Source organism: Hyphomicrobium sp. 01T421 (assembly GCF_056398805.1).
This window is the reverse complement of record NZ_JBFTQC010000001.1, coordinates 1718438-1776108: the sequence shown is the minus strand read 5'-3', so window position 1 is coordinate 1776108 and position 57671 is coordinate 1718438. Positions and strand designations below refer to the sequence as shown.

Here is a 57671-nt window from a genome sequence, read left to right as displayed (position 1 = left end):
AATTCGAGTACGAACTGCTCACGATGTTCGCGCGCAACGAGACGAGCGCGCCATTCGCGATGCCGGCGCTTTGCTTCATCTTTTACATCACGTCGATGTTCTGGGCGTCGTTCACCGAAGCGACGACGTGGATCGCCATCGTTTCCATCTCCCGCGTCTACATGCTCGACCAGTGCCGGCGGCTGCTTTCCATTCCGCGCACCGAAGTCAACGTCGGTCAGTGGCGCCGCCATTTCAACCGCATCGAACTCGTCAACGGGTTCGCGCTGGCGGCTTTCGCACTCATCGGCATCACGATCCACAATACCGACGGCGCGTCGCCAGCGACATTCTCCTCGCATGTCTTCATTTTCGCGACGTTGATGGTGGTCCTCGCGATCCGGATGACGTTCGCGTCGACACTCCCCCGGCTTTTCCTCGCAGGCACCGTTCCGATGACGGTCGCGGTCGCTGGCCGGCTGTTCACGCTCGGCGATCCGTTCTATTTCGCGCTCGCCTCGATGGCGATCGGCATTCATGTGTTCTTCGTCTATCTCGCGCGCGGATTGCACTCGACGGCGCTCGCCATGGTGGAGTTCCGCGCCGAGAAAGACAACCTCATCTCGGAACTCGAGGAAGCGAGCGCCATTTCGGACGAAGCGCGCCGCCGCGCCGAGGCTGCCAACAAAGCCAAATCGCGCTTTCTCGCGACCATGAGCCATGAGCTTCGCACGCCGCTCAATGCGATCATGGGGTTTTCCGAAGTCATGGAAAAAGAGCTGCTCGGACCGATCGGCAACGACATTTACCGCGACTACGCGCGCAGCATTTATCAGAGCGGTGATCATCTCCTCTGCATCATCAACGAGATTCTCGATCTTTCGCGCATCGAAGCGGGCCGCTACGATCTGCACGAGGAAACGATGCGCCTCACGGACATCGCCGAGGATTGCCAGCGCCTCGTCAAGATCAAGGCCGATGCGAAAGCCCTTGCGATCGTCGAAGATTTTGCTCCGGACTTGCCGCATATCTGGGCCGATCCGCGGGCGCTCCGTCAGATCTGTCTCAATCTGCTGTCGAACGCACTGAAGTTCACGCCGAAGGGTGGCCGCATCACGCTGATCGTGGGCCACACGCAGGATGGCGGACAGTTTCTGACCGTCTCTGATACCGGCCCCGGCATTCCCAAGGAAGAGATTCCGCGCGTTCTGCAGGCCTTCGGCCAGGGCTCGCTCGCCCACGAAACTGCCGAGGGCGGAACGGGTCTCGGACTTCCGATCGTTCAAAACCTCATCCATTTGCATGGCGGCACGTTCGATCTGCAGTCGGAATTGCGCAAGGGAACGGAAGTTACCGTGACGCTTCCGCCCCAGCGCGTGCTCCATGCCATTGCGCCTTTGCAGCCGCTTGGCCAGGAACGTCACCGCGATCCCGCGCCGCGGCCGGCGCGCCAGCCGCGCATGCGCATGGCCCCGGCCGGCGTTCCCGATCAAGTCGCCTACCGGGTTGCGGGCGATGCACGATAGTTGTTTTGCGTTTGAGGTTTGGCGTTCATGCTCGGCTTTCTGCTCGTGGTCATTCTAGGTCTCGGCTCGCTTCTCGCCGCGACCGTTTTCGGCGGCGTGAACCTCGATGCCGTTCCAGATTTGCCGATTGCCGCGACGGTGATTGCGATACTCGTCGCGATCTATATGGCGACGCTACTCAATCATCGCGGCGAACGGCGACTTGCTTTGTGGCCGACGCTCGCCGCCTGCATCTCGGGCGCCGTGCTCGTCGCGGGGGCTTTCAATAAGAGCACGCCGTTGGTCCTCGCAGACCTCTTCGCTGGAGCAACCGCTGCAGCAGATGCCCCTCCGACAAGGCGGGATGCGCCCGCATCCGTACGCCTCCGCCGCAACGACGACGGCACTTTTTTTGCCAATTCCGAAGTCAACGGACAAACGATGACGATGCGGATCGACAATGGATCGGCGACGGTCGTGCTCCGGCAATCCGACGCCGAGAAGGCGGGCATCGATATCAGCAATCTTGCTTTCGATACACCTCTCAAAACGGCGAACGGAACGAGCTACCTCGCCCCCGTTCGTTTGAAGTCGGTACGCATCGGACCCTTGGCAATCGACGACGTCGAAGGGCTCGTCGCGCGTCCTGGAACCCTTAACGAAAACCTGCTCGGTACAAGTTTTTTAAGACGTTTGGCGTCTGTTGAACTCTCGGCAAATTTTGCAACGCTTCGGCAGTAGAACGCCGATCACGATCTTGAACTGCTCTCTTGGACAGGAGCGTCTTGAATGTCATCGGCAACAGTCAGCCTCTTCGGTTCCTTCGCGCTCGCGGCCATCGGAGCAGCGGGCCTCGCCTATACGCTGATGCATCCCGGCGTTCTCGTCTCGGCGTTCGATCATGCGAAGGCGACGTCGGGCCTCTCCGCTCAGGCAGTGGCCGGTCAAAGCGATGACCCCGTCCTAGACGCCCAGGAAGCAACACTTGTTCAACCCGGCACTGTGACTTTGCCCGCCGGCGACTATGGGCACTTCCGGGCCGAGGCGGAAATCAACGGGCGCGATATCGATGTGATGGTCGACACGGGTGCTTCCCTTGTCGCGCTGACTTACGACGACGCGCGCCGGGCCGGTATTGTCGTGAAGCCCTCGGACTTCACGCACACGGCCCAGACGGCCAACGGTACAGCCCGCGTCGCGCCTGTCACAATTCCGCGCATCAGCATCGGCGACATAACGGTACGGAACGTGGCCGGGGTCGTGTCGGAGCGTGGCGCGTCTGAACGGACGCTGCTCGGCATGTCATTTCTGGGGCGGCTATCCCGTGTCGAAATGCGCGGTGGAACGCTCGTGCTGCAAGAGTAGCTTTCCCCATTGCCGCAATTTTACGTTCCACTATTCCACTATTCCGCCCTCAACATTGCTGATAGAGCGCAACCCGGAACCCCGCCCTGGTCTCAGCGCGTTAGGTTCCCGAATGAATCACGTTCGAGGAGAGGCATATGCTGCCGAAGCCACGCGCCGACCTAAAGCCGAATACCGCCGACTTTGAGCGCCTGCCCCTCGTCAAGCCCACAGGTTTTCGTGAATACGATGCGCGGTGGCTCTACCCGCAAGAAATCAACCTCATGGGCCTCAATGCCGTCGGGCTCGGCATGGCGACCCTCTTCGCCCGGCGCGGTGTTCCGAAGCGCCTCGTGGTCGGCCACGATTACCGGTCGTATTCCGCCGCCGTCAAACAGGCGCTGATGACCGGCCTCTTGGCCGGCGGCTGCGAAGTTCACGATATTGGATTGGCCCTTTCGCCGATGGCGTACTTCGCGCAGTTCGCACTCGACGTCGAAGGCGTCGCCATGGTGACCGCGAGCCATAACGACAACGGCTGGACCGGCATCAAGATGGGATTGTCGCGTCCACTGACGTTCGGGCCCGACGACATGTCGGAATTGAAGTCCATCGTTCTCAACGGCGAGTTCGAGGCGAAGACGGGCGGCCGGTATATCTTCGTGCCGGATCTCGCCGAGCGTTACATCAAATCGCTGACGGATCGTCCGAAGCTCAAGCGCCGCCTCAAAGTCGTCTGCGCGAGCGGCAACGGCACGGCAGGCGCCTTCGCGCCGCAGGTGCTCGAGGCGATCGGCTGCGAAGTCGTGCCTCTCAACACCGACCTCGACTACAACTTCCCGAACCACAATCCCAATCCCGAAGACATGAAGATGCTTCACGCCGTTTCGGCGAAGGTTCTCGAAACCGGCGCGGATGTCGGGCTTGCCTTCGACGGCGACGGCGATCGTTGCGGCGTCGTTGCCAACGATGGGCATGAGATTTTCGCGGACAAGGTCGGCGTGATGCTGGCTCGCGATCTTTCCGCGATCTACAAGAACGCGAAGTTCGTCGTCGACGTGAAATCGACGGGGCTTTTCTCGACCGACCCGGTGCTGATCGCCAACGGCGCGACGACGGCATACTGGAAGACGGGTCACAGCTACATCAAGCGTTATAATTTCGAGCACAAAACGCTCGTCGGCTTCGAGAAGTCGGGCCACTTCTTCTTCAACGAACCGCTCGGCCGCGGCTACGATGACGGGTTGGTGTCGGCCATCGCGGTTTGCGACATGCTCGATCGCAACCCGGGCAAGACAGTTGCCGATCTGCGGGATGCGCTACCGAAAACCTATGGTTCACCGACCATGTCGCCGCATTGCGACGACGAGAAGAAGTACGGCGTCGTCGATCGCATCACCGAACATTATACGCGCCAGAAGGAGAGCGGCGGACACGTCGCCGGACAGGCGATCCGCGATCTCATCACCGTCAACGGCGTGCGCGTGATGCTGGAAGACGGCACTTGGGGTCTCGTTCGCGCCTCCTCGAACAAGCCGGAACTCGTCGTCGTCGTCGAAAGCCCGACGTCGGAAGCGAACATGAAGGCGATCTTCAAGGACATCGACCAGCAGCTGGCGCGCTTCCCCGAGGTCGGCGAATACAATCAGAAGATCGCAGTCTGACCTTTGCGCCCGGCGACTCGCGTTCCGCGAGCCGGCCACCGGGCGCGGGGCTTCTTGGTTGACGCCGGCGCGGCCTTGTGTTGGGCGCTGGTGCTCAGCRCAGCAAGGTCCAAAGGAAGCGGGCGACGACGGTCGAGATGAAGACGGCGAACGCCAGTTCGAGCGTCCGTTTCGAAATGCCGTGCGCGACCTTCACGCCCCAGGGTGCCGTCAACACCGCGAGCGGGGCGATAACGCACGCACCGAGGTTGACGTAGCCGAGCGATAGCGGCGGCAAGTCCGCTTCGCCCCAGCCGGAAATGATGTATCCGGCGATACCGGGAACGGCGATGACCGTGCCGATACCGGTCGCGGTTCCGACGGCTCTCAACAGTGGCATGCCGTAAAGATTGAGCAGCGGAACAGTAAATGTCGCGCCGCCAATCCCCATCAGTGTCGAGATGAGACCGATGATGCCTGCCGCGCCCTCGAGCCAGGGCGGCCGCGGAAGCTTGTCGGCAATCTGCCAATCATCCCTGCCGAGAAACATTTTCGCGGCGAGTGCCGTGCCGAAGACGACCCAGATCCAGCGGAGCGCTTCGCTGCTGGCATAATACGCGATGACGATGCCCGCGATCACGCCGAGGACGATCCAAGGGCCCATGCGTTTCACAACGTCGATATCGACGGTTCCTCGCGCCCGAAATGCCGAGAAGGATCGAAACACTGTCGGCGCAATGACGCCGAGCGTCGTCCCGAGCGTGACGTGCATTCTGACGTCCTCTGGAACCCCCACAACCCCGAAGGCTTCGTAGAGCACGGGCACGAGGACACCGCCGCCGCCGATGCCGAGCAGGCCTGAGAGAAACCCGGCGAGGAGCCCCGCGACTGCGAGGAGCGCCAGCAACGCGATCAGATATTCCATCGAGATGGCGGCGGGCATGCTGGTTGCCTCACGCCGCGTCGGACTGGTCTTCGCGGCCGAGGCCGTGCTCGGCGAGAGCAATCGCATCCCGCAGCACGTCGACCGTGGCGGAAGGATCCGTCACTCGCTCGCTCAGCAGGCGACGGAACGCGCGTCCGCGCGGCTGGCCATGATAAATGCCAAGGATGTGCTTGGTGATGTTCGACAAGCGTCCGCCGTTTTGAATATGGCGTTCCGCGTAGGGAATGAGTTCGGAGAGCGCTTCTTCCCGTGAAGGCGCGGCGGAATTCTCGCCGAATATCCGGCTATCGACGTCTGCGAGAATGAAAGGATTTTGATAAGCGGCGCGGCCCAGCATGACGCCGTCGACGTGGTCGAGATGCGCGCAAGCTTCATCGAGCGTTTCGATGCCGCCATTGATGATGATCGTGAGTTCGGGATGGCGCGCCTTCAAACGGTAGACGCGCTGATAATCGAGCGGCGGAATTTCCCGGTTCTCTTTCGGCGACAATCCTTTCAGCCACGCCTTGCGCGCGTGGACGATGAACGTGCTGACACCGGTCGCCGCTACGACGTCGATAAAGCGTTGCAGGTCGGCTTCGGCATCCTGGTCGTCGATGCCGATACGGCACTTGACCGTCACGGGAACAGGCTGGCTCGCCCGCATCGCCGATACGCATGCGGCGACGAGTTCGGGCTCGGCCATAAGGCACGCGCCGAAGCGGCCTTCCTGGACGCGGTCCGAAGGGCATCCGATATTGAGGTTGATTTCGTCATAGCCAAGCTCGGCGCCGATGCTCGCTGCTTCGGCGAGCTTTGCCGTGTCCGATCCTCCGAGCTGCAAAGCGATCGGATGCTCAATGGGAGAGAAGCCAAGCAGGCGCTGACGATCGCCGCGAATGACGGCATCCGCCGTTACCATCTCGGTATAAAGCAGCGCACGCTTCGTCAGTCCACGGTGGAATACGCGGCAATGCCTGTCCGTCCAATCCATCATGGGGGCGACTGAGAATCTATGTGGTTGGTATTGCAAACCGGGTCCTGATTTCAGCGGGCATCGAAAGCTTGCAGATTGTCAGGCTCAAATGTCCGCGTTAGTAAACGTCCGCGCTAATGGGGCACGGAATAGTGTGAGTTCGCAGTGTGCGCAATGCGCTATGAATGCTTTGGCGGGCGCGGCGGCGCCCCCACTGGGGCGGACTACCGAACGTTGACGCATTAACTTCTATATCGTCTGACAGAATCAAGCCCGAATTCGAAGTAGGAATAACATCCGATGCCCGTTGCCAAACCAAAGGCCCTTATCATCGGCGCGTCCCGCGGTCTTGGCCTCGCGATGGTCGAGGAATATCTGTCGCGCGGCTGGGATGTCGTCGGTACCGTTCGGGGCAACGGCCGGACCGCATTGCACGAGCTGAAAGACAAGCACGGCACGGCGCTTCAGATCGAAGCGGTGGACATCGCCGAGCAGGATCAGATCGCGGCTCTTCGCGAAAAGCTCGCGGGCCAGACCTTCGATCTTCTGTTCGTCAATTCGGGCGTCGCCAACGGCCCGGGCGAAGCGGTGAGAAACGTTTCGACCGACGAATTCATCCGCGTGATGGTCACCAATGCGCTCGGCCCCATGCGGGTCATCGAGGCGCTCGACGACCTCGTGACGCCGACCGGCACGATCGGCGTCATGTCGTCCGGCCTCGGCAGCGTAGCCGATAACGAGGATGGCGGCTGGGAAGTCTATCGCGGCAGCAAGGCCGCACTCAACACGTTCATGCGCAGCTACGCCGCCGAACACCGGAAAGGCGGCCGATCTCTGGTGATCATCTCTCCGGGCTGGGTGCGCACCAACATGGGCGGACCTCACGCGACGCTCGACGTCAGCGAGAGCATTCCGCGCGTGGTCGACGTGATCACGGCGCAGTCAGGCAAGCGCGGCATCAGCTATCTCAACTATCTGGGCAAGACCGTCCGCTGGTGAGCCTGCTGCTAGGGCCTCGCCTTGACCGTTGAGCCAACAATGGCTGCCACGGGCCGTTATGCCTCGTGGCGTCGAAATTAGCACGCCTACTGCGCGAGTTTGCCGGCCTCGTGCTGACCCGGCCTCTTGAAACGCGAAGGGCCTCCAATCGACCCGCGTTCGCTGAGGGCGATTAAAGTACATTCTCAGCCGACTGTTCGCAATTACCATCAAGGTGCGTCGCCCATACGCTTGCCAGCGTACGCAATTGGCAAAGTAACGGGATGTACCAATGAACAAAAAAAACCAGAAAAGTCTCTTAAGCGGTCTCGGCAGGTCGACATTTTTTCTCTGCAGCATTGTCGCTTTTGCGCAGATCTCGGCGGTTTCGGCCGTCGCGGCCCCGGGAAAATCACAGAAACGTCCGCCGTTCGCTCTAGCGGAAGAGGGAAGCTTTTTCGTCAACGGGAAAGTCGTCACCACGCAATTCCCCAGCGCTGCAAGCGGCCCTGCGACACCTGGAAAGACGATCGTCAACCAGATGTATGTCCGCTACATGATCCCAAAGAAGGTGCGAACATACAAGACGAAGAACGGCAAGACGACGACAAAGACAAACGTGCCTGCCGTGATCTTCGTCCACGGTTCGGGACATACCGGCGCGACGTTCGAGACGACTCCGGATGGTCGCGAGGGCTGGGCAACGTATTTTCTCCGAGCGGGCTTTCCCGTCTACATCGTCGATCATGCTGGGCGCGCCCGATCCGGTTTCGATCCTAACCTGATCAATCGGGCAAAGGTCGAGTCCAATCCTGCGATCCTTCCAAACCTAGTGAAAACGACGATTGAGGGTGCTTGGACCGGTTTTCGCGTCGGACCTGAATATCCGGTTGCCTACCCGGGCACGCAATTTCCAATCGAGCAGTTCGAGCAATACGCTGCACAATTGGTTCCGAATACCGAGGTCACTCTGGACGGCCAAGGAAGCAACAGCACGGATGCGATTGTCGCGCTGTTGGACAAGATCGGACCGGCCATCATCATTGCCCACTCGCAGGGAAGCAGCTACGGCGTCAATTCAACAGTGCAAAGACCGAACCTCGTGAAGGGTCTGGTTCTCCTCGAAGGGTCATGTGCCGCGACACCGTCGGAGATTTCCTCAGCTTTTGTTCGCTCTCCCTACATGGCAATTATCGGGGACAACCGTCCGTCAGACCGAAACGTGCAGTGTCAAACCACTATTGCCTCAATCAACTCCGCAGGAGGAAACGCCAAGTTCTGGTTACTGCCCGATAGCGGTCTCCGGGGAAATACCCACATGATGATGATGGACAAGAATAGCGACGTGATTGCCAATAAACTGCTCGGCTGGCTGACTTCCAACATCAAGTGATCGACATGGTGAGCACCATTTCGTGAGGAAAATCGGCGGGGAGCCGCTAGGGTTGATGCCTAGCGGCTCCCGCCGTATGTTGTTGTAATCGAGCCCATGGCTGCGCTGTCTCTCCGCCTTTTGCGGAGTGCGCTGCTGCTGCGGCAATCGCAAGAATGCCGCCAATCAACGTCTATGGCGATGCCTTCACGGTTGAGCCGACGACGGCCGCTACGGCTTTTGAATCCGTGGGGCCAGGCTCGCGATCGGCGGGTTCGTCGGTGGTGCCCGGCGCATTCTCGATCTCGTCAAGCCATTTGGCCGTTCGCTCGAAATCCGGGTCGGCCTTGAAGCGTTCGCTTGGCGCGAAGCCTTCGGCACGGCTGATGGTCTGAGCGATCAACTTGCGGAATTCGGGAACGTCGAAATACGAGGCGTGCACGAGTTCCTTCCAGGTGAAGTACGTGCTGATCGCCGTGTCCGCAGTATGCGAGGGAACCGCAAACCTGATCTGCCCGATGGCGCGGCGAAACTTGGCAATCGACCGGCTCGCCGCTGCATTGCTGTAAGCCGTTATGAGGTCCGCGATGGTCGACGGAAGGCGCGGCAGGGATTTTTCGAGCCACATCGGGCGATCCAACGCTCCGATGGCAATTTCTCCTTCGGTGTCGTTACCGTAAGCGGCGCGCTTCACCTCGGCATTTGTGATGCGGTTCAAGAACATGCTCGCGACAGCGCTGATGAACGTTGCGAAAGCTTGAATGACGACCATCAGAAGAAGCGCGACCACGCCCAAAATCGCGGGAACGATGATCGCTGGTACAAACAGCGACCAGAACCAACGCTTCCGCCGATCCTGGAGGTCGGCTGCTCCGAGCGCCCATGATAGCTCGTCGGTCACGACATGAAGCAGGAGGCCGCTGTTGGTTGCAACGTCACGTCCGCCTCCACACAACGTGCCGCCGTCGCACGGGCGTCCCCTGGATTCAAAGAAGCGCTTCTTGAAGCGCATGCCCCGCTCGATGGCGTCGAGGTTCGGATATTGGGCTTCAAGTTGCTGGCGCTTTTCGCGATACTGCCGCCACGCCGCCTGGCGGTCCACCGGCGTCTGTACGGCGGCTCCGCTTTCCGTCGTTACGGCTTCACCATCGCCTTTGTGCGCGACCATGAGCTGCTCCCGGAGCGCGCTCAATGCCGCTTCGGCCTCTGGAGACGCATTTGCGTCGTAGATTTCGGTCTTGAGCCATTCGGCTATACCGACCATCGCGGGAGGTGACAGCAGAATGATAAAATAAATCAGCGGCAGCGTGATGACGGATAGCAGCGTGATCGACGAGACGGCGAAAGATTTGTCGAAAAAGTTCAACCGGGCGTCGGGCAGTAGCGCGAGGCCTTGGATCGCTTCATCTTCAGGATGAGACAACGGCAGCCAGCGCGACCCAAAGCTGGTTTTCGCGCGCCGGGTTATCCTCGAATGATAGTTCAGCAAGCTCCGGCTATCGAGCCAGCGCAGCGCTAAGTAGAATGTAAGCGCGGGCAGACTAGCGAGAACGCCGGTTGCAACCCATACGCGCGGAAAAGTTCTCCCGAAGATCGTCTGGTCGCCGCCGAGCTGGGTCGCCAGAACGTAGACGATGAACATCAAGAGCAACATCATCGAGGCGACGAAGATGACCTTGCGCATCAAACTCAGCCGAGTGAGAAGCCAAAGCTCTCGACGCAGCTTGAGAAACGGCGTGCCGACAGTAATCCAACGCTTGAGGTTCGCGAGCGGCCTCTTGCGGGCGGCATTGTCGAGCAAAGCATCGGAAAGAATCGAGCCGCCGTGGCTATGGCCGACGATGCAATAGGGCTCGCTCTTAGCTTCGAGCTCGCGCATGGTCTTGGTCAGCCGTTCGCCGGCGTCGCGCCGCTTCATTTCGCTGTTGTCACCGGCCCAGGCAAAGGGCAAGAAGTTCAGCTCGCCGTCACGCGCGTCGATGAGAGCGCGCATATCGTTTTCGAAGACGCTGCCTTTTTCCCACCATTGCAACTCGGGCGGAGGTCCGCCGTCGGGACCGGCAGCTGTCGGGGCCGCGAACGTGCCGTGTACCGCAATGATCGTTGCCAACGCCCCCTCCTCCGTCCCCACTCCGCAGTCGCCTGCAACCGCGATTGATCGCGTTCCGCGCTTGTTCGCTTTACGGGATTTTTGTCTCGCGAAAAATAGTGCTCACATGCCGGATTGGCGGCGGATGATGCCCCATAGGATCGAACGCGGCATCACAGCAAGCTGCCATCACACAACGAATCCAGGCACCTGTGGCTTCAATGCACTTGCCTCTCATTTGCGTGATCGACGAGCAGGAACGATTCCAATCCAACTCCGCCGCCGACTGTTTAGTCTCTATTCGAGAACAGCTGCGCCCAATGCGCCGTGATGGTTTGCCGCGATTTGGAGGCCATCTCCCTCTGATCCGACTTTCATCCCCCGATGAGAAGAGACTGCGGCTGCTGAAACCTGTTTTCTTCACGGAGTATTTGCGTGCTGACCAACTTGCGCGATACTAAAACCGAGGAAAAAAAGTTCAATGAGCCAACCGGCGTCTACCAATCCCCAGCGTTCCGTTATCCATCTTCTGCGTCGCGTCGATCAGTGCGCTGCCCAACTCTATTTGACCGAAAGCGCCGACAACGATCTCACGCTCCGTCAGCTTGCGATCCTCACCGCGATTTCACGTCAAGAGAACCTGAGCCAGACCGATCTCGTCGCGATCACAGGTATTGACCGCTCAACGGTCGCAGGTATCGTTAGCCGCCTCATTCGGAAGGGCCTTCTGGAACGCAAGCGTTCGCCGCTCGATGGCCGCGCCTACTGCGTCCGTCTTTCCAAGCGCGGCGCAAAGGCCGTTTCCGGCGCCGACCGCCTCTACTCGCGGGTCGAGAAGAAACTTCTCGCGTCGGTTCCTGCTTCAGAAGCGACAAAGTTCGCTTCGACACTCAGAACGATCCTCTCGGCGCACTCAGAAGACGCAGCATCCGCGTAGTGCTCTGAGTTTGTTCGCCATCCAAAGGTCGCCGGCAATTCATCCATAGAATGTCGGCGGCCGCGCGAATTTGCAATTGACGTGTCGCGATTGCCACCTATCATCCAAAAGTGATAGGGGATGAGGACTATGTTGCGCACGCAGTTGGATTGGCCGAATCCGTCGTCAGACGGCTTGGTCGAGTATTCCATCCACACATCCGATGTACACCCGCGGGACCGTTTCCAATATTGGTACGAGTCGAGCCGCCGGGTGTTGGGACCTTACGAGAACCGCCCCGATCAGCGGGCTGGTTTCGAAGGAGATTTGCGCTATCTTCCGGTGCCGGGGATGTCGCTCATCGTCTTCCGCTGCAACGGCATGCGCGCGTGGCGCACGGAACGTCAGGCCAACATCTTTGGCGATCTCGTTCATATCATCATGCCCCTCTCCGGCACGGTGAAGCTTCGGCAGGACGGTCGCGACGCGGAACTCGGGGCCGGAGACATCTGCCTCAGCGATGCTGGACGGGCATCTACGTTCATTCAATCGCCGCACGCCCGTTGCCTCGTTGTTGAATTCCAGCGGCGCGAGTGCGAGGCGCGTCTCGGTCCGCTCAGCCGGTGGACGGCGCGGCGTGTCGACGGCAAGCAAGGCGGTGGTGCGCTGGCTTCTGCATTTGCGAGAGTTCTTCCCGACCAGATCTCCTTCATGAGCACACAATCGCAGGCGGAGATCGCGCGGCAATTCCTCGATCTCGTCGCTTTGGCGGTGAAGGAAATGGAAGGCGTCGCTTTTTCCCACTCGTCGGCGCGGCTTGCGTCTTTGCTACGTCTCAAGGCGGTGGTCGATTCCAACCTGACGAACAGCAACGTAACCTGCGAAGAGCTCGCGGCCGCAGCGGGCATTTCGGTTCGATATGCCAATCAATTACTCGATGCGGAGCAAACTTCGCTGCAGAAGCTGTTGTTCAGCCAGCGCATAGAGAAATGCCAGGCGGCACTTGCAGATCCGGCGCAGGCGCATCGGCAGATCAGCGATATCGCGTACTCATGGGGCTTCGGTGACGTTTCGCACTTCGGCCGCCTCTTCAAGGCGATGACCGGTATGACGCCACGCGATTACAGGAAGCTCAATATCCTCGCCCGTTGACGAAATCTGAACGAAATTCTGGTACGATATGTGGCTTGCGGAACCTTCCGCAGGCCAATTTACTTTTGTTTCGTCCCGAGACCATCTGTGGTCAAAATTTCAATCTATAGAAGTGAAGATTGCGCGCGGGCGCATTGTAAAGGGTATCAGCCGGTAGGATCCCGTCTTGAGCGTGCAACAGGAATTGTTAGCCCGTGCCATGGCGCTTCGATCCAAGGCCGCAAGCAAGGCACATAGCCTTGCCATTCGCTATTCGATCACCCTCAGCCGCGTCGTGTTCTTCGGCTTGTTGCTGCTTCCGCTGCTCGAGCCCAACAGCTTCTACATCATCCGTGCCGGCCGCGTGAGCCTGCCCGCCGAGCAGGAGTTGCATGCGCGCTCAGAGATCGCCCCCATAGCTCCTTCGGTTTCACGGGGCGTCACCGCTGAAGCAGAGGCTCCCTCGGCGCCGGTCACCGGCGAACCGCCATCGGCGAAGACAATTGACAGTAAAGGCCCGGACTTACCCGCGACGGATTCGCCCGCTCCGTTGCAGCCGCTGAAGCCTGGAGATCCGCAGGCTGCCCCCGCTAAACCGTTGCCGCCTTCGAAGCAGGCCGCATTGCCTTGGACGGATGCGGAGATCGCGTCCGCGAAAGCCCAATGTGCGCAGCTTCTTGCAAACGTCACGGTTGTTTCGGAAGAACTTCCGCCGGCCCGCGAAGGAATTTGCGGCGCGCCGGCGCCTCGCGAACTCAGGAGTGTCGGCGAGAGCAAAGTGAAGATCGAGCCGCCTGCAACGCTCAATTGTCCGATGATTGCGGGCCTCAGCACCTGGATCACCGATAAGCTGCAACCCGCGGCTCAAAAGAACTTCGGTTCGCCCGTCGCGCGCGTGATCGCAGAATCCTACTCATGCCGAAATCGCTATGGCCTCGCGCGGGCGCCGCTCAGCGAGCATGCCTTGATGGATGCGGTCGACGTATCGGCATTCGTGCTGGCTGACGGAAGGATCATCCGCATTTCGAAAGGATGGGGCCCGACCGCCGGCGACCTGAAGCGGGCCGCCGCCAAATCCAGCGAGGCACCCGCCGACGAGAAGATCAAAGGCGACAAGATTCTTGTTTCGGCGTCCAAGCTCGGCGCACACGACATCGCAAAACAGGGCGAAGCAAAAAAGGGCGAAGACAAGCCGAAGTCGGAGGAAGCCGAGAAGGAGGCCGCGGCCAAACTCGCGTCGTCAACGTTCCTTCGTCAAGCGCACAATGACGCCTGCGATATTTTCGGCACCGTACTCGGGCCTGACACCAATGACGCGCACCGCGATCATTTTCATCTGGATATGAAAGTCCGGAAGTCCCAGCGCGGGCTCTGTCAGTAACTCCGCGTGCAAGACCGGATGTGCTCGTCGAAGCCGTTGCCGGGGCGCGTTCAGATTTTCAAAGCGATGACGCCCATGGAGCTGCGATGGCGATCGCCGATGTCGTACTCGACGAATGTGAAGCCTTGCGACTGGAGTAGCTGAACGAGCCTGGCGCGCGTGAAATGATGATAGTGCTCGATCTCCGCCCAATAGGGGTTTGTTCCCGTAGCATCGAGCGCTCGCCACACGATCGAATCCATGTTGAGCGATGAGAGGAAAAGCGCGCCTCCGCGCTTCATCATCCTGTTGATGACGCCGAGCGTTATTGCCGGAAATGGCGTGCGGTCCAAGACGTCGACCATGCTGACGACGCTGAAGCGGTCCTCGGCGGCGAGCGATTCCAGATCGCTGTGAGCCTCGTATCCGAACTTCTTGAGCTTCGCGACGCTCTCTTCGCTTGCGTCAATTCCGGCCGGGGAAAATCCCCATTCTGCGGCCGTGAAAAGGAGCGATGCGTTGCCGAAGCCGACGTCGAGCCAATCGCCGGACGGCGCATGGCGCGCGACGCGGGCCACGATTTTCGCCGACACCTTGCGTTGATTTTCGGCGTCCTTTCCGACCTTCTGTTCGGTCTTGGCCGCCGGAAAGACGATCTCGTGACCTTCCGGCGTCAGATAGCCTTCGGTGAAGACATGCGCGCAGGAACCGCAGCGGCACCATTTCAGCATCGGCGGAAGCATCGAGTTGTAAGCTGGATGATTCGTTATTCGCGCTTCATTTGCGCGCGAGATCTCGCGGCCTTCGCAAAGCGGGCAGGCTTCGTAGATTGCCCGAGGGCCTTGGGGCTTCGGCTTCATAGCCTCCACCAGCCGCGGAGTGGTCGTGGGTTCGACTACCGCAAAGGCCCGAGGGGCTTCACCCGATCGCATGATTTCCACCATCTTCTCAAAAGATGCTTCGAGGTTGCGTGCGTAGCGCGCTGAATCGAATATCGGCGCGGTATCTCTCATCGAAGCGAGCTTGCTCCGGATCCGCTCGAGCTTGCCTTTATCGCGTGCGAGTTCAAGCGCGAGTTCGGCATAGGCATCGAGGTCCGTGGTGATCAGTTCCGGAACGCCCATTGCGGCCAGGAGACTACCGGCGACGCGGCCGGAAAACGTTTCACCAAGGCATGTCAGAACCGGCAAGCCGGCCCAAAGGGCGTCGCTCGCCGTCGTGTGCGCGTTACAAGGAAGTGCATCCAAGAAGAGATCGGCGAGGCGCTGCCGCGCGAGATGCTTCTCGACCGGCATGCGATCCGCAAAAACCAAGCGGCTCGCATCGACGCCGCGGTTAGCTGCCTCTCGTTTCAAATTGTTGGCGCAGGTCTCGTTCGGAACGAGCAACCACAGCACGGAGCCTGGCACCTGCTTGAGCAAGTGCATCCAGACGTCGAACATCGTAGGGGTGAGTTTATAGCTGTTGTTGAACGAACAAAATACGAAGGCGTTTTCCGGTAAGCCGCAATCGGCGCGCGTTATGGGTTCATCGGAAATTTTCCGCTGCCCGTCGTTCGGCTGATAGGTATTCGGCAGCTGGACGATTTTCTCGGAATAGTCGGCCTGGTGCTCCATCGGCGCCACGATGGCATCGGCCACAATGTAATCGATGAAGTCGGCTCCCATCGTTGCAGGATAGCCGAGATAATTCACCTGGATCGGCGCCGGACGATAACTGAGGATTTCTGGACGGCCGTCCTTCGTATACCCTTTTAGATCGACGAGGATGTCGATTGCATCCGCGTTGATCGTCGCGGCCGCCTCACGGTGGGTCATCTCGCCAATTTTTCGGACGTGCTCAAATGCGTTCAGCATCCGCTGACGCATGGCGCTGCCGTCATCCGGGCTGAAGCAGTATCCGAAGATCTCGAAGCGGGTACGATCAAGCCTCTCCAGGACTTCGGAGAATAGAATTGCCGTCGCATGCTCGAAGAAATCGCAGGAGAGGAAACCGAGCCGGATGCGCTGCCCCGCTCCAAGACTGCTCTGATAGGTTTTGAAGCGCATCCGCTCCGGCACAGCCAAGGGCTTGATGTAGTTCCGAGCGGCTCTCAGTTGATCCGCACGCGTCGACGCCAGTGAAATGAGCTGGAATGGCGCGAGATGTATCGGCTTCGCCCGGAAGTTTTCAAGGCAATAGCGCTCCTCCTCGTCCATGCCGTCCCAGTCGCATTGGAAATGGAGCAGATTTAGAAATTCGAACCGGTTGACGAACGCGTCGGGCGCGCATTCGCGGCATTTTTTGAAGGCGGCCGTCGCTTCATCGTACTGCTGACGCATCTTGTATGAGATCGCCAGATTATAATGTGCGTGCGGAGAGATTGGGTCGAGCTTTATCGCGTGTTCAAGCGCCTGGATGGCACCTACTTCCATCTTCAGGGTGCGAAGCAAGCAGCCGACGCTGGTGTAAGCTTCGGCGCGGTCCGGCTCGATTGCGAGACCGGCCTGGTAACTCTCGAGAGCTTCTGCAACGAGGCCCAGTCCTTCGAGTGCGAGGGCCAGGTTGAAATGATAATCGGCGTTGTCTGGTTTGATGCCGGTGGCGCGGCGGCAAAGTTCTATTGCTTCGTCATATCGCCGGTCCTGACGCAGGAACGAAGCTAGCTCGTCGAGTCGCCGCGCAAGCTCATCGCTGTTCTTCGATTCTGCCTCGATCTTAGCTTCAATCGACGCCACGGGGCGTGACATCGCCGATAGTCGCCGGTCGAGACTGCGTGCTTCCTCGAAGTCCGGATCGAGTTGGAGGGCACGCCGGCAGTGCGCCGCCGCCGCTTCCACCTGCCCGGACTTCAGCATCAGATTGCCGAGCCTGACGAGCACGGCGGGCTGATCGGGCCTCAGTTCGAGCGCTTTGATATAGGTCGTTATCGCCTCAGGTTCGTTCTCAATCACCGTGAGGAGGTTGCCCAACACCGTGTGGACCTCGGCGTTCCGAGGCTGCAGCGCGAGACACTCCCGGCAGGCGGCGATGGCCTCATGGGATCGACGCATATCGCCGAGGATGATCGCGAGGTTGAGCCATGCCTCGTGATAATCGGGCTGATGGGCGACGCTTTGCCGGATGTATTCAACTGCGTCATCCGTTTCCTGCCGCTTATACGCGATGAGGCCCATGTGGTGCAGGCTTGGAGCATGAGTGGGCAGACGGGAGAGGACGCGCCGATGCGCAACTTCCGATTCCGCCAAGCGGCCGTTTTTGAGGTGTTCGACCGCCTGATGATAATCGCGGGCGGCCTCCGGATCGCCAACACGCTGAGGTGCGCTCCGTGACGTCGCGTGCGTAAGCCGCCGATCTCTTCGATTCATGCCGCAGTCCCGATTCGCATCAGCCTATAAAAAACGCCGGAGTCTGTTTTGACTCCGGCGTCCTGTGCGAGGCTTGCGGGTACCCGAAAGTCGGCTTGCGCCTATTCGGCCGGATGAAGCGGCGTCTCGTGAGATGGCGCCCGTGACCTGCGGCCGAGATCGGACAGCCAGCGGCAAACCACATAGAAAACGGGCGTGAAGATCAGACCGAAGAAGGTCACGCCGAGCATACCCGCGAAGACCGCGGTTCCGAGAGCCTGTCGAAGCTCGGCGCCGGCGCCGACCGCCCAAACCAGCGGCACCACGCCGAGGATGAACGCCAGCGACGTCATGATGATCGGCCGCATTCGCAACCGGGCCGCTTCGGTCGCGGCCTCGAATCGGGTGCGGCCTTGGGCTTCGAGTTGCTCCGCGAACTCCACGATCAGAATAGCGTTTTTCGCCGCTAGACCTATGAGAACGATGAAGCCGACCTGGGTCAGGATGTTGTTGTCCATTCCCCGGAGGATAACGCCCGAGATCGATGCGATGAGACTCATCGGGACGATCAGGATGACAGCCAACGGCAGCGTCAGACTTTCGAACTGCGCGGCAAGGACGAGGAACACGAACAGGACGCCCAGAGCGAACGCGAAGATGGCCGTGTTGCCGGCGCGGATCTGCTGGTAGGCGAGATCGGTCCATTCGTAGCTGAAGCCAGGCGGAAGCGTTTCCGCCGCGAGCTTCTGCATGATGTCGATCGCCTGTCCCTGCGAGTATCCGGGAGCCGCGGAACCATCGAGTTCGGCTGCCGGATAAAGGTTGTAGCGGGGAACGCGCGCCGGGCCCGAAATATCGCTCACTGTCGTGAACGAGCCTAGCGGAACGGCATCGCCGTTCGAATTGCGGACGCGAATGCTCAGCGCATCTTTCGCTTCCAGGCGGTAATCGGCGTCGGACTGCGCCGTCACGCGGAAGGTGCGGCCCAGCAGGTTGAAGTCGTTGACGTAGATCGAGCCGAGGTACGTCTGGAGTGCGGCGAACACTTCCGGGATACGGATGCCGAGCATCTGCGCCTTGACGCGATCGATGTCGAGATAGAGCTGGGGCGTCGACGTCTCGAAGAGCGAGAACACCTGCCGCACGCCCTGCGTCTGAGCCGCCTTGCCCATCATCGCGTTGACAGCCGCTTGCAATGCAGCCGAGCCGGCACCCGATCGATCCTCGACCATCATGCGGAAACCGCCGGAGCTACCAAGGCCGCGGACGGGGGGCGGCGCAACGACAAGCACTAGGCCTTCCTGGATCGCGGAAAACTTCTTCAAGAGCGCGCCCTGAATGGCTTTCGCCGACATGTTCGGATCTTTGGAGCGCTCTTCGAAGGGTTTCAGCGTGACGAAAACGGCGCCCGCGTTCGAGGCGTTGACGCGCGTTGCCCCCGAGAAGCCCACGATATTGACGGCGTGGGCGACGCCCGGGACGGTGAGCGCCATGTCAACGATGCGCTTATTGACCTCGTTGGTACGAGCCAAAGAAGCGGCAGGCGGAAGCTGGGTGATTGTGATCAGATAGCCGCCGTCCTGGTCGGGGATGAAGCCGACCGGAGTTTTGCGGAATTCGTTCAATCCGAATGCAATGAGCCCCGCGTAAAGGACCAGCATCAGGATAGAAAACCGGACGGCGCGGCCAGCCAGCCAGCCATAGCCGCTGGATAGCCGGTCGAAACTCCAGTTGAACAAATTGAAGAACGCGCGGATGGGCCACGTCAGTGGGCTGTGCTTATGCTCGGTCGAATGCGGCTTCAGGAGCATGGCGCAGAGTGCGGGCGACAGGGTCAACGAGACGATGAGCGAAATCACCGTCGCGCCCGCGATCGTCAGCGCGAACTGGCGATAGAACTGCCCCGAGATGCCGGTGATGAATGCCGACGGAACGAACACCGCACATAGAACGAGCACGATTGCGATGAGAGCCGAACCCACCTCCTCCATGGTTCGGTAGGAGGCCTCCCTGGGGCTCATTCCGTTCGCCATGTTGCGTTCGACGTTCTCGACCACGACGATCGCGTCGTCGACGACGATACCGATCGCCAGCACGAGACCGAAGAGCGACAAGTTGTTCAGCGAGAAGCCGAACATCTGCATCAGGAAGAAGGTGCCGACGAGCGAAACAGGGATGGCGACGATCGGGATGATCGCCGCGCGCCACGTCTGCAGGAAGAGCAGGACGACGATCACCACCAGAACGACGGCCTCAAGGATCGTGTGAACGACGGCGTCGACCGACTCCTGAATGAAGTCGGTCGGGTTGTAGACGATGGTGTATTCGAGCCCGGGCGGGAAGCTCTTCGCCATCTCCGCCATGGCTTGTTTGATGTTCTTCGCCGTATCGATGGCGTTGGAACCGGGCAGCTGGAAGACGCCGAGACCGACCGCCGCCTGCTTATCGAGATACGAGTTGATGCCGTAATCGAGCGCCGCCAGTTCGACTCTCGCCACGTCCTTCACCCGGACGACGGAGTTGGCGTTCTGCTTGACGACGATATTGCCGAATTCATTCGGATCGATTAGGCGGCCTTGCGTTTGCACCGTGATCTGGAATGCACCCGGCTTTTCCAGCGGCGGCTGATTGAGCACGCCGGCGGCCACCTGGACGTTCTGACCCTGCAGCGCCGTCACGACGTCGCTTGCCGTCAGCGCCAGCGATTGCAGGCGGTCGGGATCAAGCCAGACGCGCATCGAATAATCGCGGCCGCCGAAAACGGTAATCGAGCCGACGCCTTGCACGCGGGTCAGCGCATCGACGATGTTGACGCTCGCGTAGTTCGAAATGAAAAGGGTGTCGCGCGAGTTGTCGGGCGACAGCAGATGCACGACCATCATGAGGTCGGGCGACGCCTTCGCGACGGTGACGCCGATGTTGCGCACGTCTGCGGGCAGCCGCGGCAGCGCGATCGACACGCGGTTCTGCACCTGAACCTGCGCAATATCGAGATTGGTGCCGATGTCGAAGGTGACGGAAATCGAGAAGCGGCCGTCATTCGTCGAGTTCGACGATATGAAGAGCATGTGCTCGACGCCGTTGATCTGCTGTTCGAGCGGCGTCGCGACCGTCGCGGCGACGACTTCCGCGCTGGCACCCGGATATTGCCCCGTGATGTTCACCACCGGCGGCGCGATTTCCGGATATTGCGCGATCGGCAGGCGGGTAAGGGATACCAGGCCGATGATGGTGAGCACGATGGAAATAACGGCCGCGAAGATCGGGCGGTCGATAAAGAAGTGCGAGATGCGCATTGGACGGGCCGTTCTTTATTGGGTCCGGACCGTCTGGTCCTTCGGAGTGGAAGCGTCAGCGGATGCCTGCTGCGGCGTGACTTTCGCGCCGGGCCGGATGCGCATCAGGCCGTTCACGATGACCGTGTCGTCGGGCGAGAGGCCAGCCGTCACGACGCGCAGTCCATCGACCAACGGCCCGAGCGTGACGTATTTCGGTGTCGCGACATTGTCGCTGCCGACGGCATAGACGAACTTGCGAACCTGCTCGGTGCCGATGGCGGCATCGGGAACAAGTAGCGCCTCTGCCGGTTCGGAAGCCACAATCCGGATACGTCCGAACATGCCCGGCGTGAGGCGTCCGTCGGCATTCTTGAAGACCGCGCGGCCGCGGATCGTGCCGGACGACTTATCGATGGCGTTGTCGACGAAGTCGATCTGACCTTCGTGGACGAAGTCCTTTTCATCGATAAGCTTCAGCTGAGCGGACATGCTCAAGCCACGACCGGCGCTGTCGGCCGCCTTCGCCGACGCAGCCTTCAGGTAACGAAGGTATGACGCCTCATCCATAGTGAATTCGAAGCGGATCGGATCGACCGAGGCGATCGTTGCGAGCAATGTCGTGCTTCCGGCCGTTCCGCCGGTCACGAGGTTTCCGACCGAGACGCGGCGATCGCCTATTCTTCCGGCGATCGGCGCGGCAAGCTCGGTGAAATCCAAATCGAGAGCGAACTGGCGGGACGCGGCCTTTTGCGCGGTCAGATTGGCTTCGGCGACGCGCTTCGCCTGAAGGCGTTGATCGAGCGACTGCTGCGTGATCGTGGTGCCGCGAACGAGACTTTCACCGCGCTCCAAGTCAGACTGAGCAAAGGCAACGTTCGCCTCCGCCTGGGCGATGGAGGCATTCGCCTGGTCCAACGCCGCCTGGAAGGGCCGGCGGTCGATCGTGAAGAGCGGATCGCCGACCTTGACCATCTGGCCATCGGTGAAGTGGATCGTGTCGAGGTAACCCGAAACGCGCGCGCGCACTTCGACGAAGTCGAGAGCAACAAAACGCCCGACGTATTCATCGTAGTCGGCGACGATTTTCTTCGTGGGCTTGGCCACGGTGACTTGCGGCGGCGGCGGAGGCGCAGCTTGAGCCGCGGATTTCTCTTCGCTGCATGCGGAAAGTCCCGCCGATAAAGTCAGCAGAACTGCAGCGATTGCGGCGGACCGTTGGAACACGGGTTCTGTCTCCGTCTTATAGATTTGAAATCAGCGCACGAAGGAACCGATTGCGTTCCATATCGAGCGCCAGCGTCAGTCGCGCCGAGCGAAATCGCGCTCGGCCCGCGTGAATTGTCCTTCTGATCCCACCCCGAACGGGCGCACGCCAGTAGTTCAGCGCGCGTTAAGTACCGGGTGACAGAGATGACAGAGTCATGTTACCCGGTACCGACCGGTAACATACTGCTACCGATCGGTAACATTCTCGTCAAGGGCGCATGAGCATTGCGCAGGAGAAAGATTTGCGCAGCGCTGGCGAATCAGAGGCGGTCGCCGAGGGGCAACTCGCTGTCAAATCACCCCGAGAGCGAATTTTGATCGCAGCTCGCGATCTCTTCTACCGGCACGGCGTGCATGCCGTCGGCGTGGAGGCAATCGCCGAGACGGCGCTCACAAACAAGATGACATTGTACCGTCATTTCAAATCGAAGGACGAGCTTATCGTCACATACGTCCAGCAGCTCGCAAATGAAGGCGATAACATACTCAATCGCATTCTGGCCGAGAACGCAGACAACCCGCAAAAGCAAGTCGATGCCTGGGTCGATTTTGTCGAAGACGTGCTGACGAACAAGTTGGAGCGCGGCTGCGCGCTGGCGAATGCCGCCGTCGAACTCGATACCGGCCACCCGGCCCGCGCCGTGATCGAAGCCTACAAACAGCGGAAGCACGACCGCCTCGTCGGACTATTCCGCGCCGCTCGATATCGCGACCCCGATTTGCTCGCCGATGAAGTCTTTCTTCTGTTCGAGGGTGCGCGGATCAGCATTCAATGTGGCGGCAAGGGTCCGGCGTCGCGCGTCGTCGGGATGCTGCGCGGACTGCTCTCGTCGCGGCCGAGGTTGGTCGATGCCTAAGCTGCGATCCGCATTGTTTCCGCGCCACGCGAATGCGTCCTGGTCGCTGAGCACAACTGCCTAGGTACTAGGCGTTCAGCACAAGCAGCTGGCAGCGCAATCATCAACACCCGAAGATTTCCCGCATTTTTCCGGCAAGAAAGCCTTGGCACGGCCCATGCAGAGCATGGTGCATAACGCCTCTAGGGTTCCGGCTTCACAAGCGTCAGGTCCGAGAGAGGCTCTCCCGCCTCGCGTGACGCGCGGCGGAGCCACGGCGGGATAAAAGCCCGGGAGACCTACACCGCGAGTTGCTCCGGCGCTCGAACGGACAGGCCTCCCTCCGCGCGCTCTCACGGCGCTCATCCGAGGTCTTCCGCTCCTGTCTCGAAGTTCCTTGCGGCCTCACTGAGTGGTCAGCACAAGGACAGGGGTTGGCGATGCGCTTTTCCGTCAAGCAAATTTTGAAGGCTGCGATCGGCCTCGCGGCCGTGACAGGGTTTGCCCTGTCGCCTGCACATGCCGCCGAGAAAAAAGACTTCAAGGTCGCCTGGTCGATTTATGTCGGCTGGATGCCATGGGGCTACGCGGCCGATTCCGGCATCGTGAAAAAATGGGCCGACAAGTACGGCATCAACATCGACGTCAAACAGTTCAATGACTACGTCGAGTCCATCAATCAATACACGGCAGGCTCGTTCGACGCGGTCACCGTGACGAACATGGATGCCCTCTCCATTCCGGCCGCCGGCGGCGTCGACACCACGGCCGTGATCGTCGGCGACTTCTCGAACGGCAACGACGCCGTCATCCTGAAGAACAAGGACAAGCTCGCCGACATCAAGGGCCAGAACGTCAATCTCGTCGAGTTCTCGGTCTCGCACTACCTGCTCGCGCGCGGTCTCGAAACTGTCGGGCTCGCCGAGAAGGACCTGAAAGTCGTCAACACATCCGACGCCGATATGGCGGCTGCCTACAAGACACACGACGTCACGGCCGTCGTGACGTGGAAGCCAATCGTCTCGACGATCCTTGAATCTCCCGACGCGAAGAAGGTCTTTGATAGCTCGCAAATTCCGGGCGAGATCATCGACCTCATGGTCGTCAATACGGCCGTGCTGAAAGACAACCCGAAGTTCGCGAAGGCGCTTGCCGGGATCTGGTACGAGACGCTTGCGACGCTGAAAGACGGCACGGTTTCGAAGGAAGCCATGGCCAAAGCTTCGGGTACCGACCTCAAAGGCTTCGACGAACAGCTCGCAACGACGAAGCTGTTTTCAGATCCGAAAGACGCCGTGGCCTTCACCACCGGAAAAGATCTGAAGACGACGACCGAACGCGTCTCCAAATTCCTGTTCGAGAAATCCCTGCTCGGCAAGGACGCGAAATCCGACGGCGCGATCGGCGTCGAGTTTCCGGACAAAACGGTCTTCGGCGACAAAGCGAACGTCAAGTTCCGGTACGACGCGACGTTCATGAAAGAAGCCGAAGACGGCAAGCTCTGATCGGCCGCATCTCGCAAAGCAAACTGAAGGAGGGCGGCCGCATGCGCGCTATCAACTTTCGACCGGACAAGACCTGGCGCCTTGCCCTCGCCTTCCTGCCATTTGCATTGCTCCTACTCACCTACATTATCGCTTCCGACATTCGACTGACCGAAAATCCGAACGACAAGCTTCTCCCGTCGTTCGCCAAGATGGGCGAAGCGATCGACGCCTACGCCATGAAGCCCGATACCCGCACAGGCGACCATCTGCTTTGGGCAGATACGGCGGCGAGCCTGACGCGTCTCATCGCCGGGCTCGCGATCTCGACGGCGATCGCGCTGGTTCTCGGCATCGTCATCGGGGTTCTGCCGGTGATGAGCGCTACACTCGGGCCAGTCGTGGCGGTGTTATCGATGGTGCCGCCCCTTGCGCTCCTTCCCATTCTTTTCATCGTCATGGGACTTGGCGAAGCCTCGAAGATCACCCTGATCGTCGTCGGCACGTCGCTGAAACTCATTCGCGATATCGCGCTTCGGGTCGAAGACATTCCGCGCGAGCAGCTCATCAAGGCGCAGACGCTCGGCGCATCGACGCCGCAGATCGCGTTGCGCGTCGTGCTGCCGCAAATCCTGCCGCGACTGATCGATTCCGTTCGGTTGGAAATCGGTCCGGCGTGGCTCTTCCTGATCGCGGCCGAGGCGATCGCTGCTGATGCCGGTCTCGGCTACCGCATCTTCCTCGTTCGCCGGTATCTCTCGATGGATGTGATCCTGCCGTACGTCGCGTGGATCACGCTTCTGGCGTTCGTCATGGATCTTTCTCTGCGGCTGCTTCAACGCAAGTCGTTCCCATGGTTTGCCGAAGCGAGAACAGCATGAACGCCATCGTCTTCGACAAGGTTTGGAAAGAATACGGCGATCACGTCGTGCTCGAGCAGATCAATCTCGAGATCGAGACGCGCTCGTTCGTGGCGCTGGTCGGGCCATCGGGATGCGGCAAGACAACATTCCTGCGATTGCTCCTCGGCGAAGAGCGGCCGACGCGCGGAAGCATTCTCGTCGAAGGTGTGCCGCTCAAAGCGGAGCCCGACGCGGACCGTGGCGTCGTCTTTCAGCGCTACTCGGTGTTTCCGCATCTGACGGTTCTCGGCAACGTCATCATCGGCCGGGAGTTCGAAAAGGCCGGTGCGCTCGGCCGCTTATTCGGCCGCGCGCGCAAACAGGCGGAAGACGACGCGCGCGAGCTTCTTACCGCTGTCGGCCTCGCCGGTCAGGAAGCAAAATATCCGTCCGCGCTTTCGGGCGGAATGCAGCAGCGCCTGGCACTGGCACAGGCGATCATGCGGCGGCCGAAGGTGCTTTTGCTCGACGAACCTTTCGGCGCGCTCGATCCCGGCATTCGGTCCGATATTCACGTGCTGATGCGGCGGATCTGGAATGAATCGTCCCTCACAGTCGTGATGGTCACGCATGACCTCAGCGAAGCTTTTGAACTCGCCACCCGCATCGTCGCATTCGAGCGGCCGCGCAACCGGCCCGAGGAACTCGAGCGATATGGCGCCAGGCTATCGGCCGACATTCCGACACCGCCTCCGACGGCACCTCTGCTGCCGAAGGGCGCGACGATCACCAAGGATATCGAGATCTGGCCGAAGAAAGTTGCAGGGAGCCCAGGCGTTCTAACGCGTCACGGGCATTCTGCTCCGCGCTCTTAGGTCTTCACACTCCGCGAGGGACGACCCTCGGCGGCTTCTCACAAACCCGGGACGGCCCGGACTGGCGCACCAGCCGCGTTCCCTCATGGGACGCTGCTGTGCTGGGAGAGAGAAATGGGGAATTCGGTCTACGGGGATGCGCTGCCAGGAGGCAAGCACTGGTCGCTGCTGATGCGCCGAAACATGCGGCTGCGCCTGACCGATGTGGAGGGCGGCGCCAACATCGGCATGCTCTTCTACAATCCGCAGAATTTGCTCGAGCGCTACAACGCGCCCGACACGCTGAAATGTCAGCACACGTTCAAGCTCACCGTCGGTCATTGCCTTTACTCGGATATGGGCCGCATCTTTTGCTCTGTCGTGTCGGATACGTTCGGCTGGCACGATACCGTAACCGGCAATACGACGAAGGCCATCGTCGCGCGGAAGTGGGGCGAGAAGAACTATCAGACGGCGCGCAATGACTGGCAGCAGAACGGCCACGACAGCTTCCTCGTCGAGGGAGCGAAGTATGGACTTGGCCGCCGCGACTTGGCGGCGAACGTCAACTGGTTCAGCAAGATCGCCGTCGCGTCCGATGGCGCGATGTCGCTCGATACTTCGGCTGCGAAGGCCGGCGCTCAGGTCGAATTGCGCTTCGAGATCGATACGCTCGTTCTCTTACACACCTGTCCCCACCCCTTGAACCTCGCGAATACCTACCCCCGAAAACCGGTGCACTTCGAGATCTTCGAGGGGCCGCCCGCGGCGCTCGATGACCCCGCGCGGCTTTCCGCGCCCGAGAATGCGCGCGGTTTCGAGAACAACCGCATCTTCCTCGCCGGCCGCTGTGGAGACGCGCATCAATGATCAAAGAAAGCACGCTTCGCGAAGGTGACGCAATCTATCGCCGTATCGTTCCGGCCGGCGAATATTGGATGCACGTTGTCTGCGAGGGCGAGACGCTTCGCCTTCTCGATCTCGAAGGCAATCAGGCGGCGGATACTCTGTTCTTCAACGCCGACGATCCGGCGGAACGCTACTCGGCGTCCGATACCATTCGCGAGCAAGGCAATATCTATCTCACTGCCGGTTCGGTGCTCCGTTCCGATATCTGCCGTCCGATGCTGACGATCACGGCCGATACTGTTGGCCGCCACGATACACTTGGCGGCGCCTGCGCGACGGAGAGCAACACCGTTCGCTACGCGCTCGAGAAGAAATCGATGCACGCATGCCGCGACAGCTATCTGCTCGCGATCGCCGAGAACGAGCAGTACGGCCTTTCGAAACGCGACATCGGGCACAACATCAATTTCTTCATGAACGTGCCTGTTACGCCCGACGGCGGACTGACGTTCGAGGATGGTCTGTCGGCGCCCGGCAAATACGTCGAGATGACCGCGCACATGAACGTCATCGTGCTCATCTCGAACTGTCCGCAGCTCAACAATCCTTGCAACGCCTACAACCCCACGCCGATCGAAGTTCTCATCTGGGGTAAGGGGGTCTGACGTCCATGTTCCGCAAAGTCCTGATCGCCAACCGCGGCGCCATCGCCTGCCGTATCATCAGAACGCTCGACCGCATGGGGATCGCGAGCGTCGCGGTCTATTCCGAAGCCGATCGCCATTCGATGCATGTCCGCCAAGCGGGTGAAGCCGTCGCCATCGGCGCATCACCTGCGGCCGAAAGCTATCTCAAGTTCGACGCCATCCTCGACGCTGCGAAGAAGACCGGCGCGGAAGCCATTCATCCGGGCTACGGATTCCTGTCGGAAAATCCCGATTTCGCGGATGCGTGCGAAGCGGCTGGCCTCGTGTTCATCGGGCCCAAGGCGGAGCACATGCGCGCCTTCGGGTTGAAGCACAAGGCGCGCGAGCTTGCGTTTGAGGCGAACGTGCCGTTGGCGCCGGGCTCTGGGCTCATCCGCGATGTCGAACACGCCAAGAGCGAAGCGCAGCGCATCGGCTATCCCGTGATGATCAAGAGCACGGCGGGCGGCGGCGGCATCGGGTTGCAGCTCGTATCGGCGGCGGATGAAATCGCACCGATGTTCGAGCGCGTCGAACGCCTCGCTCGCAACAACTTCAAGGACGCCGGTATCTTCATCGAGAAGTACGTGGCGCGCGGCCGCCACATCGAAGTGCAGATTTTCGGCGACGGCCGCGGCAACGTCGTCTCGCTCGGCGAGCGCGACTGCTCGGCGCAGCGGCGCAACCAAAAGGTCATCGAGGAAACTCCTGCGCCAAACCTCCCCGAGAAGACGCGCGCGGCGCTCTGGGAGACAGCGCGGCGCCTCGGCCAGTCGGTCAATTACGAAAGCGCGGGCACCGTCGAATATCTCTTCGATGCCGAGACGAACGAGTTCTATTTTCTCGAGGTCAATACGCGGCTTCAGGTGGAGCACGGCGTGACCGAGGAAGTCGTCGGCGCCGATCTCGTCGAATGGATGGTGCAGCAGGCGGCGGGAGAATTGCAGCCGCTCGATCAATCCAAGATTTCCCCAACGGGTGCGTCGATCCAAGTCCGGATTTATGCGGAAGATCCTGCGCGCGATTTCCGGCCAAGCTCCGGCCGGCTGACGGACGTTTCCTGGCCGCGCGGCGTGCGCATCGAGACGTGGGTGCAGAGCGGCTCGGATGTTTCGCCCTACTACGATCCAATGATCGCAAAGATCATCGTCAAAGGATCGTCACGCGACGAGGCGCAGGCGCGACTTCGATCGGCGCTCGATCAAACACGGATCGGCGGTCTCGAAACCAATCTCGATTATCTGCGTCAGCTCGCGGGCTCCAGCGTCTTCGCGAAAGCTGAAATGCTGACGCGGACGCTGCAGACATTCGCCTACAAAGCGGACACCATCGAAGTTCTGTCGCCCGGCACGCAGACGACGATCCAGGACTGGCCGGGCCGCGTCGGCTATTGGGCCGTTGGCGTGCCGCCGTCGGGGCCCATGGATGCGCAGTCGTTTCGCTTAGCCAATCGCATCGTCGGCAACGATGAGGGCGCGGCCGGGATCGAGACAACGCTCGCGGGGCCGTCCCTCAAGTTCAACACCGACGCCGTGATCTGTCTCGCGGGGGCGGAGCTGACGGCGACGCTCGACGGCGCGCCTGTCGCCTACTGGGAAGCCATTCAGATCAAGGCCGGGCAAGTGCTGAAGATCGGCGGCGTGAAGGGTCCAGGCGTGCGCGCCTACATCGCCGTTCGCGGCGGGATCGACGTTCCGTCTTATCTCGGAAGCAAATCCACGTTCACGCTCGGCAAGTTCGGCGGCCACGGCGGACGCGTATTGATGACGGGCGACGTGCTTCATATCGGCCGCGACGCGACGAGCTTTCCTTCGGCGCGTCTTCCGGCAGAGCTCAAGCCTCGCCTCGTCCATACCTGGGACATCGGCGTTCTCTACGGCCCGCATGGCGCACCGGATTTCTTCGCGCCGGAATACATCGACACGTTCTTCGCGAGCGATTGGGAGGTTCACTACAATTCCAATCCGACCGGCATTCGGTTGATCGGACCGAAGCCCATCTGGGCACGCACCGACGGCGGCGAAGCCGGGCTTCATCCGAGCAATATTCACGACAACGCCTATGCCATCGGGACGATCGATTTCACCGGCGACATGCCGGTCATTCTCGGCCCTGATGGTCCGTCGCTCGGCGGCTTCGTGTGTCCGGCAACCATCGTGCAAGCCGAGCTTTGGAAGATGGGTCAGCTTCGGCCGGGCGACAAAGTCCGCTTCACGCGTCTTTCTCCTGCCGAGGCGGCCGCGCGCCTTGCCAAGCAGAACGCAGAGATTGCAACGCTGAAGTCTATCACCGCTCCGTCGTTTCCGCATGCGAAGTGGGGCGCGGATGACTGCGTCGTCGGCGGCCGCGAGGCGTCCGGCGACAAGCCGCGCGTCGTTTTTCGCCGCGCGGGCGATGCTTACATGCTCGTCGAGTACGGCCCGATCATCCTCGATTTCACGTTACGCTTCCGCGCGCACGCTTTGATGACTGCTCTCGAACAGCGGAAGCTGATGGGCATTCTCGACCTGACGCCGGGTATCCGGTCCTTGCAGGTCCATTACGATAGTACGGTGCTGCCTCTCGAAGATTTACTCGCGGAGCTTTCGCGTATCGAAGATACACTCGGAGATTTGAGCGACATCGAGGTGCCGTCGCGCATCGTGCATCTGCCGCTGTCGTGGAACGACCCCGCGGTGCAGAAGACGATCGACAAATATATCCAGGGCGTCAGACCGGACGCACCGTGGTGTCCTTCCAACATCGAGTTCATTCGCCGCATCAATGGTCTCGATTCAATCGAGGACGTGATGCGGATCGTGTTCGACGCCACCTACGTCGTTCTCGGACTTGGCGACGTGTATCTCGGTGCGCCGGTCGCGACGCCGGTCGACCCGCGTCATCGTCTCGTCACGACGAAATACAATCCGGCGCGAACGTGGACACCCGACAACGTCGTCGGCATCGGCGGCGCTTACATGTGCATCTACGGCATGGAGGGCCCCGGCGGTTATCAGCTCTTCGGCCGGACGTGCCAAGTCTGGAACACGTATCGCACGACGGAAGACTTTGAAGCCGGGTCGCCGTGGCTTTTGCGGTTCTTCGATCAGATCCGCTTCTATCCGGTCTCGTGCGAAGAGCTGGCGAAGTTCCGCGACGGCTTTCTTGAAGGGCAGGCAAACGTCAAAGTCGAAGAGACAACGTTCCGTCTCAGGGACTATCAGGCTTTCCTTGCCGAGAACGAAGAGTCGATTGGCGCCTTCAAGTCGCGTCAGCAGGCGGCCTTCGAGGCTGAGCGGGCGCGCTGGCAGCAAGTCGATCAGGACGGTGCGGCAGGCGCAACCGACAGCGGCGTCGAAGAGGATGCGACCGCCGTTCTGCCGCCTGGAGCCACCGCCGTCGAAAGTCCCGTTCCCGGCAGCGTCTGGAAGGTCCTCGTCGAGCCCGGAACCCGGGTCGCCGAGGGCGAGACGCTGATAATCGTCGAATCGATGAAAATGGAGATGGCCGTGCCGGCGCCGCAAAGCGGGGTCGTTCACGAAGTGCGCTGCGTCGAAGGGCGCCCTGTGGCCCTTGGCCAGGCTCTCGTTATCTTAACAGAGCCACATGCGGAGGCGACGGCGTGACCCTATCGCTCGACATCGCAAACCTCACCGCCCTCTACGAGCGCGGAAAGACGACACCCGAAGCAACGGTCGAAGAGGTCTTCGCTCGGATCGGAGACAAGGGCGTTGCGCCCGACTGGATCGCGCTTCGCGATAAGGAGAGCGTTCTCGATAGAGTTCGCCGCGCACCGCGCGGGGCCCTTTACGGCATTCCATTTGCCGTAAAGGACAACATCGATGTCGCCGGTATGCCGACGACGTGCGGTTGTCCGGCTTTCGCCTATGTGCCCGAGCGTTCGGCGACGGTCGTCGAGCGGCTCGAAGCTGCCGGCGCCATCCTGATCGGCAAAACGAACCTCGACCAGTTCGCGACCGGGCTCAACGGCACGCGCTCGCCTTACGGCATTCCGGCGAACGTCTTCAATGCGGACTACATCTCCGGCGGCTCGAGCTCGGGTTCAGCTGTCGTCGTCGCCGCGGGGATTGTTTCGTTTTCCCTCGGGACAGACACGGCGGGATCGGGCCGCGTTCCGGCGGCCTTCAACAACATCGTGGGTCTGAAGCCGACGAAAGGCATCATCTCGACACGTGGTATCGTGCCCGCATGCAAGAGCCAAGATGCGGTTTCGATTTTTGCGCTCACCGTTTCGGACGCCGCGAAGGTTGCAGAAATAGCCGTCGCCTTCGACAAGGACGACTGCTTCGCGCGGGCCGACGCCCCGCCATTCGCCGTCGAGGATTTCGCGCGTCCGCTGAGAATTGGCATTCCCAATGCGCCGCTGTCGTTCTTCGATGATGGCGAATACCGGCGCCTCTATCATCACACGATCGATCGCCTCGCCGGGCTCGGCGCCGAGATCACCCCCTTCAACTTCGCGCCATTTCGCGACACCGCAGCCATGCTGTACGACGGTCCGTGGGTCGCCGAGCGGCTGTTCGCCGTCGACGACATGAACGATGATGATCTTCATCCCGTCGTTCGCGACATCATCCATAGCGGCCGGAATAAATCCGCGCTCGCGACATTCGAGAGCTTCTATCGTCTTGCTGAATATCGCCGCGCGGCGGACGCCGAGTGGAACCGCATGGACGTGATGGTGCTGCCGACGGCGGGCACGACGTACAAGATCGCCGATATGCTGGCCGATCCTGTTCGCCTCAATTCGAACCTCGGCGCGTATACGAATTTCGTCAATCTTCTCGACCTCTCGGCGCTCGCAGTTCCCGCGGGCTTTCGCGAGGACGGCATCCCGTTCGGCGTTACACTGATCGGGCGCGCGTTCGCCGACGGACAACTCGCGGCGATCGGTGATGCTCTTCACCGCACGCTCGATGGTGCGAAGCTTGGCGCGACGCAGGCGGCATTATTGGATGCCGCGCCCGTCGCCGCTAAGCCCGCCAAGAAGAAGACGGTCGAGGTCGCAGTGGTCGGCGCGCATCTCAGGGGGCAGCCACTCAACAGCCAGCTGACCGAGCGCGATGCCATCTACCGGGAGACAGCGCGCACAGCGGCCGGATACCGGCTTTACGCCTTGCCGGGGACGACCCCGCCGAAGCCGGGACTCGTTTTCGAAGGCACCGGGCCGGGCGCGATCGAAGTCGAAATCTGGGAAATGGACGAGGCCGCGTTCGGGTCGTTCGTGGCGCTCATACCGGCCCCGCTCGGGATCGGGACGCTTGTGCTGGAAGGCGGCCGACAGGTGAAAGGCTTCCTCTGTGAATGCCATGCCGTTCGCGGCGCCGAGGACATTACGGAGTTCGGGGGCTGGCGCGCCTGGCTCGGCCGGACGGCCGTCGCCTGATCCGGCGGCGCTCAGATGAAATAAATTGCTGCGAATACCGTGTTTTAGGCCGCGGTTCGCCCGCGCGCGGCCGCGCCTTGCGAAATAGATGACCGCTCCACCATATTAATGTAGTCTTTTATTTTAGATTTAGCGTCCCGGACGCATGAGATCGCCTTTAAGGCGCCAAGCGAGGAAACGATGCGCAACAGAATACTCCGCTCTACGATTGTTGCCGGACTGACAGCAGTCCTGGGGATGATCACGGTTCAGTCCGGCGCGCGAGCCGACGACACAGCTGTCATCTGGGACAGCATTCGGACAGATCTCTTCGGGACGCGCGACGTTGCGGACGGCGCGGGAAAAGTAGCGCTCGAAGCGCCGTACCGGGCGGAAGACGCCTCCACGGTTCCCCTCACCATTCGCCTTCCGGCTGAATTCGCCAAAGACGTGAAATCGCTGACGCTCGTCATCGACAAGAACCCTTCCCCCGTCGTCGCGACGTTCACGTACGGTGATGCGGCCGGCAATGGCGAACGCGTTCTGGCCACGCGCGTCCGCATCGATCAATATTCGAATGTCCGTGCGATTGCCGAGACGAACGACGGCAAACTGTTCATGACGATCAAGTTCGTGAAGGCGTCGGGCGGCTGCTCGGCTCCGGCCGGCAAGGACCCGGAAGAAGCCGCGAAGACGATTGGCAAGATGAAGGTGATGACCGCCTTCAAGGACCCGGATAACGCGGCCGCACTAGAAGCTCAGGTGATGATCCGTCATCCGAACAGTTCTGGCATGCAGATGGATCAGCTGACCGGCCTCTATATCCCGACGCATTTCGTGGACAAGGTTGCCGTGAAGACTGGCGGCAAAACTGTCTTCACGATGACCGGCGGCATCTCGATCAGCGAGAATCCGAATTTCCGTTTCACCTATCAGGGCAATCCGTCTGACGCGATGAGCGTCGATGCCCAAGATTCGCAAGGCAACGCGTTCAAGGGCAACTCGACTCCGGGCCAATCCTGACGTCGTTTGCGGAACGGCCTCATGGCCGGCAAGCTTGCAAGTGAAGATCTAGTACCGGTTGCGGGCGGCGGCCTTTTGCATCGCCGCCTGTTCCTCAAGGCGGGATTGGTTCTCGCGACGGCACAGGCCGCGACATCCCTCAGGGCGGAAGAAGCATCGCTGCCCAAGGCCGAAGATCCGGCTGATCCCTCCTGGATCCACAAAACCGGCCTTCCCTTCACCGGTTACGGCACGCCGTCAAAATACGAGAAGCACGTCGTTCGCAACACGGGCGGCAACCGCACGTCTGCAGGCGACGGCGTTTCGTGGACGCCTCTGGAAGAGCTCGAAGGCATCATCACGCCGAGCGGCCTCCACTTCGAGCGCCATCATGACGGCGTGCCCGACATCGATCCGGCCGTGCACAGGCTCGTCATCCACGGCCTCGTGCAGCGACCCCTGGAATTCACCGTCGCGAGCTTGCTGCGATATCCGATGCGCTCGCGCTTCCTCTTCATCGAGTGCGGCGGGAACAGCAACGCCGGGTGGCACGAGGAACCGATCCTGCGTCCGGTTGGGGATTTCCACGGGCTCGTTTCGTGCTCGGAATGGACCGGCGTGCCGCTCTCCCTTCTGCTCGAGGAGGCGGGCGTCGATCCGCAGGCGTCGTGGGTCATCGCCGAGGGCGCCGATGCCGGACTGCTCAACGTCAGCCTGCCGCTTTCGAAGCTGATGGATGATGCGATCGTCGGCCTCTATCAGAATGGCGAACGCGTGCGGCCCGAGAACGGCTATCCGATCCGGCTGATCGTGCCGGGCTGGGAAGGCATCACCAGCGTCAAGTGGTTGCGCCGCCTGCACGTCACCGACGCTCCGTCGATGACGCGCAACGAAACGGCGAAATACACCGAGCTTTTGCCGTCCGGCAAAGCGCGCATGTTCACGTTCGTCATGGATGCCAAATCGCTGATCACGTCGCCTTCGCCAGGCCAGAAGATGCACGGGGCGAATGTCTATGAAATTCGCGGGCTCGCGTGGAGCGGCCGCGGCAAGATCAGCAAGGTGGAGGTGTCGGCGGACGGCGGCAAATCGTGGGCCGAGGCAGAGTTGCAGGGCCCCGTCATGTCGCAATGCTTCACGCGCTTTCGCTCTCCGTGGTCTTGGGACGGCAAGGCTGCGCTGCTCAAAAGCCGCGCGACGGACGAAACGGGCTACATCCAACCTGAGCGCGCCGTGTTGATCAAAGAGCGCGGACGCGAAGGGTACTTTCATTACAACGCGATTGTCTGCTGGGCCGTCGATGAAGATGGTACGATCAGCCATGTCTATGCTTAGCCGCGTTGCCGCGATCCTCGTGTCGATAACGGCGACCGGCGCGCTCGCGGACGATGCCCGCATTCAAGCTCCGCGCCTCGGCACGCCGTTGACCTCAGAAGATATAGCCAAGTGGGATCGCACGATCTTCCCCGATGGCCGCGGACTGCCGCCGGGTAGAGGTTCGGCGAAGGAAGGCCGCGTCATCTACGAGCAGAAATGCGCGAGTTGTCATGGCGAGCACGGCGAAGGCGGCACGTCGGAAGAACTCGTCAGCGGGCCGACGCCACCCTCGCCGGACAATCCGAGCAAAGCGATCGGCTCTTATTGGCCGTATGCGACGACGATCTTCGATTTCGTTCGCCGCAGCATGCCGCCTGCGGCTCCGGGTTCATTGTCCGCGGATGAGACCTACGCCGTCACGGCCTACCTGCTCGCCGCCAATGCGATCATTCCGGAGAGCGCGGAGATGGATGCGAAAACGCTGGCGGCAGTGCGGATGCCGAACCGCGACGGATTCATCTGGATCGACGTAAAAAAGTAAGTTTGCGCCGACGGTCAGAAATTGATCTTCGCGCCAAAGATGCCCGCTTGGAACGCATCGAGCGAAGTTTTCCCAACTGGGGCGCCGCTGGTGGCTGTCACGCTGTTACCGAAGACATCTCCGTCGGCGTGCTCGTAGACTGCATAGAGCGTCATTTCCGCCGCATCGATGTATTGAATGATGCCGCCCTGCCAGAAATTGACGCTTGAGGTGACAGTCTTGCCGGGATTGGAACCGGCATCGTCATGCCGGTACTCGCCAAAAATGTTTGTCTTGCCGAGCGAAATCCACTTCTGTTCAATACCAGGTTGGATGAACCACACATTGCTAACAGGCTCTATAAGCTGCTGGTCTGTGGTCGGGTTTCCGGTATCAATGTGCTGTGTACCCCAGCCGCCGAATACGAATAGTCCGGTCGGCTTGTGCATGATCGTGGCGGCGGCGCCACCCCAGTCGCACCGGAAGTTCGGCAATGATGCCGTCGTCGTGCTCGAAGATATGCAAGCAGTTCCGCCCGCAACGTATGTGCTCGGGGTTCCGCTGAACTGGGTGCCGGGATTATTGCTTTGGCCATAACCGCCACGGACGAGAAGATCGAAATCTCCGATGGTGTTTTTGTACTGGAGCGCGATATCCCATAAGCTGGCTTCGCCCCAAGCAGCAGCCCAGGAAAATCCCTGATAAATCGGTGAGTCGTAGCGAACGACATTGCGACGGCCGCTATCGCCCGGTGTCGAATTATTGAAGCCGCGCAGAATGTCGGTCCATCTGAGCGCGGGCGAGCCTACGGGATTTCCATCAGCCCTCAGCTGAAACTGCGACAGGTAGATGGCGGCGCCTTCCGCGTCGTCGACATTACGTGTCAAAGTGAAATCGGCATCGTCGAGAAGGTGGTAAGTTGCGGTGCCGTTTTGCCCAACGGCGACCTGTCCCCATTCCTTACTCTTGACGTACCAATAGCTTTTGCGGACCAAAAGCTGATTGTCCTGGTTATTCGGATTGCTGCTCGAAGAACTCGGAGAGTTTTGATTCCACTGATTTGACGGATGGCCCTGCACGCCGATCTCAAGCAGGTAACCTGCTGACACGTCAGGCGTGATCTTTGCCTCGCCGACGAACCTGAAGCGCGACTGCTCGACGGAGTTCGTGCCGACGTAGGCGTTATGCTCGGTGCCGTCATCCCAGACGATGAGGTTCTCGTTGACCCAGCCCGAAACCGTCAGACTGACTTTACGGTTGCCTTTGCGCACGGTGGTCGCTTCCAATTCAGCGACGCGCTCTTCAAGATCGGCGCAGCAGTCGCCGCCCAGATCAGCGGCGGCGGCTGGCGACATCAGGGCCGGGGCGGCCGCCATCGCGTAGAGCCAGCCCCCAAGCGCGAAAGATATTCTCATCGCCACCCCCCTCCCGTGCATTCATCCGCAGACCGATAATACGCATACGCAGCGACGAGCAATGTTGAATGGGCCGCAATTGCCCGACGCTGATTGGGTGTGACGCAAAAGCAATTACTCAGAGAAGCCGAATCGTTCGCAGAAATGTACCTCGAAGCCCTTGCCATTTTTTGACGTGAGCCGGAGATATCCAGTTGTCCCCATCGCAATTCGGCTCACGTGGTGATTCAAATTCCGCGGACATCACGAAGAAAATTGCAATTTGAGCCTTTAGCAGATCAAAAAATCGTAAGGCTCGGCCTTCGCATATTGCAAGCCGGGCGGCGCCTCCGAATATCATCATATGCAGAGTGGCGACGTCCCGAGCCACATCTGGCGAAGCGGGGCCTGGCGCAGGACGCCACTATCAAGACTGCTGACGGGCGTTGACGAAAGTCCCGCCAGTCGCAACTCCAATCCAAGGACGAAAGCCATGACATTGTCACGAGTATCGGCCACTGCCGCTGCCGTGATGGCGGCAGGTATGCTGATTACAAGCGGCGCGTTCGCAGCCGATCCAGGAACACCCGCCTCGGTAATCGCGATGAACCAAAAACCGAAGGGCGAATCCGTTTCGATTACCTACGCCTTTGCCCCCGCGGACGGCACTTTGGCGATTTTTGCGGTCGATCCGCAGGGACACGCGTCCGCGAAGCCCCTCGGTTCAGCTGCGCTCACGCGCGGAGATCATCGAGACGTGAAAATCAAACTCAACGAAGAGTTGAAGCCGGGAACGAGGCTTTGGGCGGTCGAGCGAGGCAAGGACGGCAAACCGTTCCGGAATGTCGACGGTCCGGCAGGACAGGCTTTCAAGATCCTGTAGCAGCGAAGTCTTGTGGCAGCGGGGGGCACGCCCGGCGCCTTCGTTCCCGCGCCGGTGACTTTGCGACTCTGCCCCCGGAAGCCGGCCGTAGGCCCCCCCGCCTTTCGGCGGAAGACGATTTTGGCCTGGAGCAGTAAATGGCGTCTCTGGGACTGTCACAAACCCGCTTTGTGACAGTTTACGGTTGCCGTTCCATCCGCATGGGGGGCGGCCGTGATCGCTTAGTATTGAATTAATGTCCCGCGTGCCCTATTTCGGGCCCCCAGCGCAGCTTTACGCGCTTGCTGGAGCCGGCGAGACCGGCCTTTCAACATCGGAGCGTTCGTTGGACAAGGTACTTATCATCGGGGCAGGCGCTGCAGGCTCGGTCGTCGCGAAGAAATGCGCGATGAACCGCGATGTTTTCAAAAAGATCCATCTTGCTTCGCGCCGCATCGAAAGCTGCAAGAAGGTCCAGGCCGAATGCAAAACGCCGATCGAGATTTCGCAACTCGATGCAGACAACGTCGCCGATACGGTCGCGCTGTTGAACAAGGTCAAGCCCGACCTCGTCATCAACATGGCGCTTCCCTACCAGGATCTTGCGATCATGGACGCGTGCCTCGAGGCCGGCGTCAACTACATGGACACCGCAAACTACGAACCGCGCGACGAGGCCAAGTTCACCTACAAATACCAATGGCCGTATAACGACAAATTCAAAGCCAAGGGGCTCATGGCCGTCCTCGGCTGCGGTTTCGATCCGGGCGTCACGAACATCTTCTGTGCCTACGCGCAGGAGAACCTGTACGACGAGATCCACACGATCGACATCATCGATTGCAACGCGGGCAGCCACGGCAAGGCATTCGCCACGAACTTCAATCCGGAGATCAACCTTCGGGAAGTGACGCAGCGCGGCAAGTATTGGAAAGACGGCGAATGGATCGAGATCGATCCGCTGTCGATCTCGACGATGATCGATTATCCGGAAGTCGGGCCCGTCAAATCCTACCTCATCTATCATGAGGAGGAAGAAAGCCTCGTCGAGAACATCAAGGGTCTGAAAGAGATCCGCTTCTGGATGACGTTCTCGGACAATTACATCAAGCACCTCGAAGTGCTGCAGAACGTCGGCATGACGCGCATCGACCCCGTCATGCACAAGGGCGCGCCCATCATTCCGATGGAGTTCCTGAAATCCGTCCTTCCGGAGCCTTCCTCGCTTGCCGAGAATTACACCGGCAAAACGTCCATCGGCGTCGTCCTCAAGGGCGAGAAGAAGGGCAAGAAGAAGCGGTACATGATCTGGAACGTATGCGATCACGCCGAGACCAACAAAGAGGTCGGCGCGCAGGCGGTTTCCTACACGACCGGCGTCCCCGCGGTCACCGGCGCGCTGATGATGTTCAAGGGCATCTGGAAGGGCAAAGGCGTTTTCAACGTCGAGCAGCTGCCGCCCGAGCCGTTCCTCGAAGAGCTCGCCGAGCAGGGCTTGCCCTGGCAGGTGAAGGAAATCGAGAAATCCGATCAGAAGAAGCTTTTCGCGGTCGAGACCTGATGAGCGAAGCCGATATCCTTTCGATCCGCAACGAGCTGACGGGCCTCGTCGTCTCCGTGGTTTCGGTAAGCTTCGGAATGATATCGGCCTACATTGCCGGGCTTTGGCTCTTCCTCCGGGAAGCGCCAATCTCGCTCCGCGTGCTTGCATTCGCCTTGCTGTCGTGCGGCCTGGCTTTCATGGGCGCACTGACGATTGGCCTGAACGAGCTTCTGATCGGGACCGACCACGCATGGTCGAAGCTGGCGAGCCGCGCCAGCGAGATTTCCGGCTTCGGCAACGAGCGGCCGGATTGGCTTCACGGGTTCACCCTGTATGAGGCATCCGCGCTCCTTGGAAGTCTGGCATTCGGGGCCATTTATATCTCGCTCGCCTATCTGACCTTCATTTACAGATGGCCGGGCTCGACTGCGGGACCCGTGCGCGTCTCGCAGTGACAGCTTTCGTTAACTCCACCGGTGGCCCGAATTGTCCGATCTCTCCAAGTTGAAATTGCCGTCATTCGACTGGGCTCAGTCGATTGCGACGCCCGCGTACGTTCTCGACGTCGCGGCGCTAAAGCGCAATCTCGCGCGCGCAGCTGAGATCAAGCGCGAAACGGGATGCAAAATTCTCCTCGCGACGAAAGCGTTCGCCCTTCCGGCGGCCTTTCCGCTGATGCGCGACGTTCTCGACGGCACGACCGCGAGCGGCGAATACGAGGCGCGCCTCGGCCGTGACGAGTTCGGCAAGGAAGTGCACGTCTACTCCCCCGCCTATGCTACCGGCGAAGTCGAGCGGCTGACGAAACTCGCGCAGCACATCTATTTCAATTCGCCCCAGCAGATTGCGAAGAACTTGTCGGTTGTCAGGTCGCATCCGGGCGTCAAGGTCGGCATCCGGATCAATCCCGGCTATTCCAACGCAACGCTCGGCGGCGCGCTTTACGATCCGTGCGCGCCGAACTCACGTTTCGGCGCAACGCCCGATACGCTCGACCGCGTGCCTTGGGACGAAGTCGACATTCTGCACACGCACGCCCTCTGCGAGTCCGGCGATGAAGGATCCGTCGGGCTCATCGAGCATGTCGGACGCGTGTTCGGAGATTACGTGCGCCGCGTGAAGACCGTCAATTTCGGCGGCGGTCATTTCATCAATAAGCCGGGCTACGATATCGGAAAGTTGATCGCCGCCATCAACGCGTTCAAAACCGCGTTCAACGTCGACGTCGTCCTGGAGCCAGGCGCCGGTCTGGTCGTCAATACGGGCTATCTGGTCGGGAGCGTTCTCGATATTCACCACAACGGCCGCGACATCGCCATTCTCGATGCCTCGGCCTCGACGCACATGCCCGACGTTCTCGAGGTGCCCTACACTCCGGAAGTGATAGGGGCCGCTCCGCCTGGCGAAAAGCCGCATTCCTACATCCTTGGCGGGAAGACCTGCATGACCGGCGACATCATCGGTGAATATTCCTTCGATCGGCCGCTGAAGACCGGAGATCGCGTGATTTTTACGGATATGATGCAATATTCGTTCGTCAAGAATAACACCTTCAATGGCGTGCCTTTGCCCGATCTTGCCGTTCTTGACGAAGATGGCACTACGCGGACGCTTCGGTCATTTGGCTACGATGATTTCCGCCATCGCCTGGGGTAGAAACGAAGAGGTGGCCGCGATTGCGATGCGATTGAGCGCGCTGATCGAGAGCCGCCGAAGATAACCTTCACGGCGGGTATTATGAAATCAGAGAACCCCAAGCCAGTCCTTCTTGCCGACTATCGCCCGCCGGAATTTCTGATCGACAGCGTCCACCTCGATATCGTGCTCGCGCCGTCAAAGACGCGCGTTACGTCGAAGCTCACCGTTCGGAGGAATCCGAATTCGGAGGCCACCGGCAAGGTTCCGTTGAAGCTTGACGGCGAGCTTCTGAAGCTCGAAAGCATCGCCGTCGACGGGCGCGCGCTCAAGCCGTCGTCCTATCGTGTCGACGACACAAGCCTGACGATCCTGGCTCCGCCCAAAGAGCCGTTCACGCTCGAAATCGTGACGCTGGTCAATCCCAAGGGCAACACCGCGCTTCAGGGAATTTATCTCTCGCGTGGCGTCTACTGCTCGCAGTGCGAGGCGCAAGGCTTCCGGCGTATCACGTATTTTCTCGACCGGCCGGACGTGCTGGCGGAATACACGGTGCGTCTCGAGGCCGATGTCGAAACGGCACCGATACTTCTGGCGAACGGCAATCCGGTCGAGCGCGGCACGCTGTCGGGCGGCGAGCGCCACTATGCGATCTGGCACGATCCCCACCCGAAGCCCTCCTATCTCTTCGCTATCGTCGGCGGCAGTCTTTCGCCCGTCGCGTCGACCTTCACGACGCAGTCGGGACGCGAGGTCGATCTTCGCATTTATGTCGAGCGGGGCAAGGAATCGCGGGCTCACTGGGCCATGGAATCCCTGAAGCGCGCCATGCGTTGGGACGAGGTCAAGTTCGGGCGTGAATACGATCTCGACGTCTTCAACATCGTCGCCGTTTCGGATTTCAACATGGGGGCCATGGAGAACAAGGGCCTCAACATCTTCAACGATCGCCTGATCCTCGCGTCGCCACAGACCGCGACAGACTCCAATTATGAATCGATCGAAAGCGTCGTCGCGCACGAATACTTCCACAACTGGACGGGAAACCGCATCACGTGCCGCGACTGGTTCCAGCTGTGCCTGAAAGAAGGCCTCACCGTTTACCGCGACCAGGAATTCTCAGCCGATCTGCGCAGCGCGACCGTGCAGCGTATCTCCGACGTCCGACAGCTCAAGGCCCTGCAATTTCCGGAGGACCAGGGGCCTCTCGCGCATCCGGTACGGCCAGAAACCTATGTCGAGATCAATAACTTCTATACGCCCACGGTTTACGAGAAGGGCGCCGAAGTCGTCCGGATGATCCACACGATCGTCGGGCCTGAGAAATTCCGCGCGGGCATGGATCTCTATTTCGACCGTCACGACGGACAGGCGGTGACGATCGAAGACTTCATCGCCTGCTTCGCAGATGTGAGCGGCGCGGACTTCACTCAGTTCCATCGCTGGTATTCGCAAGCCGGGACGCCGGAGCTCGTTTGCGATCTCTCGTACGACCGGCGCAAGAAGTCCGCCGAGCTGACCGTCCATCAGGTGCTGAAGCCTTCGCCAGGCAGGGCGAAGAAACAGCCGTACTTCATTCCGATCAGCATGGCTTTGCTCGGCGAAAACGGCCAAGAGATGGATCTCGAGGTCGAGGGCGGCATCAAGATCCGTGACGGCGTGATGGCCGTATCCGAGCGGACGACGAGCTTCAAATTCAAAGACGTTAGCTCGCGGCCCGTTCCCTCCCTCCTGCGCGGGTTCTCGGCGCCCGTCACCGTCACGATGTCGATATCGGATCAGGATCTCGCTTTCTTGATGCATCATGACAGCGACCTGTTCAATCGCTGGCAGTCGAGCAATGCCTACGCGACACGCAGCATTATCGGACTTCTCGGCGCGAAGCGGCGGAACGCCGTGGTCGCAGCAAAGTCCTCGAAGCTCGCAGACGCGCTGCGTTATGCGTTGCGCGATAGCGAACTCGACGATTCCTATAAGGCCGAGTTGCTGAAGCTGCCGTCGGTCGCGGACGTCGCCCGCGAGAAGGCGAGCCGCGTCGATCACGCCGGGATCTTCGACGCGCATCGCTTGTTCAGCCGGACCGTCGGCGAAATGCTGACGGACGATCTCGAGTCCCTCTACGCGAACGCATCTCGGAACAAGAAATTTTCACCCGACGCGAAGAATGCCGGCCGGCGGGCCTTGCGCAACGCGGCGCTGACGCTGTTGACGGCGCGGGGGTCCAGCGAAGACTTCGCCCGGGTCGAAGCCCATTATCGCAAAGCCTCGAACATGACGGACGCGTGTCACGCGCTGTTCCTGATCGCGGGTGTCGACGCGCCGGGCCGCCTCGAGATCCTAGAGGATTTCTTCGAGCGCTGGAAAGACGATCATCTCGTCATCGACATGTGGTTTGCGGCGCAGGCGCAATCGCCGCGGCCGACCGTGCTCGACGAGGTCAAGGTGCTCTGCCGGCATCCTCTCTTCAAGATCACGACTCCGAACAAGGTGCGCGCGCTCATCGGTACGTATGCGTTGGGCAATCCGCTTCAATYCAATCGCGCGGACGGCGCGGGCTATGACTTCCTCGCAGACAAGGTGCTTGAGATCGATCAGCTCAATCCGCAAGTCGCGGCGCGCATGCTCGGTGCCTTCCGCAGCTACCGAGCGCTCGAGCCCGGGCGCAAAGCACTGGCGCGGGCCGCGTTGAAGCGTGTTGCCGCCGCTCCGATCTCGCGCGATTGCCACGAGATCGTCTCGCGGATGCTAGAGGACTGATTGAGCATTTCTGCCACAGCGAACTGCCGTTATGCTCGCGCTGCCGTCATCGAAACAAAATTGATTCCTTCGCGATTTTTTCTCCCTCGACGGTGAGTCGCAAATCGGCGAATGTCGAATCACGCCCACGGACATGATCGTCCACCGCCTTACATGGTCGGGCACTTAGACAAAACTCAGCAAGGGAATTCGAGATGGCTCGGACTTGGTCCGTCCCTCAACGGGAAAGCTATGCCGGCTTCGGCGGCTCGCGGCGACTGTCAGCCAACGCGATCGCCAACGGAACCGGCTTCTCGCAACGCGGTCCCCTTTTGCTCGTCGCCGCCCTCCTTACGCTCGCCGGAGCGGTCGTGCCGCAGCTCGATGCGGATTCCCTCTCCACTCTCCTATTCGTGGTTGGCGCGGGCCTTGCGGCGATGGTGGTCATGCTTCCGGCACGGGGCGCTCGAAAGCCGGCGCCGAGCTGCGCGCGAGAGGCACAGATGCCCTCGCAGCCCTCCGCCTTCGATGCACGCTCACAATCGCGTTTTCCGGAACTCTTTGGAGCAGGCGCTACCGACTCCGCTCTTGACCGAGCCGCCTGGGCGAAACTCACCGCGCATATGAGCCACGAGCTTCGGACGCCGCTCAATGCCGTTCTCGGCTTTTCCGAAATCATGACGAAAGAGGTCTTCGGACCGCTCGGGTCCGGCTACGACGCCTACGCCCGCGATATTCATGCGAGTGGCCGTATCCTGCTCAAAAGCGCCGAGGATGCACTGGCCATCACGGCATTGCTGACGGCTCCCGAATGCAAGGGCCGCCAGACGAGCCGGCTGACGTCGGTCATCGATGAAGCGTGTGCCTTCGCGGCGCCGGATCTGGCTGCACGATCTATCTCAATCGTCCGGAACGCCGACGCCGGCTTCGATGTGCTTGGCGACCATCAGGCTGTGCGGCAGCTGCTGATCAACCTCCTCAGCGAGGCTGTTCGCAATGGCGCGGCGAATACGACGCTTCGGATCGAAACGAAATCGCTGGCCGGTGCGATAGACCTGTCCATCGCTATTCAGGCCGACCGGCGCGGCGCTACGGCCGACGATGGTTTCGGGATGATTTTAGCGCGGACGCTCTGTGAGCTTTCGGGGGCCGAACTCGCCACCTCGGCGGGTGATGGCGAGCGCAAGTGGACGGTACGGCTTCTGCCTGCCGCGCAGCATGATCTTTTCTTGGCAGCGTGATCGTTGCCGCGTGAGGTCAGCGGGTATTCCGCCAGACCTAATTCGTCTTGGCCGGCTCCTCATCCTTGACTTGCTCGCCTCGCGCCTTCAGCACGTTCGGGCGGCGCTTCTCCCGCCACAACTGCAAAATTTTTCGCTCCTCGGGGCTCAGACTTGCAGCTGTCTCCGCCATGGCGTTGTTGATGGCCGTTTTATAGAGGTTCTCCTCCTCTCGCAGTTTCGCCAGCGCTTCGGTGAACTTCGCTTTGTCGAATGGCTCGGCGGTCAATAGCGCGTTGGCGTCGGTCCAGGATTTTCTCACGGTTGCGCGCAAGTCCTTCATCCCTTCCCGCGCACCTGTGATCTCGTTCCGGACTACAATCTGACGGCTTTCCGGAAGCTCCCTCACAAAGCCCAACATGCCGGGCTCGAAAGGTTTGGAGCTTTCCTCGCGATGATGCCATGCCGCGGCGGCGAACAGGCCGACGAACAACAGATTCAGCGCCAGCGACGCGATGAAGGCCGGATAAAGAAATCGTGGCCGAGCGGGCGGGATGTGATTGACTTCAGCCGTCACAACAAATCCTCATCGAGAAGAACGTCGGCCTCGTCGGATTGGGCCATCCTCGTGCTGCTCACGTTTCCACTGCCGCCGCCGAGAAGCACCTCTGCGCTCGCGCTCAAAATATTCAGCTGACCTGCAAACACGCCGAGCACCAACGAGGCCGCAAGCGCGGTTGCCGCAAAGCCATGACGGCGCGATCCCGGCCACGCCGTCCGGCGGTTCGCGGGTTCGGTGATGACGGCGGCCCCTCCGGCGACGATCCGAGGCTGGCGTTCGGCTGCGGAGGCTATCCGCCGGCTCAAGGTGTCGAGGCGGCTCTGATCATACTGGGGCGCCTTATCGAGCAGACGATCGAACGCCTCGGCATCCTTCAGCATGTTCTGCGCATCGGCACTGCCGGCAATCAAACCTGACAAAGCGAGACGCAATGGCGCCGGCCATCGCGTACGGTCTGCACCATACGTGTCGAGCGCAGCCTCCAGCTTGTCGAGCCCCATGGGGCCTAGACCATTACGTGACATCGTCCTGCCGTCTCCCGCATTTAGAAATCGCCATCACTACGCAGCGACTCCCAATCCGATCTCAGTTCCGCCTTCAGCTGGCGCCGCGCCCGGCTCAGGAGCGACTCGACCGCTTCATCGGATACTCCCATAACCTGACCGATCTCGATCTGACTCAATCCCTCGAAATGAAAGAGGGTTAGCGCCAACCGCTGCCGGTCCGGCAATTTCTGCATCGCCATTTCAACACGGCGCTGCGTATCCTGGCTCTCGAGTCCCACCAGCTGTCGCGCGGGTTCCGGGACCTCGGGCAATTCATCAACAACCTTTACCCGGCTCTGACCGCGTACGCGGTCGAGGCACAGGTTCGAAACCACACGCCGCAGCCAGGGCCTGATCCCGGCCGGCCCGATCTCCAGCGTCCCGCTCGAGCGCCAAAGCCGCAAGAACGCCTCCTGCGCCACGTCTTCCGCCTCCGCGTCGTCCCGCAACATGCGGCGCGCCACGGCGACAATGCTGCCGAGGTGGCGTCCCATGAGCAGCCGGAACGCGTCGCCGTCGCCGCTGCCGACTGCGGCAACGATCACAGCCTCGTCGGCCCGGCTCTCGGCCGCCGCCCGCGGGGCAGCTTGGCTGCCATCGGTCCTCGTCGCCGCCACTAATCCTCTCGACATGCTTGTTAGCCTGCCTCGCGCTTAACGCCCCGGATGAGTACCGCCCGAAGGCTGGGATCCGTGTCGGTTATCGCAAGAACGTCGTAACCTGCCACAATCCGTCGCCGGAGTGCAAAGGCACTAGGCGACCAGGCGGTTAAAAGCCGAAAAAATTTCGCCGAGGGTGTGTTTCAGCCTTGTTTCCAGGTCCTCGAACGAGGCGGCGCCCCCCGAGCGGACCAACAAAGCCTTAAGCCCTTCAGGTGCCTGGGCGGGGTCAAACCGTCCTTCGAGCGTTAGGCGCAGCATCTGCGTAAGGTCGTGCAGGAGCTGGCCACCTTCGGAGAGGCGCAGGTAATCCGCCTCGCTGATGAGGCCCTCTACGGCCGCAGCGGCGAGCGCGACGAGTGTCGTCTGGTTAAGAACTGCCGGGTGATCCGCTGCGTGAACGAGCTGGAGGTGCTGGGTTATGAACTCAAGATCGACAAGCCCGCCCCTCACCTGCTTCAGATCCCACGTATCGGTCGTGGCTTTCTCCGCTTCGATGCGCTGGCGCATGTCGCGGATGTCGGCCGTGATCTTCGCCGGGTCGCGGCGTGCCGTCAGAACCTTGTGGATCTCTCCTTCGACGCGGGCGCCCAGCTCGCGGGAGCCCGCGATGACACGTGCGCGCGTCAGGGCCATGTGCTCCCACGTCCACGCTTCGGTCGTCTGATAGTTCGTAAAGCTCGATAAGCGCGTCGCGACCGGGCCTTTCTGCCCTGACGGTCGAAGGCGCATGTCGACCTCATAAAGGGCCCCCTCCGCCGTCCGAGCCGAAATGGCGTTGATCAGACGCTGCGTCAGCCGCGTGTAATAGTGCGGCGGGGCGAGAGGTTTGGCGCCATCCGATTGCTCGGCCTCGGCGTCGAAGTCATAGATGAGAATCAGATCGACGTCGGACGCCGCGGTCATTTCGCGGCCGCCGAGCTTGCCCATCGCCACCACGACGGCGCCTCCGCGCGGCACGCGGCCGTGATCCTCCTCCATCTCGCGGGTGACTTCCTCAAAGAGCGCCGCGATCAGCCGTTCCGCGAGCGTCGCGTAAGCGGCGCCTGCCTCCGTCGCCGAAATGCTGCCCGTCAATATTCTGACGCCGACAAGGAATGATTGCTCGCTGCCTATCCGTCTTGCGGTGTCGAGAATTTCCTGCATCGGGTCGCCGACGGCCGTGGCGCGTGCCGCGCGAAACGCCTTCATCACCAGTTCGTCGATGGCCGCGCCGATGAGATCGCCGCCGTGGACTTGCGGGTCCAGCACGGCATCCAGCAGCCGCCGGCGGCGCGAGAGGATGCGTGCCAAGCGCGGCGCAGATCCCATGATGTCGGCCAGCAGCCGGATCAGGCGGGGCTGCGCCTTGAGCAGCGAAAAGAGCTGCACGCCCGAGGGAAGCTCGGCGATGAAGCGATCGAAGCTCGCGATCGCGGCATCCGGATCGACAGTGTCGGCGAGTGCCTCGATCAGCAGCGGCTGCACTTCGGTCAATCGCTCGCGGGCGCGCGGCGACCTGACTGACGGTGCGCGGCCATGATGCCAGCCCCTGACGATCGCCAGCACCTGCGCCGGTTGCGAATAGCCGAAGCGCTTCAATTCCTCGAGCGTGCGCGGATCGTCCTTTGCGCCAGCGAAGACCAGGTTCGTCCCCTTCGGCGCCAGCTGCGGCGCTTCTTCGAACAGTCCGTCGTAGTGCTTTTCGACCGTTTCCAACGTGGCTATGAGATCGCGCGAAAGCTCCGGCGTGCCGGCGTAGCCTGAGAACCGCGCGAATGCGTCGAGCGCCGCGGGGTTGGACGGCACATCGTGCGTCTGCTCGTCGGCTATCATTTGCACGCGGTGCTCGAGGCGGCGCAGATAGCGGTACGCCTGATCGAGGTCGGCGCGCACATCGGCCTTTACCCAGCCGCGCCGTTCGAGCGCCGCCAAAGCATCGAGCGTCGCGCGGACGCGGAGATCGGACTGCCGTCCTCCGGCGATCAACTGCTGCGTTTGCGCGAAGAATTCGATCTCGCGAATGCCGCCGTGTCCGAGTTTGAGATTTTGTCCGGCGACGGATATCGGGCCGATGTCCTTGTGGGCGTGGATCTGCCGCTTCATCGCGTGGATGTCCGCGATCGCCGCGAAATCGAGATACTTTCGCCAGATGAAGGGAGCGAGTTCGGTGAGAAAGGTTTCCCCTGCTTCGAGATCGCCCGCCACCGGCCGCGCCTTGATCATCGCGGAGCGTTCCCAATTCTGCCCGACGGTCTCGTAGTAGCCGTGCGCGGCGGCGGTCGAGAGTGCGATCTGGGTGGCTCCCGCATCGGGCCGCAAGCGGAGGTCCGTCCGAAAGACGTAGCCGTCGGGCGTGCGCTCATCGAGCAGCAGCACGAGGTCGCGCGTGAGCCGCACGAAGAACGACTGCAGGTCACCGTCGCCGACGAGGCGGGACTTGTCGCGATCGAAGAAAACCGTCAGATCGATGTCGCTTGAATAATTGAGCTCGAAAGCGCCGTGCTTGCCCATGGCGAGCACGAAATAGCCGGACTGTTGCTCCGGTTCGTCGATATCGAGCGGCTTCCACTGCCCGCGCGCTGATGCGATCCGAAACAGGAAGCGGACTGCAGTCGCGACGGCGGCGTCGGCGCATTCGGAAAGCGTGCGCGTCACGGTCATGACCGGCCAGACGCCGGCGAGATCGGCGAGCGCGGTCAGAAGCGCAACCTCCGACTTGTAGATGCGGAGCACGCGCTTGGCCGCGATCAGATCCGGTGCCTCGCGCATTGCGGCGGTCAGTTCATCGGTTGCCTTAGCGAAGCGCGTTTCGGGAGGCTCGCCGAGGATACGCGCCAATCGCGCGAGGTCGCGGTTGGCAAGGGCTGCGAGATAGGGCGAACCGTCGAAAACGCCTTTGAGCAGGTTTTCGACCTTTGGATCGCTCAGCAGCCCTGCCAGCGGCGGACAGGAACTTTCGGCTTCGCCCTTCAGGGCATTGAAGCGTTGGACACCGATACCGGTGGGCAGCGCGTGCGGCCATTCGGCGATTTGCGTAGCGAGGCTCGAGGAGACGGTCTGATCCATGACTTCATTGTGCCGCCAGGCCGGGCTCGGCGTCACCCTCTCCGTTCGGCGCTGCGATCAAGCATTTGGCTGAGAGCAGCAGCACAACCCTCAGTCCCGGCTGATTGTCTTCGAGCCGAACCTCTCCGTGATGGAGACGAGCGACCGCCGCGACCAGGCTCAGCCCGAGGCCCGTGCCGGGTTTTGTGCGGCTTGCTTCCAAACGGACGAAGCGCTTCAGCGCTTTTTCACGATCGGCCGGGTCGATGCCGGGGCCGTGGTCGCCGACAGAGATGGCAGGACGACCCTCGAATAGGAAGGCGCGAACGGTGATCGCGCTCCCGGGCTCACCGCCGCGCGAATACTTTATCGCGTTGTCGATAAGATTGGCGATTGCCTGCCCGATCAATTGCCGGTTGCCCTGCACGAACAGACCTTGCTCCGTCTCGATCGACAGCGCGAAGCCCGCTTCCTCGGCGGCCGGTGCGTAGAGTTCGCTGACGTCCGCCACGAAGCGGCCGAGGTCGAACGTCTCCGTGCTTTCCTGCAGGGGACCCGCTTCCAGGCGGGCGATCAGCAGCAGGGCGTTGAACGTCTTGATCAGCTCGTCCGACTTTTCGATCGTTCGTTCGAGGCCTTCGCGATAGGCCTCGCCTCCGCGCGGATCGCGGAGCGCTGCCTCCGCCGAGTTGCGCAGACGATTGAGCGGGGTTTTGAGATCGTGGGCGATGTTGTCCGAGACTTCGCGAAGGCCACTCATCAGGCTTTCGATGCGGTCCAGCATCTCATTCAGGCTACCCGCAAGCGCGTCGAGTTCGCCGCCTCTGCCCGACGTCGGGATACGGCGGGACAGATCGCCTTCCATGATCTGCCGGCTCGTCGCGGTGATCTCATCCATGCGGTTGACGATCAGGCGGCTGACAGCGAGGCCGCCGAGCAGTCCGACGATCGACAACACGCCAAATCCGAGAAGAAACGTCAGCCGGACAGAATCGGCGAAGGCGCGCTGATCCTCGATGTCACGGCCGATGATCAGGCGCAGATGGGAACCGAGGTCGACGGGAATGGCGACCGCGAGATGCGCTCTCTCATGGCCATCTGCCGCCGGCTGATACGTGAACACGCCGCCGTGGCCTTCGCCTTCCAGCTCGGGTGGGATGCGGTTCAAGTTTCCGGCGATCTTCGTGCCGCTCGCGTCCGCCAGATAATAGAGGCCGATCCCTTGAGGACGGGAAAGGGCCGATACCGTATCGGTCAATTTGGCTTCCCCTCCGACTTTCATTTCGGAGGAGAGAATGCGAGCCTCGGCGTTCAGCGTGGTCAGAACCTGATCGGTCAGCAGGTTGTTGGTTTGCCAAAACAGAACGCCGACGACGATTGCAGCCGCAAAAAGGAAAAAGGCTACCGCCAGCGCGCTCAGTCCGAAGGCTGTCGTCGATGCCGCTTTCGCGACGCGGTCAAGCAGKGCCGTCACGAATTGTATATCCTGCGCCCCGAACCGTATGCAGAAGCTGCGTGTCGAAGTTCTTGTCGATCTTGGCGCGAAGGCGGGAGACGTGAACGTCGATGACGTTCGTTTGTGGATCGAAGTGATAGTCCCAGACATGTTCGAGCAGCATCGTGCGCGTGACGACCTGACCGGCATGCTGCATCAGATATTCGAGCAGCCGATACTCGCGTGGCTGCAGCAGAATGTGCTCACCGCCGCGCGTGACACGGTGGGAGAGGCGATCGAGCACGAGATCGCCGACGGCGTAGCGGGTTTGCTGTTCTTCCGGCGCCGTGCGGCGGCCGAGCGCTTCGACGCGTGCCAGAAGTTCGGAATATGCGTAGGGCTTCGTCAGGTAGTCGTCGCCGCCGGCGCGCAGGCCCTTGACGCGATCATCGACCTCACCGAGTGCCGAGAGGATGAGCACGGGCGTGCGATTGGCTTCCGAGCGTAGCGATTTGATGAGTGACAGTCCGTCGAGGCGGGGCAACATGCGGTCGACGATCAGGACGTCGTAAGCCCCGTCCGTCGCGAGCGCCAATCCGGCTTCGCCGTCATGCGCGAGATCGGCGGTATGGCCGTTTTCTTTCAAAGATTTCTGAAGGAAAAGCGCGGTTTCTTTATCGTCTTCAATCACGAGCACGCGCATGGTTTGTGTCCGACTTTCGCCTTTTCTCCGCTCACTGTGTAGCTGGGTCGTACCCGGACGTCGAGGCAGCCCCGCCGTTTCACTGACGGGGCTGCCCGAGTTCTTCATGGGTGGTTAACCTCAGCCCTTCTTCGAGCTGAGCTGAACGGCAACGAAGCGCTTCTGATCGGCCGTCTTGATGTGAAGGAGAACAGCCGTGCGCTTCAGGCCTTCTGCCTTCTTGACGCCCGAGAGGACATCGTCCGGAGATGCGACCGTCTGGCCCGACACCTCGAGGATCACGTCACCCGCCTTCAGGCCCTTCTGAGCTGCGTCCGATGAGGGATCAACCTCAGCGATCGCGACGCCTTCCGGAGCATCTTTGCCAGCACGGGCCGGCATCAATGTCAGCCCAAGCTGGCTCAGCTCGACCGACGACGGCTTGGCGTTTTCGTCGTCGTTGTTGCCGTTGCTGTCTTCGTCGTTGTTTTCGCCGCTCATGGCTGCTTCGGCGTTCTTCGGGAACAGCCCGAGCTTCACCTTAACGGTTTCCTCCGCGTTGTTCCGCCAGACCTTCACGTCCACCGGCGTGTCCGGAGCAAGTTCGGCGATCTTCCGCGCGAGGTCGCGGCTGTCGGCAATCTTGTCACCGTTCACCTGGATGATTGCGTCCTGAGCCTTGAGACCCGACTTCGCTGCGGGGCCGTTCGGCGTCACTTCGCTGACGAGCGCACCGTGTGCCGCCGGCAGCCCGATGCTGGCCGCCGTGTCCTCATCGACGTTCTGGATCTTAACGCCCAGCCAGCCGCGATTGACGGTGCCGCCAGACTTCAGCTGCTGAACGACTTCCTTCACCGTTTTCGCGGGTACTGCGAAGGCGATGCCGACGTTGCCGCCAGACGGAGAGAAGATCGCGGTGTTAACGCCGATGACATCGCCATCGATGTTGACCGTGGGGCCTCCCGAGTTGCCGCGGTTCACGGCAGCGTCGATCTGGAGGTAGTCGTAGGGACCCGAGCCGATGTCGCGTGCGAGGGCCGAGACGATGCCGGCCGTGACCGTGCCGCCGAGGCCGAACGGATTGCCGACGGCCAACGCCCAGTCGCCAACGCGAGATTCCTTGTCGGCCAGCTTGAGGGTCGGGAAAGTCTTCTTGGTGCTTTCGATCTTGATGACGGCGATGTCAGTGCGCTGATCGGTGCCGACCAGCTTGGCGTCGTACTTCGTCTCATCGTTGTCGAAGGTGACCTGGATCTTCGTCGCGCCATCGATGACGTGATTGTTGGTCACGACGTAGCCATCAGGCGTGATGACGAAGCCTGAGCCCTGACCTTGCACGATCTTCGGCTTCTGGTCCGGCTGTCCGAACTCCTTGGGGAGATTCTTGAAGAAGTCGTGGAGCGGATGATCGGGCGGGAGATCGGGAAGCGTAAATCCCTTTTCGCCCTTCTTGCCGCCCTTCTCGTTCGACGCGAGCTTGGAGGCGCCGCCGTCGTTCACGACCGAGACGGAGACGACGGCCGGCTTGACCTTGTCCACGATGTCGGCAAACGAAACGGGCGCGCGGCCGAACGGGGTCTCGATGGTCTGAGCCGCTGGGGTATCGGCACGAACGGAATAGGATGGCGCGAAGAGCCCAATTCCCACTATCGCAGCGGCCGCCATCGCAAGCGTGGCCGGTGCAATATTTGAAGCTAATTTGAAGTTTGAGGTCGTCGACGAACGGTGGGGCAATCGCATCCCATGGTCTCCAGATAAATGCAGGCTTCGCGAGCCTTGTCTGGAGGCGTACCGGAGAACGGATTACGGCAGCATGTCAGCGACGTTAACTGTTGGTAATCTGCAGGCGATTGGGCGCGAAAATCCGGCTAGCGCCGCTCGTCCGTCAGGATGGAATCAAGCTTCGCTTTCTCCAGTTCGGTCAATGGCGTGCTCGGAGACGACGCGTCTTTTTTTCCGGCGCTTCGGACAACAAGAACGAGACCGCCGAGCAGAACGAGAACCGGCGTCAGCCAAAGCAGAATGGTCGATAGCTCGAAGCGTGGATTGAGGAGAACGAATTCGCCGTAGCGGGCGACGACGTAGTCGAGGACCTGCTGGTCGGAGTCGTGTGCTTCCAGGCGTTCACGAACGAGCCGGCGCAGGTCGCCCGCCAAAGGCGCATCGCTATCGTCGATCGACTGGTTCTGGCAAACGAGGCAGCGCAGTTCGGCCGAGATGTTCCGCGCACGCTGTTCGAGCGCGGGGTCGGCGAGCATCTCGCCAGGCTGAACCGCAAGCGCCGTCGGAGCGGCTGCGAAGAGCGCCCATACCGTCAGCAACGTCGCTATTATTGAACGTCGCAAGCGATTCACTCCGCGGGTACCGCAATAGGTTGACGTGACCTCGACGGCGCGCCGACGCGCAAGCGCCGGTCGGTCAGCGAGATGCCGCCACCGATGAACATGATCAATGCGCCGAGCCAGATGAAGCGTACGAGCGGATTGAAATAGGCTCTGACGGCGTAGCCGCCGTTCGGTTGTGCATCGCCGATGACGAGGTAAAGATCGCCGCGCCACGCGGCAAGAATTCCGGACTCGGTCGTCGTCTGCGGCGGGGCATCGTAGAGCCGCTTCGAGGGCGTGAGCCGCGCCACCGTTTCGCCCCCGCGCTTCACATTGAAATCGGCAATGTCTTCGACGTAGTTCGGCCCGCGAGCCTGTTCGAGACCGACGAACGTCACGTCATAGCCGTTGACCGTGAGTTGATCGCCCGGCTTCATGGCCTGGATGTGCTCTTCGCGGTAGGCGCTCGTCGCGACGATGCCGACCACAAGCATGCCGATCCCGAAATGCGCAAAGAAGGTGCCGTAAGTGGAACGCGGCAGGTTTCGCGCACGGCGGATAATTTCATCCGATTTTGCCGAGCCGAACTTCACTCTGTTCGCCCATTCGACGATCGCGCCCGCCATGACGTAGACGCCCAGCGCGATCCCGAACGGCGCGAGCCACGGTCCGCGATACTCGGCGGCGAATACGGCAACGAGGGCTACGAGCGCCGCACCGAAAGCAAACGCCAAGCGCTGCATCGCTCCTGCAAAATCACCGCGCTTCCAGGCCAACATCGGCCCGATCGGCAAAGCGACGAGCAGCGGTATCATCAACGGACCGAAGGTCATGTTGAAGAACGGCGGCCCGACGGAAATTTTCTCGCCCGTCAGCCCTTCGAGCGCCATCGGATAGAGCGTGCCGACGAGCACGGTTGCGGCACCCGTCACGAGCAGCAGGTTGTTGAGGACGAGCGATCCTTCGCGGCTGATCGGCTGGAACAGGCCACCTGCCTGCATATCCTTGGAGCGCAACGCAAAGAGCGCGAGCCCGCCGCCGGTGAAGAGGATCAGAATGGCGAGGATGAAGACGCCCCGCGCCGGATCGACGGCAAAGGAGTGGACGGACGTCAGCACGCCCGAGCGCACGATGAACGTCCCCATCAGCGACAACGAGAACGTCAGGATCGCGAGAAGCACTGTCCAGATCTTCAGCGCCTCGCGTTTTTCCATGACGAGCGCGGAATGCAGGAGCGCGGTTCCGGCGAGCCAGGGCATGAAGGACGCGTTTTCGACCGGGTCCCAGAACCACCAGCCGCCCCAGCCGAGTTCGTAGTAGGCCCACCACGATCCCATCGCGATGCCGATCGTGAGAAACATCCAGGCGGCGAGCGTCCACGGCCTCACCCAGCGCGCCCAGGCTGCATCGATGCGGCCTTCGATCAATGCCGCAATCGCAAACGAGAAGGCAATCGAGAAGCCGACATAGCCCATGTAGAGAAACGGCGGATGGAAGGCGAGCGCCGGATCCTGCAGGATCGGGTTCAAGCCACGTCCATCGGGGGGTGCCGGATCGAGGCGGGCGAACGGATTGGACGTCAGCAGCGAGAAGAGCAGGAACGCCACCGCGATCGACGCCTGCACTGATAGAACGCGGGCCTTCAGCGTCAACGGGAGGTTATTGCCAAAGAGCGCAACAGCGGCACCGAAGAGCGCCAGGATCAACACCCAAAGCAGCATCGAGCCTTCGTGATTGCCCCAGACGCCGGCCAATTTGTAAATCAGCGGCTTCGTCGAATGGGAGTTTTCGGCGACGTTGAGAACGGAGAAGTCCGACGTCACATAGGCGTGCGTCAGCGCGCAGAAAGCGATGGCGATCAGGAAGAGTTGCGAAATGGCCGCCGGATCGGCGACGCGCATCATGCGTTCGTCTTTCAGGTGAGCGCCGATCGCGGGAACCACGACCTGCACGACGGCAACCAGTAAAGCGAGGATAAGCGCGAAATGTCCGAATTCTACGATCACGGCATGTCCTTCTAAGGCATCCCTGCCTTCACTTGGCCCGGATGGGCGCCCGCACCGAGCTTAACGCCTTTCGCTTCCAGCGCATTCGCTACTTCACGCGGCATGTAATTCTCGTCGTGCTTGGCAAGCACGCTATCGGCTTTGAAGCGGCCCTCGCCGTCGAGCATGCCTTCGGCGACGACGCCCTGGCCTTCCTTGAAAAGGTCGGGCAGAACGCCCGTAAATGTAACCGGAATATCGCGCAGCGTATCGGTCACTTTGAACGTGATCGTCGTCCCCTGTCCGCGAACGACGGAGCCATGCTCCACGAGGCCGCCGAGGCGGATGCGCTGGCCCGGCGGGACGCCCTTTTCGACGATATCGCTCGGGGTATGGAAGAAGACGATGCTGTCCTTCAACGCGAAGAGCACCAGGACGAGCGCCACGCAGAGCGTCGCGACCCCTCCGCCGATCAGAACTCCGCGCTTCTGCTTACGTGTCATCAGAGACCCTGCATTGCGTTAGCTTCCGAGGCCCAGCTGGCGCGCGAGATGCTCGACTTCGGCCAAGCCGTCCTGGTTGCCTTTGAGATTGGCGCGGGCATCTGTCAAAGCTTTGATGGCATCATCACGGCGACCGAGAATTTCATAGGATCGTATCAATTTTAGCCATCCCGCAGCGTCGTTTCCATCGGACTTGAGACGGGCTGCGAGACTATCGACCATACGCGCTATGAGAGCCCGCCGTTCCTCGGGGTTCATCGCCATGATCGCGGCGGCTTCAGGATTGGCGGCTGGCGATGCCGACGTTGGAGCGGTGCCGGCGTTGCCGCCTGCTCCCTGACTACCATCGCCTGCCGGTGGGCTGCCGATCCCCTTGCCGATATTTGCGAGCCGTTCTTCGATGACCTTGCGCCAAGGCGCGTCCGCGGGTGCTTCGGCGATGAGCTTGCGATAATCGGCGGCGGCGTCAGACACGCGTCCGTCCTGCTCCTTCGCGAGCGCCAGCCAAATGCGCGGCTCAATTGATGAGTCCGGCGCGAGCACGATAATTCGCTCCAGAGCTTTGCGGGCGTCTTCCGGGACGACGCCGTTCTCGATGTGGATGCGCGCGTTAGCGAAGCCTTGTAGACGCTTCGGGTTTTCGCCGATCAACCGAATGGCATTCTGGTAGGCGGTCGCGGCATCGGCATACCGTCCCATTGCATAGTAGACGGGCG

Annotated in this window: 44 protein-coding genes and 1 riboswitch (2 of these 45 running past the window's edge); of the genes, 26 read left to right on the top strand and 18 right to left on the bottom strand. The window is 61.0% G+C overall.

From position 1 onward, the window contains the following. From AC1DK3_RS08110 to AC1DK3_RS08095, 4 genes are all read left to right on the top strand, one after another. Positions 1–1505 carry the 3' portion of a sensor histidine kinase gene (locus tag AC1DK3_RS08110; protein ID WP_477191729.1) on the top strand. Its footprint begins 130 nt before the window's first position, so the window shows 1505 of its 1635 coding nt (coding positions 131–1635); the start codon falls outside the window, past its left edge; its stop codon occupies positions 1503–1505. A 27-nt stretch (positions 1506–1532) separates the two neighbouring features. Beyond that, positions 1533–2225, top strand: a complete 693-nt coding sequence (locus AC1DK3_RS08105; RefSeq protein WP_477191728.1) for a retropepsin-like aspartic protease family protein — start codon at positions 1533–1535, stop codon at positions 2223–2225. 48 nt (positions 2226–2273) lie between these two features. Beyond that, positions 2274–2849, top strand: a complete 576-nt coding sequence (locus tag AC1DK3_RS08100) for a retropepsin-like aspartic protease family protein (protein WP_477191727.1) — start codon at positions 2274–2276, stop codon at positions 2847–2849. 137 nt (positions 2850–2986) lie between these two features. Then, positions 2987–4492 (top strand): phosphomannomutase/phosphoglucomutase, encoded by a 1506-nt coding sequence (locus AC1DK3_RS08095; RefSeq protein ID WP_477191726.1) that lies wholly within the window; start codon positions 2987–2989, stop codon positions 4490–4492. 94 nt (positions 4493–4586) lie between these two features. Here AC1DK3_RS08095 and AC1DK3_RS08090 read toward each other — a convergent pair whose 3' ends face one another. Both AC1DK3_RS08090 and dusA read right to left on the bottom strand, forming a co-directional pair. Further along, positions 4587–5414, bottom strand: a complete 828-nt coding sequence (locus AC1DK3_RS08090; protein WP_477191725.1) for a sulfite exporter TauE/SafE family protein — start codon at positions 5412–5414, stop codon at positions 4587–4589. 10 nt (positions 5415–5424) lie between these two features. Then, positions 5425–6390: a tRNA dihydrouridine(20/20a) synthase DusA gene (dusA, locus tag AC1DK3_RS08085; RefSeq protein ID WP_477192886.1), complete on the bottom strand. Its 966-nt coding sequence runs from the start codon at positions 6388–6390 to the stop codon at positions 5425–5427. Positions 6391–6672: 282 nt separating this feature from the next. Between dusA and AC1DK3_RS08080 the strand changes: the two genes are divergently transcribed. Together AC1DK3_RS08080 and AC1DK3_RS08075 are read left to right on the top strand one after the other, a co-directional pair. After that, entirely contained in the window at positions 6673–7371 is a 699-nt protein-coding gene (locus AC1DK3_RS08080) for an SDR family NAD(P)-dependent oxidoreductase (RefSeq protein ID WP_477191724.1), read from the top strand. Between the two features lie 271 nt (positions 7372–7642). Further along, entirely contained in the window at positions 7643–8743 is a 1101-nt protein-coding gene (locus AC1DK3_RS08075; RefSeq protein WP_477191723.1) for a hypothetical protein, read from the top strand. Positions 8744–8915: 172 nt separating this feature from the next. On the opposite strand, the gene AC1DK3_RS08070 is transcribed toward AC1DK3_RS08075, so the two are convergent. Further along, complete coding sequence (locus AC1DK3_RS08070; RefSeq protein WP_477191722.1) at positions 8916–10832, bottom strand: ABC-2 family transporter permease; 1917 nt, start codon at positions 10830–10832, stop codon at positions 8916–8918. A gap of 460 nt (positions 10833–11292) precedes the next feature. On the opposite strand from AC1DK3_RS08070, the gene AC1DK3_RS08065 reads away from it, so the two are divergent. The 3 genes from AC1DK3_RS08065 (at position 11293) to AC1DK3_RS08055 (ending at position 14239) form a co-directional block, all read left to right on the top strand. Beyond that, positions 11293–11748: a MarR family winged helix-turn-helix transcriptional regulator gene (locus AC1DK3_RS08065; protein WP_477191721.1), complete on the top strand. Its 456-nt coding sequence runs from the start codon at positions 11293–11295 to the stop codon at positions 11746–11748. 129 nt (positions 11749–11877) lie between these two features. Next, positions 11878–12879, top strand: a complete 1002-nt coding sequence (locus AC1DK3_RS08060) for an AraC-like ligand-binding domain-containing protein (RefSeq protein ID WP_477191720.1) — start codon at positions 11878–11880, stop codon at positions 12877–12879. A gap of 199 nt (positions 12880–13078) precedes the next feature. Further along, positions 13079–14239 (top strand): extensin-like domain-containing protein, encoded by a 1161-nt coding sequence (locus tag AC1DK3_RS08055; RefSeq protein ID WP_477191719.1) that lies wholly within the window; start codon positions 13079–13081, stop codon positions 14237–14239. A gap of 50 nt (positions 14240–14289) precedes the next feature. On the opposite strand, the gene AC1DK3_RS08050 is transcribed toward AC1DK3_RS08055, so the two are convergent. From AC1DK3_RS08050 to AC1DK3_RS08040, 3 genes are all read right to left on the bottom strand, one after another. Further along, the gene (locus AC1DK3_RS08050; protein ID WP_477191718.1) at positions 14290–17565 is read right to left on the bottom strand and encodes an O-linked N-acetylglucosamine transferase family protein; all 3276 of its coding nucleotides are present in this window, start codon (positions 17563–17565) and stop codon (positions 14290–14292) included. Between the two features lie 101 nt (positions 17566–17666). Further along, on the bottom strand, positions 17667–20840 hold the full coding sequence (locus AC1DK3_RS08045) for an efflux RND transporter permease subunit (protein WP_477191717.1): 3174 nt from the start codon (positions 20838–20840) through the stop codon (positions 17667–17669). 15 nt (positions 20841–20855) lie between these two features. Next, positions 20856–22046 carry an efflux RND transporter periplasmic adaptor subunit gene (locus AC1DK3_RS08040; RefSeq protein WP_477191716.1) on the bottom strand — a complete coding sequence of 397 codons (1191 nt, stop codon included), beginning with the start codon at positions 22044–22046 and terminating at the stop codon, positions 20856–20858. 260 nt (positions 22047–22306) lie between these two features. Between AC1DK3_RS08040 and AC1DK3_RS08035 the strand changes: the two genes are divergently transcribed. The 11 genes from AC1DK3_RS08035 to AC1DK3_RS07985 all read left to right on the top strand — a co-directional run bounded on the left by AC1DK3_RS08035 (position 22307) and on the right by AC1DK3_RS07985 (position 35864). Beyond that, positions 22307–22945 (top strand): TetR/AcrR family transcriptional regulator, encoded by a 639-nt coding sequence (locus tag AC1DK3_RS08035; protein ID WP_477191715.1) that lies wholly within the window; start codon positions 22307–22309, stop codon positions 22943–22945. Positions 22946–23116: 171 nt separating this feature from the next. Beyond that, a riboswitch (guanidine-I (ykkC/yxkD leader) is annotated at positions 23117–23223 on the top strand. Positions 23224–23364: 141 nt separating this feature from the next. Continuing rightward, complete coding sequence (locus AC1DK3_RS08030) at positions 23365–24429, top strand: putative urea ABC transporter substrate-binding protein (RefSeq protein ID WP_477191714.1); 1065 nt, start codon at positions 23365–23367, stop codon at positions 24427–24429. Positions 24430–24470: 41 nt separating this feature from the next. Further along, positions 24471–25289, top strand: a complete 819-nt coding sequence (locus AC1DK3_RS08025) for an ABC transporter permease (protein ID WP_477191713.1) — start codon at positions 24471–24473, stop codon at positions 25287–25289. Next, positions 25286–26125 (top strand): ABC transporter ATP-binding protein, encoded by an 840-nt coding sequence (locus AC1DK3_RS08020; protein WP_477191712.1) that lies wholly within the window; start codon positions 25286–25288, stop codon positions 26123–26125. The genes AC1DK3_RS08025 and AC1DK3_RS08020 overlap by 4 nt, the downstream gene beginning before the upstream one ends. Positions 26126–26239: 114 nt before the next feature. Further along, entirely contained in the window at positions 26240–26974 is a 735-nt protein-coding gene (locus tag AC1DK3_RS08015) for an urea amidolyase associated protein UAAP1 (protein WP_477191711.1), read from the top strand. Next, on the top strand, positions 26971–27618 hold the full coding sequence (locus tag AC1DK3_RS08010) for an urea amidolyase associated protein UAAP2 (RefSeq protein ID WP_477191710.1): 648 nt from the start codon (positions 26971–26973) through the stop codon (positions 27616–27618). The genes AC1DK3_RS08015 and AC1DK3_RS08010 overlap by 4 nt, the downstream gene beginning before the upstream one ends. Before the next feature lie 5 nt (positions 27619–27623). After that, on the top strand, positions 27624–31244 hold the full coding sequence (uca, locus tag AC1DK3_RS08005) for an urea carboxylase (protein WP_477191709.1): 3621 nt from the start codon (positions 27624–27626) through the stop codon (positions 31242–31244). Continuing rightward, on the top strand, positions 31241–33025 hold the full coding sequence (gene atzF / locus AC1DK3_RS08000) for an allophanate hydrolase (RefSeq protein ID WP_477191708.1): 1785 nt from the start codon (positions 31241–31243) through the stop codon (positions 33023–33025). The genes uca and atzF overlap by 4 nt, the downstream gene beginning before the upstream one ends. A 180-nt stretch (positions 33026–33205) precedes the next feature. Next, positions 33206–34027: a quinoprotein dehydrogenase-associated SoxYZ-like carrier gene (locus AC1DK3_RS07995; protein ID WP_477191707.1), complete on the top strand. Its 822-nt coding sequence runs from the start codon at positions 33206–33208 to the stop codon at positions 34025–34027. A gap of 21 nt (positions 34028–34048) precedes the next feature. Further along, positions 34049–35341, top strand: a complete 1293-nt coding sequence (gene soxC / locus AC1DK3_RS07990; protein ID WP_477191706.1) for a sulfite dehydrogenase — start codon at positions 34049–34051, stop codon at positions 35339–35341. Then, complete coding sequence (locus AC1DK3_RS07985; RefSeq protein WP_477191705.1) at positions 35328–35864, top strand: c-type cytochrome; 537 nt, start codon at positions 35328–35330, stop codon at positions 35862–35864. Before soxC ends, AC1DK3_RS07985 begins: the two co-directional genes overlap by 14 nt. Positions 35865–35878: 14 nt before the next feature. On the opposite strand, the gene AC1DK3_RS07980 is transcribed toward AC1DK3_RS07985, so the two are convergent. Next, positions 35879–37258 (bottom strand): porin, encoded by a 1380-nt coding sequence (locus tag AC1DK3_RS07980; protein ID WP_477191704.1) that lies wholly within the window; start codon positions 37256–37258, stop codon positions 35879–35881. Between the two features lie 472 nt (positions 37259–37730). On the opposite strand from AC1DK3_RS07980, the gene AC1DK3_RS07975 reads away from it, so the two are divergent. The 6 genes from AC1DK3_RS07975 to AC1DK3_RS07950 all read left to right on the top strand — a co-directional run bounded on the left by AC1DK3_RS07975 (position 37731) and on the right by AC1DK3_RS07950 (position 45254). Then, positions 37731–38120: a DUF7282 domain-containing protein gene (locus tag AC1DK3_RS07975; RefSeq protein ID WP_477191703.1), complete on the top strand. Its 390-nt coding sequence runs from the start codon at positions 37731–37733 to the stop codon at positions 38118–38120. A 325-nt stretch (positions 38121–38445) separates the two neighbouring features. Beyond that, on the top strand, positions 38446–39660 hold the full coding sequence (locus AC1DK3_RS07970) for a saccharopine dehydrogenase family protein (RefSeq protein ID WP_477191702.1): 1215 nt from the start codon (positions 38446–38448) through the stop codon (positions 39658–39660). Beyond that, positions 39660–40097: a hypothetical protein gene (locus AC1DK3_RS07965; protein ID WP_477191701.1), complete on the top strand. Its 438-nt coding sequence runs from the start codon at positions 39660–39662 to the stop codon at positions 40095–40097. Before AC1DK3_RS07970 ends, AC1DK3_RS07965 begins: the two co-directional genes overlap by 1 nt. A 31-nt stretch (positions 40098–40128) precedes the next feature. After that, positions 40129–41298: a carboxynorspermidine decarboxylase gene (nspC, locus tag AC1DK3_RS07960; RefSeq protein ID WP_477191700.1), complete on the top strand. Its 1170-nt coding sequence runs from the start codon at positions 40129–40131 to the stop codon at positions 41296–41298. 81 nt (positions 41299–41379) lie between these two features. After that, a complete protein-coding gene (gene pepN / locus AC1DK3_RS07955; protein WP_477191699.1) occupies positions 41380–44034 on the top strand; it encodes an aminopeptidase N in 2655 nt (884 codons plus the stop codon). Positions 44035–44228: 194 nt separating this feature from the next. Then, the gene (locus tag AC1DK3_RS07950; RefSeq protein ID WP_477191698.1) at positions 44229–45254 is read left to right on the top strand and encodes a sensor histidine kinase; all 1026 of its coding nucleotides are present in this window, start codon (positions 44229–44231) and stop codon (positions 45252–45254) included. A 37-nt stretch (positions 45255–45291) separates the two neighbouring features. Here the strand turns inward: AC1DK3_RS07950 and AC1DK3_RS07945 are convergent, their stop codons facing one another. From AC1DK3_RS07945 to ccmI, 11 genes are all read right to left on the bottom strand, one after another. After that, positions 45292–45810, bottom strand: coding sequence for a periplasmic heavy metal sensor (locus tag AC1DK3_RS07945; RefSeq protein ID WP_477191697.1), 519 nt, complete (start codon positions 45808–45810; stop codon positions 45292–45294). Then, positions 45807–46319: a hypothetical protein gene (locus tag AC1DK3_RS07940; RefSeq protein ID WP_477191696.1), complete on the bottom strand. Its 513-nt coding sequence runs from the start codon at positions 46317–46319 to the stop codon at positions 45807–45809. Before AC1DK3_RS07940 ends, AC1DK3_RS07945 begins: the two co-directional genes overlap by 4 nt. A gap of 20 nt (positions 46320–46339) precedes the next feature. Then, the gene (locus AC1DK3_RS07935; protein ID WP_477191695.1) at positions 46340–46957 is read right to left on the bottom strand and encodes a sigma-70 family RNA polymerase sigma factor; all 618 of its coding nucleotides are present in this window, start codon (positions 46955–46957) and stop codon (positions 46340–46342) included. Positions 46958–47092: 135 nt separating this feature from the next. Beyond that, a complete protein-coding gene (locus AC1DK3_RS07930) occupies positions 47093–50047 on the bottom strand; it encodes a bifunctional [glutamine synthetase] adenylyltransferase/[glutamine synthetase]-adenylyl-L-tyrosine phosphorylase (RefSeq protein WP_477191694.1) in 2955 nt (984 codons plus the stop codon). Between the two features lie 4 nt (positions 50048–50051). Further along, the gene (locus AC1DK3_RS07925) at positions 50052–51500 is read right to left on the bottom strand and encodes a sensor histidine kinase (protein WP_477191693.1); all 1449 of its coding nucleotides are present in this window, start codon (positions 51498–51500) and stop codon (positions 50052–50054) included. Beyond that, a complete protein-coding gene (locus tag AC1DK3_RS07920; RefSeq protein ID WP_477191692.1) occupies positions 51484–52164 on the bottom strand; it encodes a response regulator transcription factor in 681 nt (226 codons plus the stop codon). The genes AC1DK3_RS07925 and AC1DK3_RS07920 overlap by 17 nt, the downstream gene beginning before the upstream one ends. A gap of 120 nt (positions 52165–52284) precedes the next feature. After that, complete coding sequence (locus tag AC1DK3_RS07915) at positions 52285–53883, bottom strand: Do family serine endopeptidase (RefSeq protein WP_477191691.1); 1599 nt, start codon at positions 53881–53883, stop codon at positions 52285–52287. 128 nt (positions 53884–54011) lie between these two features. Then, positions 54012–54488 (bottom strand): cytochrome c-type biogenesis protein, encoded by a 477-nt coding sequence (locus AC1DK3_RS07910; protein ID WP_477191690.1) that lies wholly within the window; start codon positions 54486–54488, stop codon positions 54012–54014. Between the two features lie 5 nt (positions 54489–54493). Then, positions 54494–56473 (bottom strand): heme lyase CcmF/NrfE family subunit, encoded by a 1980-nt coding sequence (locus AC1DK3_RS07905; RefSeq protein WP_477191689.1) that lies wholly within the window; start codon positions 56471–56473, stop codon positions 54494–54496. Between the two features lie 11 nt (positions 56474–56484). After that, entirely contained in the window at positions 56485–56955 is a 471-nt protein-coding gene (gene ccmE / locus AC1DK3_RS07900) for a cytochrome c maturation protein CcmE (protein WP_339084314.1), read from the bottom strand. Between the two features lie 18 nt (positions 56956–56973). Then, positions 56974–57671, bottom strand: partial view of a c-type cytochrome biogenesis protein CcmI gene (gene ccmI, locus AC1DK3_RS07895; RefSeq protein WP_477191688.1) — the 3' portion only. The gene runs 493 nt beyond the window's last position; 698 of the gene's 1191 nt are visible here — the last part of the coding sequence; its start codon lies beyond the right edge, outside the window — the gene reads right to left on this strand; its stop codon occupies positions 56974–56976.

Excerpts from the sequence above, each read along its gene's own strand:
- AC1DK3_RS08105 (WP_477191728.1), top strand. The coding sequence starts at position 1,533 with ATGCTCGGCTTTCTGCTCGTGGTCATTCTAGGTCTCGGCTCGCTTCTC.
- AC1DK3_RS08100 (WP_477191727.1), top strand. The coding sequence starts at position 2,274 with ATGTCATCGGCAACAGTCAGCCTCTTCGGTTCCTTCGCGCTCGCGGCC.
- AC1DK3_RS08095 (WP_477191726.1), top strand. The coding sequence starts at position 2,987 with ATGCTGCCGAAGCCACGCGCCGACCTAAAGCCGAATACCGCCGACTTT.
- dusA (WP_477192886.1), bottom strand. The coding sequence starts at position 6,390 with ATGGATTGGACGGACAGGCATTGCCGCGTATTCCACCGTGGACTGACG.
- AC1DK3_RS08080 (WP_477191724.1), top strand. The coding sequence starts at position 6,673 with ATGCCCGTTGCCAAACCAAAGGCCCTTATCATCGGCGCGTCCCGCGGT.
- AC1DK3_RS08075 (WP_477191723.1), top strand. The coding sequence starts at position 7,643 with ATGAACAAAAAAAACCAGAAAAGTCTCTTAAGCGGTCTCGGCAGGTCG.
- AC1DK3_RS08065 (WP_477191721.1), top strand. The coding sequence starts at position 11,293 with ATGAGCCAACCGGCGTCTACCAATCCCCAGCGTTCCGTTATCCATCTT.
- AC1DK3_RS08060 (WP_477191720.1), top strand. The coding sequence starts at position 11,878 with ATGTTGCGCACGCAGTTGGATTGGCCGAATCCGTCGTCAGACGGCTTG.
- AC1DK3_RS08055 (WP_477191719.1), top strand. The coding sequence starts at position 13,079 with ATGGCGCTTCGATCCAAGGCCGCAAGCAAGGCACATAGCCTTGCCATT.
- AC1DK3_RS08050 (WP_477191718.1), bottom strand. The coding sequence starts at position 17,565 with ATGAATCGAAGAGATCGGCGGCTTACGCACGCGACGTCACGGAGCGCA.
- AC1DK3_RS08045 (WP_477191717.1), bottom strand. The coding sequence starts at position 20,840 with ATGCGCATCTCGCACTTCTTTATCGACCGCCCGATCTTCGCGGCCGTT.
- AC1DK3_RS08035 (WP_477191715.1), top strand. The coding sequence starts at position 22,307 with ATGAGCATTGCGCAGGAGAAAGATTTGCGCAGCGCTGGCGAATCAGAG.
- AC1DK3_RS08030 (WP_477191714.1), top strand. The coding sequence starts at position 23,365 with ATGCGCTTTTCCGTCAAGCAAATTTTGAAGGCTGCGATCGGCCTCGCG.
- AC1DK3_RS08025 (WP_477191713.1), top strand. The coding sequence starts at position 24,471 with ATGCGCGCTATCAACTTTCGACCGGACAAGACCTGGCGCCTTGCCCTC.
- AC1DK3_RS08020 (WP_477191712.1), top strand. The coding sequence starts at position 25,286 with ATGAACGCCATCGTCTTCGACAAGGTTTGGAAAGAATACGGCGATCAC.
- AC1DK3_RS08015 (WP_477191711.1), top strand. The coding sequence starts at position 26,240 with ATGGGGAATTCGGTCTACGGGGATGCGCTGCCAGGAGGCAAGCACTGG.
- AC1DK3_RS08010 (WP_477191710.1), top strand. The coding sequence starts at position 26,971 with ATGATCAAAGAAAGCACGCTTCGCGAAGGTGACGCAATCTATCGCCGT.
- uca (WP_477191709.1), top strand. The coding sequence starts at position 27,624 with ATGTTCCGCAAAGTCCTGATCGCCAACCGCGGCGCCATCGCCTGCCGT.
- AC1DK3_RS07995 (WP_477191707.1), top strand. The coding sequence starts at position 33,206 with ATGCGCAACAGAATACTCCGCTCTACGATTGTTGCCGGACTGACAGCA.
- soxC (WP_477191706.1), top strand. The coding sequence starts at position 34,049 with ATGGCCGGCAAGCTTGCAAGTGAAGATCTAGTACCGGTTGCGGGCGGC.
- AC1DK3_RS07985 (WP_477191705.1), top strand. The coding sequence starts at position 35,328 with ATGTCTATGCTTAGCCGCGTTGCCGCGATCCTCGTGTCGATAACGGCG.
- AC1DK3_RS07980 (WP_477191704.1), bottom strand. The coding sequence starts at position 37,258 with ATGAGAATATCTTTCGCGCTTGGGGGCTGGCTCTACGCGATGGCGGCC.
- AC1DK3_RS07975 (WP_477191703.1), top strand. The coding sequence starts at position 37,731 with ATGACATTGTCACGAGTATCGGCCACTGCCGCTGCCGTGATGGCGGCA.
- AC1DK3_RS07965 (WP_477191701.1), top strand. The coding sequence starts at position 39,660 with ATGAGCGAAGCCGATATCCTTTCGATCCGCAACGAGCTGACGGGCCTC.
- AC1DK3_RS07950 (WP_477191698.1), top strand. The coding sequence starts at position 44,229 with ATGGCTCGGACTTGGTCCGTCCCTCAACGGGAAAGCTATGCCGGCTTC.
- AC1DK3_RS07940 (WP_477191696.1), bottom strand. The coding sequence starts at position 46,319 with ATGTCACGTAATGGTCTAGGCCCCATGGGGCTCGACAAGCTGGAGGCT.
- AC1DK3_RS07930 (WP_477191694.1), bottom strand. The coding sequence starts at position 50,047 with ATGGATCAGACCGTCTCCTCGAGCCTCGCTACGCAAATCGCCGAATGG.
- AC1DK3_RS07915 (WP_477191691.1), bottom strand. The coding sequence starts at position 53,883 with ATGCGATTGCCCCACCGTTCGTCGACGACCTCAAACTTCAAATTAGCT.
- ccmE (WP_339084314.1), bottom strand. The coding sequence starts at position 56,955 with ATGACACGTAAGCAGAAGCGCGGAGTTCTGATCGGCGGAGGGGTCGCG.